This window comes from Streptomyces termitum, from assembly GCF_014650175.1.
In the GTDB taxonomy this organism is placed as follows: Bacteria; Actinomycetota; Actinomycetes; order Streptomycetales; family Streptomycetaceae; genus Streptomyces; species Streptomyces termitum.
In genome coordinates this window covers 227172-280821 of record NZ_BMUL01000004.1, presented here as the reverse complement: position 1 = coordinate 280821, position 53650 = coordinate 227172, and the positions used below count along the sequence as shown (strand labels likewise).

Below are 53650 nucleotides of genomic sequence, written 5' to 3'. Positions count from 1 at the left end.
GGGGACGCCTCCGCGGGTCTCCATGGTCCGGCTCCCACCCTCGTGCTCGATTCTCGCCACGCTTCGAGTCTTGGCAATCCGGAGGGGCATCCCGACCTACTGACCAGAAGTCGATACCAATAGGCCACCTTCTGATCGGCGGCGCGTGTCCGCTTCAGGTGTTCGACTGATCCTGCGCGTTTCCTTCGGACGCCTTGTCCGACGAAACGACCGGTTCGGCGGGGTCCGGGGTGACCATCCCGACGATACGGCGCCCGCCCACGCCCATCGCGACGAGCCCGAGGCCGTCGAAGAGCAGCGCCAGGGAGAAGAAGACCCCGAGGACGTAGCGACTGCTGCTCGGCCAGTCGAAGAGCACCAGGAGGCCCAGGAGCAGCCCGAAGGCGCCCTGGAGGAGCGTCCAGCCGAACTGCGGGCCGCGCACCACCACGCTGCCGACCAGCCGGAAGAGGCCGCCGGTGAGGAAGAGCAGGGCGGCGAACATCGTCAGCGCCTCGGCGGAGCCCTCCGGGTGGCGGATCACCACCACCCCGGCCGCGATGTTCAGCGCCGCGACCACCGCCGCGAGCCAGAAGTGGCCGGTGCCCCGGGACTGCACCGCCTGGAGCAGCCCCACGAAGCCGCCGGCCAGCAGCAGCCAGCCGAAGAGGAGCATCGAGGTGAGGGTGGCCAGCCCCGTGTAGACCAGGCCGACGATCCCGCAGATCACCAGCACCGCGCCGAGCGCGGCGAGCCGGCCGAAGCTCCGGCCGAGCCGCCTGCCCTCGCGGGCCATCTCCCGCACCGGGTCGGGGTCCTCGCCCCGGGTCCGCTCGGCCATCCGCCTGCCTCCTCGCAGCCGCCCGACGACCCCTTCCCGATCGTACGTTCGGCGCCGGTGGATAGCATCCGGCCCATGGAGACCGCGGAACCCCAGCTCGCCGACAGCGTCACCGACGGCATCGCCACCCTCGTCATCAGCAACCCCGCCAAGCGGAACGCGATGACGGCCGGGATGTGGCGCGCCCTGCCCGCCGTGCTCGACCGGCTCGCCGCCGACCCGGCGGTCCGGGTGCTGGTGCTGACCGGCGCGGGCGACACCTTCTGCGCCGGCGCCGACATCGCGGCGCTGCGCGAGCCCGGCGACGAGCAGCAGGGCCTCGCCGTGCGCGCCGAGGAGGCGCTCGCCGCCTTCCCCAAGCCGACCCTGGCCGCCGTGCGCGGCTACTGCGTGGGCGGCGGCAGCCAGCTCGCCGCCGCCTGCGACCTGCGCTTCGCCGCCGAGGACGCCCGCTTCGGGATCACCCCGGCGAAGCTCGGCATCGTCTACCCCTCCTCCTCCACCCGGCGGCTCACCGCCCTCGTCGGCCCGGCCACCGCCAAGTACCTGCTGTTCTCCGGCGAACTGATCGACGCCGAACGGGCGCTGCGGACCGGCCTGGTGGACGAGACGCACCCGGCGGACGGGCTGGGGAAGCGGGTGGCGGAGTTCGGCCGGATCCTCGCCTCCCGCTCGCTGCTCACCCAGGCGGCGGCCAAGGAGTACGCGGACGGGCGGCGGGACCGGGACGCGTACTGGGCGGAGCGGGCGCGCGGCAGCGGCGACACGGCGGAGGGCGTCGCCGCCTTCCTGGAGCGCCGCCCGCCCCGCTTCACGTACGGCCTCTGAGGCTCAGCCCGGGTCGGCCGCCGACTGCCCGCGCCAGTGGGCGACGAGGTGCGCGGGGGCCTTCTCCGGCGAGCCCGCGTCGTACGGGGGCCGCGGGTCGTACTCGGTGAGGAGCTGGACCGTCATGGCGGCGTCGTCCCCGGCGATCCGGCCGAGCAGGTGCAGGCCCATGTCGATGCCGGAGGAGACCCCGGCGGCCGTCACGTACTTGCCGTCGAAGACGACCCGCTCGGCGGTGGGTTCGGCGCCCAGCGCGCGCAGTTCCTCGCGGGCCAGCCAGTGGGTGGTGGCGCGGCGGCCGTCGAGCAGTCCGGCGGCGGCGAGGAGCAGCGCGCCGGTGCAGACGGAGGTGGTCCAGGTGCTGGTGGCGTCGGCGGTGCGCAGCCACGCCCGGATCTCCGGGTCGTGCATGGCCCGCCGGGTCTCCGGGCCGCCGGGGACGAGGACGACGTCCGGGCGCGGCACGTCGGCGAGCGCCCTGTCGGCGACGAGGGCGAGGCTGCCCTGGTCGTTGCGGACCGGGCCGGCCGTCTTGGCGACGAGGACGGTCTCGGCGCCCGGGAGGCGGGAGAGGATCTCGTACGGGCCGACGGCGTCGAGCGAGGTGAAGCCCTCGTAGAGCAGGACGGCGATCTGCATGGCGGGTCCCTTTCAGCGGGTGACGGGTGCGTGGAAGCGGCGGCGGTAGTCGGCCGGGGCGGTGCCGAGGGCCTTGGTGAAGGCGCGGCGCATCGCCTCGGGGGTGCCGTAGCCGGCCGCGCGGGAGACCTCCTCGACGCCGTGCGCGGTCTCCTCCAGGAGCCGGCGGGCGTGTTCGAGGCGGATCAGGTCGACGTACCGGCCCGGGGTGGTGCCGGTCTCGGCGTGGAAGGCGCGGGCGAAGTGGCGGGGCGAGAGCCGGGCGCGGGCGGCGAGCCGCTCCACCGACAGGTCCTCGTCCGGGTGGTCGGCGATCCACGCCTGGAGTTCCCGCAGCGGTTCGCGGCGGGCGGTCTGGGCGGCCAGCTGGGCGCTGAACTGGGCCTGGTTGCCCGGCCGGCGCAGGAAGACGACGAGCAGCCGGGCGATGGCGAGGGCCGCCTCCCGGCCGAGGTCCTCCTCCACCAGCGCGAGCGCCAGGTCGATGCCGGCGGTGACCCCGGCGGAGGTGGCGATCCGGCCGTCCCGGACGAAGATCGGGTCCGGGTCCACCTCGACCTCGGGGTGGCGGCGGGCCAGGTGCTCGCAGACCATCCAGTGGGTGGTGGCCCGGTGGCCGTCGAGGAGCCCGGCCTCGGCGAGCCGGAGCGCCCCGGTGCAGACGGAGACCAGCCGCTCGGCGCGCGGGCCGTGCGCGCGCAGCCAGTCGACCAGGGCCGGGTCGGCGCTCCGGGTGCCCTGGCCGCCGGGAACGAGGAGGGTGTGCGGCGGGCCGTCGGCGACGGCCCCGGCCAGGTCGGTGTCGGGGAGGATCCGCAGGCCGCTGTCGGTGCGGACCGGACCGCCGTCGAGGGAGGCGGTGCGGAGCGGGTACGGCGCCCGTTCGGCGCCCGACGCCCAGGCGGCGGCGTGGAACACCTCGGTGGGCCCGGTGACGTCGAGGCTCTGCACGCCGTCGAAGAGGACGACGAGGACGGGGCGCTGCTGCATGCCCCCATCCTTCGGGCCGGGCGGACGCGTCCGCAAGGACGCCGACCCCACCTTTCCTGCCATCCGGCGCCCGGCCGTTCCTTCCGTACCAAGCAGTCGGTTAGGTTCTGGGCATGACGAGCTCACTGCCGCCGCGGGCCGGGCGCCGCTGCCACCACACCCTCAACCCGCTCCACTCCACGCTGTACTTCTCCCCCGACCTGGACCGGGAGTTCACCGCGCTCGGCCTCGCCGACGCGGCCGCCGTCCGGATCGCCGCCCGCAGCGCCCCGCTCGGCGCCGTCGGCCCCGGCACCGTCGCCGCCGCCTTCTACAACTACGACCACGCCCTGCTCGCCCGGCACCTGCCGGCCGTCTGGGAGACCGTCTCCCCCGCCGCCGCGCTCGGCGCCCGGCTGCGGGCCGCCGACGCCACGCTGCGCCGGCTGCTCGGCGAGGAGGCCGTGGCCTCCCCCGAGATGGCCGAGGCCGCCGCGCTCGCGCTGCGGGCCGTCGAGGCGTGCTCCCGGCCCGCCCGGCCGCTGTACTCCGCCAACGCCGACCTGCCGGTCCCCGAGGAGCCGCACCTCGCCTACTGGCACGCGGCGGCCCTGCTGCGCGAGCACCGGGGCGACGGCCACCTCGCCGCGCTCCTCACCCTCGGGCTCGACCCGCTGGAGGCGCTGATCACCCACACCGCCACCGGCAAGGGCATGAACTCGGCCTGGATCCTGGAGACCCGGGGCTGGAGCCGGGACGACTGGGAGGCCGGCCGGGAGCGGCTGCGCGGGCGCGGGCTGCTGGACGCCGGGGGCGAGCTGACGGAGGAGGGCGCCCGGCTGCGGGAGGAGCTGGAGGAGGTCACGGACCGCCTGGACGCCGCCCCGTACGAGCACCTGGGCGCGGCCGGCGTGGAGCGGCTGACCGAACTGGGCCGGGGCTTCCTGGTCACGGCCGCCGGGGCGGGCGCCTTCCCCCCGCACCTGATGGGGAAGAACTGACCGCCCACCCCCTTCCCGGGCCCTGATCCGGCCCGGTCCCGGCGCGCTTCCGGCGCGCGGGACCGGGCCGGTCGCCGCGTCCGGGTGGCGGACGCGGCAGAATGCACGGGCAAGCCAGCGGCACGAGAAGGCGGGTCGGGACAGCGTGACGACGTCCATCGAAGCAAGGATCGCCGAGGAACTCGGTGTACGGGAACGACAGGTGAAGGCCGCGGTCGAGCTGCTCGACGGCGGTTCGACCGTGCCGTTCATCGCGCGCTACCGCAAGGAAGCGACCGAGACGCTCGACGACGCGCAGCTGCGCACGCTGGAGGAGCGGCTGCGGTACCTGCGGGAGCTGGAGGACCGGCGCACCGCCGTCCTCGAATCGGTGCGCGAGCAGGGCAGGCTCACCGAGGAGCTGGAGGCGCGGATCCTGGCCGCCGACACCAAGGCGCGGCTGGAGGACATCTACCTGCCGTTCAAGCCGAAGCGGCGGACCAAGGCGCAGATCGCCCGCGAGGCGGGGCTCGCGCCGCTCGCGGAGGCGCTGCTGGCCGACCCGTCGGTGGAGCCGGCGGCGGCCGCCGCCGGCTTCGTGGACGCGGAGAGGGGCGTCGCGGACGCGGCGGCCGCCCTGGAGGGCGCGCGGGCCGTCCTGACCGAGAAGTTCTCCGAGGACGCCGACCTGATCGGCGAACTGCGGGAGCGGATGTGGGGCCGGGGCCGGCTCGTGGCGAAGGTCCGCGAGGGCAAGGAGGAGGAGGGCGCCAAGTTCGCCGACTACTTCGACTTCACCGAGCCGTTCACCGCCCTGCCCTCGCACCGGATCCTCGCGATGCTGCGCGGCGAGAAGGAGGACGTGCTCTCCCTGGACCTGGAGCCGGAGGAGCCGTCCGACGGGCCGTCCTCGTACGAGCCGCTCGTCGCGGGGCGCTTCGGCATCGCGGACCGGGGCCGTCCCGGCGACAAGTGGCTCCGGGACACGGTCCGCTGGGCCTGGCGCACCCGCATCCTGGTGCACCTCGGGATCGACCTGCGGCTGCGGCTGCGGACGGCCGCCGAGGACGAGGCGGTGCGGGTCTTCGCGGCGAACCTGCGGGACCTGCTGCTGGCCGCCCCGGCGGGCACCCGGGCGACGCTGGGCCTCGACCCCGGTTTCCGTACCGGCGTGAAGGTCGCGGTGGTCGACGCCACCGGCAAGGTGGTGGCCACCGACACGATCCACCCGCACGTCCCCGCCAACCGCTGGGACCAGGCGCTGGACCGGCTGGCGCGGCTCGCGAAGGAGCACGCGGTGGACCTGGTCGCGATCGGCAACGGCACGGCCTCCCGCGAGACCGACAAGCTCGCCGCCGAACTCCTGGCCAAGCACCCTGAGTTGGGGCTGACCAAGGTGATGGTCTCGGAGGCGGGCGCCTCCGTGTACTCGGCGTCGGCCTTCGCCTCGCAGGAACTCCCTGACCTGGACGTGTCGTTGCGCGGGGCCGTGTCGATCGCCCGGCGGCTCCAGGACCCGCTGGCCGAGCTGGTGAAGATCGACCCGAAGTCGATCGGCGTCGGCCAGTACCAGCACGACCTGTCCGAGACGAAGCTCTCGCGGTCGCTCGACGCGGTCGTCGAGGACTGTGTGAACGGTGTCGGCGTGGACGTCAACACCGCCTCGGCGCGGCTGCTTTCGCGGGTCTCCGGGATCAGCGCGGGCCTCGCCGAGAACATCGTGGCGCACCGTGACGCGCACGGCCCCTTCCGGTCCCGCAAGGCGCTCAAGGACGTGTCCCGGCTGGGCCCGAAGGCGTACGAGCAGTGCGCGGGCTTCCTGCGGATCCGGGGCGGCGAGGACCCGCTGGACTCCTCGGCGGTGCACCCGGAGGCGTACCCGGTGGTGCGGCGGATGGCGAAGACGACCGGCGGCGAGGTCGCCGCGCTGATCGGCGACACCGGCACCCTGCGGTCGCTGCGGCCGGCCGACTTCGTGGACGACTCCTTCGGTCTGCCCACGGTCACCGACATCCTGCGCGAGCTGGAGAAGCCGGGCCGCGACCCGCGACCGGCGTTCCGGACGGCCACCTTCAAGGAGGGCGTCGAGAAGATCGGCGACCTGCTGGCGGGGATGGTCCTGGAGGGCGTGGTGACGAACGTGGCGGCCTTCGGGGCGTTCGTGGACGTCGGTGTGCACCAGGACGGTCTGGTGCACGTCTCCGCCCTGTCGAAGACCTTCGTCAAGGACCCGCGCGACGTGGTGAAGCCGGGCGACGTGGTGAAGGTGAAGGTGCTGGACGTCGACGTGCCGAGGAAGCGGATCTCGCTGACGCTGCGGCTGGACGACGAGGCGGCGGCCGAGGGCGGCGCGCCGAAGCGGGAGCGCGGCGGGCGTCCGCCGCAGCAGCGCCAGGGCCGGGACCGCGACCGGAACCAGCCGCAGGGCCAGGGGCAGGGGCAGGGCCGCGGTGGGCAGGGCCGGGGCGGTCAGGGCGGCGGCCGGGACCGCGACCGGGGTACGGCCCCGGCGCCGGCCAACTCCGCCATGGCCGACGCGCTGCGCAAGGCCGGTCTGCTCGGCGAGGGCGGCCGCAAGCGCCGCTGAGCCCCGCACGCGCCCGCGCCCCGCACCCCGTCTCCTCGGGGTGCGGGGCGCGGGCGTACCGGCTCAGGGCAGGAAGCGCAGGGCCCAGTCGGCGCGGTGGGCGGTGGCGAGGTCCTCGTCCTCGGTGAGGGGGCGCAGGACCCGCTCGGCGGTCGCGGGGTCGGCCTGCACCAGGTCGACGATCTCGGCCGCCAGGCCGTCCTGGTCGTCGCCGAGGTCGGCGGCCGAGGCGCGGACCAGGACCGGCAGCGTCTCCGTGCCGCCGATGCCGGCGACGACGCCGCCGAGGAGTTCGCGGGCGTAGCCGTTGCGCTCGGCGACCGCCCGGTCCAGCTCGGACTCCAGGCGCGGCAGCAGCGCCCGGTCGCCGCCCGCCGCGACGGCGTCGGCGAGGTCGATGGTGGCGTCGACGTCCGCGTCGAGGTCGTCGAGCATCGCGAGGAGCCGGGTGAGGGAGTCGTCGGTCATGGTGCCTCCTGGAATGCGCCGTCCACGAGGACGGGGACGACGGCCGACGCGTCGGTCTCGGCGGCCACCTCCACGTCCCGCCGACAGCCGTACGCGTACAGTTCACGGCCCGAGTCGCAGCCGTGCAGGGCGGCGGCCGGGTCGTCGGTGGCGTCCCACAGCGTGGCCGCCGCGGTCGCCTCGGGGGTCAGGGAGCGGCCGCCGGCCGCGCGCAGGGCGGCGAGGACCGCGCCCGCGCCGAGCAGGTCCTCCAGGGCGGGGCGCAGGGAGCCGTCCGGCCACCGCTCCCCGGCGGCGACGACGGCGAGCGGCCGTTCGGCCGCGCCGTGTCCGCGCTCCGCGAGGAAGCGGGCGACGGCCGTGGCGTTGCGCAGCGAGGCGGCGATCACGGTCACGCCGCCGTCGGCGGCCTCGGCGGCGATGGTGGAGCCGTTCGGGGAGGGCAGGACGAGCCGGGGCGGGGCGGGGGCGGCGCGCAGGGCGGCCGGGGAGAGCGACCAGGGGTGCTCCCCGGTGGCCGCGCGGCGGCCGACGGCGAGGACGGCGTCCCGCTCCCGGGCGTACGCGGCGGCGGTTTCGTCCCGCCACCGGTAGGGGTACACGGCGGTGCCGCGCTCCACGGCCACGCCGACGGCGGTGGTGAAGGAGAGCACGTCGACGACGACCACGCAGGCGGCGCCGGGGGCGAGGGCCCGCGCCTCCACCGGGCCCCAGCCGAAGGAGACGCCCATCAGTGCTCGGTGGCCTTGCCGTCGGCGACCTCGACGCGGCGGTCGACGCGGACCGCGTCGAGCATCCGGCGGTCGTGGGTGACCAGCAGCAGGGTGCCCTCGTAGGTGTCGAGGGCGGACTCCAGCTGTTCGATGGCGGGCAGGTCAAGGTGGTTGGTCGGCTCGTCGAGGACCAGCAGGTTGACGCCCCGGCCCTGGAGGAGGGCGAGGGCGGCGCGGGTGCGCTCGCCGGGCGAGAGGGTGGTGGCGGGGCGCAGGACGTGGTCGGCCTTGAGGCCGAACTTGGCGAGCAGGGTGCGCACCTCGGCCGGTTCGGTCTCGGGGACGGCCGCGCAGAAGGCGTCGAGGAGGGTCTCGGTGCCGTGGAAGAGGCGGCGGGCCTGGTCGACCTCGCCGACGACGACGCCGGGGCCGAGGGCGGCGTGGCCGGAGTCGAGCGGGAGGCGGCCGAGGAGGGCGGCGAGCAGGGTGGACTTCCCGGCGCCGTTGGCCCCGGTGATCGCGACCCGGTCGGCCCAGTCGATCTGGAGGGAGACCGGTCCGAAGGAAAAGTCGCCGCGCCGCACCTCGGCGTCGCGGAGGGTGGCGACGACCGCGCCGGAGCGGGGCGCGGCGGCGATCTCCATCCGCAGCTCCCACTCCTTGCGGGGCTCCTCGACGACGTCCAGGCGCTCGATCATGCGCTGGGTCTGGCGGGCCTTGGCGGCCTGCTTCTCGCTGGACTCGCCGCGCAGCTTGCGGCCGATCTTGTCGTTGTCGGTGGCCTTGCGGCGGGCGTTGCGGACGCCCTTGTCCATCCAGTTGCGCTGCATGAGCGCGCGGCCTTCGAGGGCGGACTTCTTGTCGGCGTACTCCTCGTACTCCTCGCGGGCGTGCCGGCGGGCGGTGGCGCGCTCCTCCAGGTAGGCGTCGTAGCCGCCGCCGTAGAGGGTGATCCGCTGCTGGGCCAGGTCGAGTTCGAGGACCTTGGTGACGGTGCGGGTGAGGAACTCGCGGTCGTGGCTGACGACGACGGTGCCGGCCCGCAGCCCCTTCACGAAGGACTCCAGGCGCTCCAGGCCGTCGAGGTCGAGGTCGTTGGTGGGTTCGTCGAGGAGGAAGACGTCGTAGCGGGAGAGGAGCAGCGAGGCGAGGCCGGCGCGGGCGGCCTGGCCGCCGGAGAGGGCGGTCATCGGCAGGTCGAGGCCGACGGTGAGGCCGAGGGAGGCGACGACCTCCTCGGCGCGCTCGTCGAGGTCGGCGCCGCCGAGGTCGAGCCAGCGCTCCAGGGTGGTGGCGTACGCATCGTCGGCGCCGGGCGCGCCGTCGACCAGGCCCTGGGTGGCCTCGTCCATCGCGGTCTGCGCGGCGGCGACGCCGGTGCGGCGGGCCAGGAACTCGCGGACGGTCTCGCCCGCGCGGCGCTCGGGCTCCTGCGGCAGGTGGCCGACGGTCGCGGTCGGCGGGGAGAGGCGCACCTCGCCGTCCTCGGGCGTGTCCAGGCCGGCGAGGAGGCGCAGGAGGCTGGACTTGCCGGCGCCGTTGACGCCGACGAGGCCGATGACGTCGCCGGGGGCGACGACGAGGTCGAGGCCGGCGAAGAGGGTGCGTTCGCCGTGGCCGGCGGCGAGGTCCTTGGCGACGAGTGTGGCAGTCATCAGGACACGCATCCTACGGGGGCCGGCGGGGGGTTCAGCAGTCGGGCGCGGGGGCGGCGGGGGCGAGGGCGTAGGGGGCGCGGGGGTCGAGGAGGAGGGGGACCAGGCGGCGGCCGGGCTGGTCGAGGGGGACGAGCGCGCCGCCGTCGGGGGCGGGGCGGGCGGTGACGCCGTGCAGGGCGAGGGCGTCGCGGATCCGCGCGTACGCGGCGGGGCCGAGGCGGTAGCCGCAGGGCGGGTCGGCGAGGGTGTCGTCGGGGGCGGCCGGGTCGTCGTCGGTGCCGCCGCCGAGGTGGAGCGGGCCGGGGAAGGGGGCGGTGGGGCGGGTGGCGGCGGTGAGCGGGCCGGAGCGTTCGGCGGTGTAGGAGAGGACGGCGGCGACGGTGGTGAGGTGGGTGGCGACGCGGCGGCGCCGGTCGAGGGCGGGGTCGCGTTCCCCGGCGGGGTCGAGCGGATCCTCGCGGGTCTCGGCGAGGAGGGAGACCGCGCCCTTGAGGGCGGCCGTGTTGCGCAGGATGCGTTCCTGGCCGTCACCGGCGACCCGGCGGGCGGGGCGGCCGGTCAGCGGGTCGGTCCAGACGCCGTAGACGCCGTGGGTGCGGCCGGCGAGGGCGGCGGCGGGGCGGACGTGGGCGTCGGAGAGGCGGCGGGACTCGGCCCGGATCCGGGGGTCGGCGGCGGGGGTGCGCGGCCAGAGGGTGAGCAGGTCCTTGTCGTAGAAGCGGGGGGTGGCGCCGTACTCGTGGAGGTCGAGGACGAGGTCGGGGCGCCGGTCGCGCAGGAGGGCGGCGAGGGTGCGGGCCTCGGTGGTGCGCAGGGCGAGGTGGTCGCGGTTGACGTCGATGCCGGCGGCGTTGCCCCGGGTGCCGGCGGCGCGGCCGTCGGGGTTGGCGTCGGGGACGACGAGGACGGTGGTGCGGGCGAGGAGGCGCAGGGTGGCGGGGTCGCGGGTGAGGGCGAGGTTCCGGACGGTGCCGAGGCAGGCTTCGCGGCCGGCGGGTTCGTCGCCGTGCTGGGAGCAGACGAGGAGGACGGTGACGTCGCCCCGGGCGGGGCCGAGGGCGGCGAGCCGCAGCGGGCGGCCCTGGTCGGTGGTGGCGAGGGTGGTGACGGTGAGCCGGTCGCCCGCGGCGGCGTCGACGGCGGCGAGGAAGTCGCGTTCCTCCTCCTCGCCGGTCCAGTGGGCGCCGTCGCCGCGCTCGAAGCCGGTGCGGGGCGGTGCGGGGCGGGGCTCGGGGCCGGCGGCCTTCGCGGGGAGGGCGAGGAGGGGCAGCAGGGCGGTTCCGGCGGCGAGGGCCAGGACGCGGCGTGCGGCGCGCGGTCGCTTCGGCATGGGCGGAAGGTACTCGCCGTGCCGGGTGGGGCGGAAGACCTCGTACGGGGAACGGGTGAATCGTGCTTCGTGTCGGCCGAATGGCGATCGTGTGACGGAAGGCGCCCTTTACGTGACCCTGCGTCGCGTGGTTCATAGAGTCCGGAACTAAGGACCGACGCCCACCCACGCGTCTTACGCCTCTTCTGACTTGGGGAGCATCCGTGCACCGCAGAATCATCGTTCCGAGTGCCTTCGCGGCCACTCTGCTGCTGGCGATCCCGGCATCGGCGGCCGACTACGTCCCGGGCGCGCCGGGCATCGGCGACTCCTACTACCCGGCGAGCGGGAACGGCGGCTACGACGTCTCGCACTACGACCTGCGGCTGCGCTACCAGCCGGCGACGGACCTGCTCGAAGGCACCGCGACGATCCTGGCGACGACGACGCAGAACCTCTCCCGGTTCAATCTGGACCTGGGGCTGAAGGTGTCGGAGGTGCGGGTCGACGGGCGGATCGCGCGGTTCGCGGCGACCGGGGAGCACGAGCTGGAGGTGACGCCCGCCGCGCCGCTGCCGAAGGACAGGCGGGTGACGGTGGTGGTCCGGTACGCGGGCAAGCCGTCGGAGTTCAAGGTCGGCGGCTGGTCGGCCTGGCACCGCACGCCGGACGGCGGGGTGGCGGCGCAGGAGCCGGACGCGGCCGCCTGGTGGTTCCCGTCCAACGACCATCCGCGCGACAAGGCCACCTTCGACGTGTCGGTGCAGGTGCCGAACGGCACCCAGGCGATCAGCAACGGCGTGCTCCAGTCGCAGACGTCGGTGGCGGGCTGGACCCGCTTCAACTGGCGCTCGAACAAGCCGCAGGCGCCGTACCTGGCGACGCTGGCGGTCGGGAAGTTCGACATCACGACGGACCGGACGGCGAACGGGCTGCCCGTCCTCAACGCGTACAGCAAGGACCTGGGCGACAACGACGGCGCGGCGCGGGCGTCGATCGAGCGGACCGCCGAGGTGGCGGAGTGGCTGGAGGGCCTCTTCGGCCCGTACCCGTTCAACGCGCTGGGCGGCTACGTGCCGAACGTGACCAGCGGGTACGCGCTGGAGACGCAGACCCGGCCGTTCTACAGCCCGCGCCAGTTCGCGAACGGGGCGAACGTGTCGGTGGTCGTGCACGAGCTGGCGCACCAGTGGTACGGCGACAGCGTCTCGGTGCGCGACTGGAAGGACATCTGGATCAACGAGGGCTTCGCCCGCTACAGCCAGTGGCTGTGGTCGGAGAAGGAGGGCGAGGGCACCGCGCAGGAGCTGGCGGACTACGTGTACGCGATCCGCACGGCCGAGGACCCGTTCTGGACGGTGCGGCCGGGTGACCCGGGGCCGGACGACCAGTTCCACATCGCGGTGTACGACCGGGGCGCGCTGGCGCTCCAGGCGCTGCGGGTCGAGATCGGCGACGAGGACTTCTTCGCGATCCTGAAGGGCTGGCCGCAGCGGTTCGCGCACGGCAACGCGCGGGTCGCGGACTTCGTGCGGTACGCGGAGCAGGTCTCCGGCAAGCCGCTGGCGGCGCTCTTCGACACCTGGCTGTACCAGCCGGTGAAGCCGGCCGCGGCGCCGTCCCCGGCCGCCGCGTCCGCCACCGCCGCCGCCCCGGCCCGGTCGGCGGGGAAGCCGGTGCCGCCGAAGTCGTGGAAGAAGATCGCGGCGACCGACACGGTGCACGAGCGCGACGGCCACTGAGCCGTCCGTCCCCGGAAAAATGGGGGGCCGTCCGTCAGCGCGGGGCGCGGCGGGCGGCCTTCCGGGCTTCGCGGGCGAGCGGCAGGTAGCGCAGCCGCTCGGGCAGGACGGGGACGACGAGGCGGAGGGCGCGGGCGAGGCGGCGCAGCCGGCGCTCCTGCTCCGGTGTCCACTCCAGGCCGAGGGCGGCGCGGGCGTCCGGCGGCATCAGGCCGGTGGTGAGGAAGGCGCGGGCCTTCTGGAAGGGCCGGCGCAGCAGCGGCCACAGGGGGCGCAGGGCGAGCCGCAGCAGCAGCGGTCCCCGGTCGGGGGCGGGCACGGGGGCGTCCGGGTCGAGGAGTTCGCGGACGACGTCGTTCGCCTCCAGCTCCTCGGCGAGGACCTTGCGGTAGTAGGGCCAGAACTCCTCGACGGTCTGCGGCATGTCCCGGTCGTGGATGCCGAGTATCCGGCCGACCTGGAGCCATTCGGCGTAGAGGCGGCGGTCCTGGGCCTCGGTGAGGGGCCGGTGGAGCAGGGCGAGGCCGTGGCGGTAGACGGGGTAGCCGGTGGCGTGGACCCAGGCGTAGTGGGCCGGGGTGAGCGCGTGGTAGCGGCGGCCGTGGGCGTCGGTGCCCTGGATGTCGCGGTGCAGGCGGCGCAGTCGGCGGCCCTCGGCGGCGGCCTCGTCGCCGCCGTACACCCAGAGCTGGACGGAGCGCAGTGAGCGCTCGCCCCGGCCCCAGGGGTCGGTGCGGAAGACGGAGTGCTCGTCGACGCCGGCGCCGATGGCGGGGCGGGCGACCTGCATGGTGAGGGCGGCGGGGAGCATCAGCAGGGCGCGCACGTCGCCGGCGACGCTCCACAGGACGCCGCCGACGGGCGGCGGCAGGGGTTCGTCGTGTCCCCCCGCGGCGGTACGGGCTCCGCCGTCCGTTCCGGTCGCGGTCCCGGTCTCGTTCCCGGTGGTCATGCGGGCCCCTGTCTTTCGCCTGTCTCCCGCCTCGGCGGGCGTTCCTCCAGCGTACGGAGGGCGGGTGCGGACGGACGACGCCGGGGCCGGTCGCGGGGCGGGTGCCCCGGGACCGGCCCCGGCGTCAGAGGTGCGGTGCGGTCGTGCGGTGTCAGGCGCGGTCGGCGCCGACCGGCTCGCCGACGATGCGGCCGGCGAGGGCGTGGGCCCAGGCGTCGACGTCGGCGTTGAGCTCGCGCTCGGCGGCCTCGCGCTCGGCGGTGATCTTCGCGGTGCCCTCGGCGAGGATGCCGTCGCGCTCGGCCTGGCCCTCGGCACGGGCGGCGGCGATGGCGGCGGAGCCCTCCTCGACGGCCTTGGAGCGGATGCGGGCGGCCTCGTGGCGGGCCTCGGCGAGCTCGGCCTCGTACTGGGCGCGGATGTCGGCGGCCTCGGCGCGGAGGTCGTCGGCGCGGCCGGTGGCGCCCTCGGTGGCGTCCTCGCGCTCGTCGAGCGTGCGCTTGATCTTCGGCAGGATCACCTTGGCCATGAAGAAGAAGGTGAGGAAGAACACGACGAAACCGAGGATGAGCTCGGCCCAGACGGGGTTGAGCGGACCGAGGTCCATGTTGAAGATCTTCGAGTTCGCGAGGGTCATGCCGCGCATCCTACCTGCTTCCGGGAGCGGCGAATCGTACACCCCCACGAGAGTTGGCGTGCCCGTACGACGCGGTCCGGATTCCCGCCATCCAGAGGCTACCGGAAGGTAACCGCGGCTGATTGGATGTGCCGCGCCGAGCACGACCCCCCACCCATCCCACGGGAGTCCACGTGTCCCTCAGCACGCTCCGCCGCGCCTCCGCCACCGCCGTGTCGCTCGCCCTCGCGGCGACGGCCCTGGCCACGACCGCGACCGCCGCCACGGCCGCACCGGCGGCGCAGACGCCCCGCCTGAAGGTGCTCACCTACAACACGTTCCTGTTCTCGAAGACCCTGTACCCGAACTGGGGGCAGGACCACCGGGCCCGTGCGATCCCGGCCGCGTCCTTCTTCCAGGGCCAGGACGTGGTGGTGCTCCAGGAGGCGTTCGACAACTCCTCCTCCGACGCGCTCAAGGCGAACGCCGCCGCGGCCTACCCGTACCAGACCCCGGTCGTCGGCCGCTCCCGTTCCGGCTGGGACGCCACCGGCGGCTCCTACTCGGCCACCACTCCCGAGGACGGCGGGGTGACGATCCTCAGCAAGTGGCCGGTCGTCCGCAAGGAGCAGTACGTCTACAAGGACGCGTGCGGCTCCGACTGGTACTCCAACAAGGGCTTCGCCTACGCGGTGCTCGACGTGAACGGCGCCCGCGTGCACGTCGTCGGCACCCACACCCAGTCCACCGACCCGGGCTGCTCGGCGGGCCAGGCGGCCCAGGCGCGCAGCCGCCAGTTCAAGGCGCTGGACGCCTTCCTCGACGCCAAGGCCATCCCGGCCGGCGAGCAGGTGATCGTGGCGGGCGACATGAACGTCGACTCCCGCTCCCCCGAGTACGCCACGATGCTCGCCGACGCGGGCCTGGCGGGCGCCGACGCCCGCACCGGCCACCCGTACTCCTTCGACACCCGGCGGAACTCGATCGCGCTGGACCGGTACGCGGGCGAACCGAGCGAGGACCTCGACTACGTCTTGTACCGCTCGGGCCACGCCCGCCCGGCGAACTGGACGAACGAGGTGGTCCCGGCGGCGACCGCGCCGTGGACGGTCAGCAGCTGGGGCACCTCGTACACCTACACCGACCTCTCCGACCACTATCCGGTGACCGGCTTCTGAGCCGGTCACCCGGCGGTCAGTAGCCGGGGCCGCCGAAGAGGGTGTACGCCCAGGCGGCCACGACCGTGCCGACCATCAGCAGGACGACCCAGGAGCCGAGGCCCGTGTGCCGGGACGAGGCCCTGGGCGTCCGCGCCCGCTTCTCCCGCTTCTTCTCCTTGGCCGCCTTCGGCCGGCCCGCCCGGGAGGGGCCCCCGTCCGGGACGTCGGCCGCGGCGGCGACCTCGGCGAGCATCCGGCGGCAGACGGCGGCCAGGTCGGCGACCGGGGTCGTCAGGTCCACCACGACCTCGGTGCGGGCCGGTGCCGTCGTCCCCCCGTCGAGGAGCCGGCCGGCCCGCAGCAGGGCCTGGTCCTTGCCGCCCGTCGGGGCGAGGCTGATCCAGCGGCGCACGTGCTCGCCCCGGATCACGACGCCGCCGCCGCGCTCCCGGTAGACCGTGTGCTCCCGCCACAGGATTCCGGCCAATTCGGTGGCCTTCTCCCTGAGTTGCGCGTACATCCCACTCCCCTGTTCCCGCCCGCCGACGCGGACCGGCCGCCGACTCTAACCGCTGGCGGCCCGTCCGGGCGCCCCCGCCCCCGCGCTGCGCCCGTTACGCACCGAAGTCGTACACGGTGACCTCTGTCCCCCGCTCCACCAGCCGCTTTCTCACCAGGGGTTCCACCCGGCCCCAGGAGCCCCCGGCGAGGCCGCAGCCGATGCGGGGCATGTGGACCGAGGCGCCCAGCTCGGCGGCCTTGTCGGCGAGCAGGCCGAAGTCGTTGCCCGCCCGCTCCCGGTGCCAGCGGCGGTAGGCCGCCTCGGGCTCCGGCCAGCGGCGCGAGAGGGCGAGCACGAAGCCCTTGCCCCAGCCGCCCCGGTCGTTGCAGACGTGGGCGATGATCCGTGTCCCCCGCCCCCGCGGCGCGGTGGCGTCCCCCCGTACGTACGCGATCTCCCTCATGCCGCCACGGTAGGAGCCGGGTCTGACAACGGGGGGTGCGAGCCCCGGACGGCACCCCGCATGTCAACCAGGGTTGACGACCTTCCCTTGTCAACCTACATTGACAGCATGACCGATGCGACCGATCTCGCCGCACGCGCCGGCGACCGCGACCCCCGGGTCGGGCTGCGGGCCGTCTCCGCCCTGCGGCGACTGCTCGAACAACTGGAAGCCGTCCAGGTCCGCGGCGCACGCGCCCAGGGATGGTCGTGGCAGGAGATCGCGACCGAACTGGGCGTCAGCCGGCAGGCCGTCCACAAGAAGCACGGGAGGCAGTGATGTTCGAACGGTTCACGAAGGCCGCGCGGGCCGTGGTGAAGGGGGCGGTCGGCCACGCCGAGCGCGCGGGCGCGCCGGACGTCGGCCCCGAGCACCTCCTGCTCGCCCTCCTCGACCGCGAGGACACCCGCGGCGCGGCCGTCCTCCACCGGCTCTGCCCGCCGGACCACCGCCCCGCCCTGGCCGCGGCCCTCGCCGACGCCCGCCGCCGCGCGGGCCTCTCCCGGGCCGACACCGAGGCCCTGGCGGAGCTGGGCATCGACGTCGGCGCGATCGTCGACCGGGTCGAGGAGGCGCACGGCACCGGCGCCCTGGCCGGCGGACGCGGCCGCCCCGGCCGCCGCCCCTTCTCCCGAGAGGCGAAGGCCGTCCTGGAGAAGTCGCTCCGCGTCACCCTCGCCCGCGCCGACCGCGAGATCGGCGACGAGCACCTCCTGCTGGCCCTCACCGCCTCCGGCGGCACCGTCGCCGAGGCCCTCGCCGACCAGGGCGTGACCTACGCCTCCGTCGACGCCGCCCTCGGTGCCCCGGCCCCGTCCTGAGCGCGGGGGAGGAAGGGCCGCGCGGGTCTTTTACAGCGGTGATGAGACAGCAATACTGTTGCACCATGGAGGACGCGAGCGACGCGGGACCGGTGCCCGGATACACCGTCGACGAACTGGCCGCGCGCGCCGGGACGACGGTGCGGACCGTGCGGTTCTACGGCACCCGGGGGCTGCTGCCGCCGCCCGAGATCGGGCCCCGGCGGGTGGGGCGGTACGGGCCGGGCCACCTGGCGCGGCTCGCGCTCATCGAGGAGCTCCAGCGGCAGGGCATGACGCTCGCCGCCATCGAGCGCTACCTGGAGCAGCTGCCGCCCGAGCTCAGCGCGCAGGACCTCGCGGTGCACCGGGCGCTGGTGGCGTCCTGGGCGCCCGAGTCGGCCGAGACGATCACCCGGCGCGAGCTGGAGCGGCGCGCCGGGCGGGAGCTGGCCGACCGGGACGTCGAGCGGCTCGCCGCGATCGGCGTGCTGGAGGCGACCGGCGACCCCGAGGTGTTCCGGCTCGACGGGGCGCTGCTGCGGCTCGGGGTCGAGCTGCTCGACGTGCCGATCGACCACGAGACGATCCTCGCCTCCCGGACGGTGCTGCTCGACCACGCCCGGTCGGCCGCGCAGGAGCTGGCGCGGCTGTTCCAGGAGGAGGTGTGGAACCCGTACCGGGAGAGCGGGACGGACCCGGACCACCTGACCGCGATGAAGTCGCTCTCGGCGCACATGCAGCCGATGGTGGTCCAGGCCCTGGTCACCGCGTTTCAGCGGTCCCTCAGCGAGGAGTTGCGCTCGGCGTTCAGGAGTCCGTGAAGGTCTCGCCGCGCTCGGCCTTGGCCACCAGGAGGGCGGGCGGGTCGAAGCGCTCGCCGTACGTCTCCGCCAGTTCGCGGGCGCGGGCCACGAAGCCGGCCGGGCCGCCCTCGTAGCCGTTGACGTACTGGAGGATGCCGCCGGTCCAGGCCGGGAAGCCGATGCCCATGATGGAGCCGATGTTGGCGTCGGCGACCGAGGTCAGGACGCCCTCCTCCAGGAGGCGGACGGTGTCCAGGGCCTCCGCGAAGAGCATCCGCTCCTGCATGTCGCGGAACGGGATCTCGTACCCGGGCTTGGTGAAGTGCTCGCGCAGCCCCGGCCAGAGCTTCCCGCGCTTCCCCGACTCGTCGTAGTCGTAGAAGCCCGCGCCGCCGCTGCGGCCGGGGCGGCCGAACTCGTCGACCATGCGGTCGATGACGGCCTCGCCGGGGTGGGTGGCCCAGACGCCGCCGGACTCCTCGATCGCCCGCTTCGTCTCGTTGCGGATCTTGCGCGGGAGGGTGAGGGTCAGCTCGTCCATCAGGGAGAGGATCTTCGCCGGGTAGCCGGCCTGGGCGGCGGCCTGCTCGACGGAGGCGGGCTCGATGCCCTCGCCGACCATCGCCACGCCCTCGTTGAGGAAGTGGCCGATGACGCGGGAGGTGAAGAAGCCGCGCGAGTCGTTGACGACGATCGGCGTCTTGTTGATCTGGCGGACCAGGTCGAAGGCGCGGGCCAGGGCCTCGTCGCCGGTCCGCTCGCCCTTGATGATCTCGACCAGCGGCATCTTGTCGACCGGCGAGAAGAAGTGCAGGCCGATGAAGTCGGCCTGGCGCTCGACGCCCTCGGCGAGGACCGTGATGGGCAGGGTGGAGGTGTTGGAGCAGAGCAGCGCGTCGGGCGCGACGACGTGCTGGATCTCCTGGAAGACCTTGTGCTTGAGCGCGGTGTCCTCGAAGACCGCCTCGATGACCGCGTCGCAGCCGGCCAGCGCCTGCGGGTCGGAGGTCGCGGTGATGCGGGCGAGGAGGGCGTCGGCCTTCTCCTGGGTGGTGCGGCCCCGGGCGACGGCCTTGGCGCAGAGCTTCTCCGAGTACGCCTTGCCCTTGGCGGCGGCCTCGTCGGTGACGTCCTTGAGGACGACCTCGATGCCCGCGCGGGCGCAGGAGTAGGCGATGCCCGCGCCCATCATGCCGGCGCCGAGCACGGCGGCCTTGCGGACCTTGGACCTCTCGAACCCCTTCGGGCGGCTGGCGCCGGAGTTGACGGCCTGGAGGTCGAAGAAGAACGCCTGGATCATGTTCTTCGCGGTCTGGCCGGTGACCAGCTCGGTGAAGTACCGGGACTCGATGACGAGCGCGGTCTCGAAGTCGACCTGGGAGCCCTCGACGGCCGCCGCCATGATGTTGCGCGGGGCCGGGTAGGGGGCGCCGGCCAGCTGCTTGCGCAGGTTGGCGGGGAAGGCCGGGAGGTTGGCGGCGAACTTCGGGTTCGACGGGGTGCCGCCGGGGATGCGGTAGCCGGGGGCGTCCCAGGGCTGCGCCGACGCGGGGTGCTCGTCGATGAAGGCGATGGCCTTGGCCATCATCTCCTCGGGGGTGGCGGCCACCTCGTGGACCAGGCCGTTGTCGAGGGCGCGCCGCGGGTTGTACTGGGTGCCCTGGAGGAGGACCTTGAGGAGGGCGTCGGTGATGCCCATGAGGCGCACGGTGCGGGCGACGCCGCCCCCGCCGGGCAGCAGGCCGAGGGTGACCTCGGGCAGGCCGATCTTGGAGCCGGGGGCGTCGAGCGCGATCCGGTGGTGGGCGGCGAGCGCGATCTCGTAACCGCCGCCCAGGGCCGCGCCGTTGATCGCGGCGACGACCGGCTTGCCGAGGGTCTCGATGCGGCGCAGCGCCCGCTTCATGTCCATGGCCGCGTCGAAGATCGGCCGGGCGTGCTCGGGGCCCGCCTGGATCATGTCCTTGAGGTCGCCGCCCGCGAAGAAGGTCTTCTTCGCGGAGGTGTAGATGACGCCGCGGATCGCGTCCTTCTCCGCCTCCAGGCGGTCGGCGACGGCCGTGATGGAGGCGCGGAACGCCTGGTTCATGGTGTTGGCGGACTGGTTCGGGTCGTCGAGGACGAGGGTGACGATCCCCGTGTCGTCCTGCTCCCAGCGGATGGTGGTGCTCTCGCTCATGACTGATGCTTCTCCGGTTGAGGGGTGCGGACGGGGAGGTCAGACGCGCTCGACGACGGTGGCGATGCCCATGCCGCCGCCGACGCAGAGGGTGGCCAGGCCGTAGCGCTTGTCCTGGCGCTCCAGCTCGTCGACGAGGGTGCCGAGGATCATCGCGCCGGTGGCGCCGAGCGGGTGGCCGAGCGCGATGGCGCCGCCGTTGACGTTGACCTTGTCCAGGGAGACGCCCATGTCCTTGACGAAGCGGAGGACGACCGCGGCGAACGCCTCGTTGATCTCGACGAGGTCGATGTCGTCCATGGTGAGACCCGCCTTGGCCAGCGCCTTGCGGGTGGCCGGGGCGGGGCCGGTGAGCATGATGGTGGGCTCGGAGCCGGAGACGGCGGCCGAGACGATCCGGGCGCGCGGCGTCAGCCCGTACCGCTCGCCGACCTCCTGGGAGCCGATGGCGACGAGGGAGGCGCCGTCGACGATGCCGGAGGAGTTGCCCGCGTGGTGGACGTGGTCGATGGCCTCGACCCAGTGGTACTTCTGGAGCGCGACCGCGTCGAAGCCGCCGAGCTCGCCGATGTCCGCGAAGGACGGCTTGAGGCGGGCGAGGGAGTCGGCGGTGGTGCCGGGGCGGGGGAACTCGTCGTGGTCGAGGACGGTGAGCCCGGCCCGGTCGACGACGGGGACGAGGGCGCGGCCGAAGCGGCCCTCCTTGATGGCGGTGGCGGCCCGCTCCTGGGAGAGGGCGGCGTACTCGTCGACGTCGCGGCGGGTGAAGCCCTCGATGGTGGCGATGAGGTCGGCGCCGATGCCCTGGGGGACGAAGTTGGTCTCCAGGTTGGTCATCGGGTCGGAGAACCAGGCGCCGCCGTCGGAGGCCATCGGGACGCGGGACATGGACTCGACGCCGCCGGCGAGGACGAGGTCCTCCCAGCCCGAGCGGACCTTCATCGCGGCCATGTTGACCGCTTCGAGACCGGAGGCGCAGAAGCGGTTCTCCTGGACGCCGGCGACGGTGTCGGGCAGACCGGCGGCGATGGCGGCGATGCGGGCGATGTCGGAGCCCTGGTCGCCGACCGGGCCGACGACGCCGAGGACGATGTCGTCGACCGCGGCGGGGTCGAGGCCGGGGTTGCGCTCCTGGATCGCCCGGATGAGGCCGGTGACCAGGTCGATGGGCTTGGTGCCGTGCAGGGAGCCGTTGGCCTTGCCGCGTCCGCGCGGGGTGCGGATCGCGTCGTACACGTACGCTTCGGTGCTCACGGGAAGCCTTTCGCGGTGAGGGTGGTGCGGTGCGGGTGCGGCGGGAGGTCAGCCGAGGAGGGAGCGGCCGATGATCTCCTTCATGATCTCCGTCGTGCCGCCGTAGATGGTCTGGATGCGGCCGTCGGTGAAGGCGCGGGCCACCGGGAATTCGCTCATGTAGCCGTATCCCCCGTGCAGTTGCAGGCAGCGGTCGGTGACGCGCTTCTGGAGCTCGGTGGCCCACCACTTGGCCATGGAGGCGTTGACCGGGTCGAGGCCGAGGCCGGTGGGGTCGGCGTGCTCGGCGATGCAGCGGTCGAGGAAGGCGCGGGTGACGGCGCACTCGGTGGCCATCTCGGCGATCTCGAAGCGGACGTGCTGGAGCCGGGCCAGCGGCCGGCCGAACGCCTCGCGCTCCTTGACGTACCGGGTGGTGAGCTCCAGGACGTGCTCGGCGCCCGCGATGCCCGCGACGGCGATGGCGAGCCGCTCCTGCGCGAGGTTGGTCATCAGGTGGACGAAGGCGCCGTTCAGCTCTCCGAGGAGGTTCTCCTTGGGGACGCGGACGTCGGTGAAGAAGAGTTCGGCGGTGTCCTGGGACTTCTGGCCGATCTTGTCGAGGTTCCGGCCGCGCTCGAAGCCCTCCGCGCCGCGCTCGACGACGAGGAGGGAGAGGCCGTGGGCGCCGCCCTCGGGGGTGGTGCGGGCGACGACGACCACCAGGTCGGCGAGGATGCCGTTGGAGATGAAGGTCTTGGAGCCGTTGAGGAGCCAGTGGTCGCCCCGGTCCTCGGCGGTGGTGCGGATGCCCTGGAGGTCGGAGCCGGCGCCGGGCTCGGTCATGGCGATGGCCGTGATGAGCTCGCCGGAGCAGAAGCCGGGCAGCCAGCGGCGCTTCTGCTCGTCGGTGGCGAGCTTGGTGAGGTAGGGGCCGATGATGTCGTTGTGCAGGCCGATGGCGAGGCCGGGGGCGGCGGCCCGGGTGAACTCCTCGGCGAGCACGGAGGCGTACCGGAAGTCGGGGTTCCCGCCGCCGCCGTACTCCTCCTCGACGGCGAGGCCGAGGAGGCCCTGCCGGCCGGCGGCGCGCCACGCCTCGCGGGAGACGATGCCGTCCTTCTCCCACTGCTCGTAGTGGGGCAGCACCTCCTTCTCCAGGAAGGTGCGGACGGTGGCCCGGAATGCCTCGTGGTCCTCGGTGTAGAGCGTGCGCTTCATGTGGTCTTCGACTCCTGGGGGTGCAGGGCGGGGACGGCCCAGTCGCGGGCGACCTCGGCGGTGTCGGCGCCGGGCAGGGCGGGGCCGCGGCGGAGGGTGCCGGGGGTGGCGGAGAAGCGGGGGGCGGGCGCGGGCTGGACGAGTCCGCCGTGCTCGGCGAAGGTGGCGCGGGCCGCGAGGTGCGGGTGGCCGGGGGCCTCGCGCAGCGAGAGGACGGGGGCGACGCAGGCGTCGGTGCCCTCGAAGACCCCGGTCCACTCGGCGCGGGTGCGGGTGCGGAAGCGGGCGGCGACGGCCTCGCGCAGCTCCGGCCAGCGGGCGAGGTCGTGGCGGGCGGCGGTGGTCTCCCCGTCCAGGCCGAGGAGGCGGGCGAACGTGGCGTAGAACCGCTCCTCCAGGGCGCCGACGGCCATGTGGCCGCCGTCGGAGGTGGCGTACACGCCGTAGAAGGGGCAGCCGCCGTCGAGGAGGTTGACCCCGCGCCGGTCCTGCCAGCCGCCGGCCCCGAGCATGGTGTGGATCATGGTGGTGAGGTGGGCGGTGCCGTCCACGATGGCGGCGTCCACGACCTGGCCCTCGCCGTGCTCGCGGGCGTGCCGGAGGGCGGCGAGGACGCCGACAACGAGGTAGAGGGAGCCGCCGGCGTAGTCGCCGAGGAGGTTGGCGGGGATGCTCGGCGGGCCGTCGGGGTCGGGGCCGATCATGCCGAGGGCGCCGGTGAGGGCGATGTAGCCGATGTCGTGGCCGGCGGTGGGGGCGAGCGGGCCGTCCTGGCCCCAGCCGGTCATCCGGCCGTAGACGAGCCGGGGGTTGCGGGCGAGGCAGGCGTCGGGGCCGACGCCGAGGCGCTCGGCGACGCCGGGGCGGTACCCCTCGACGAGGACGTCGGCGCGCTCGACGAGGTCGAGGACGGCGGCCGGGCCGCCCTCGGCCTTGAGGTCCACGAGGACGGAGCGCTTGTTGCGGTTGGTGAGGTCCTGGGCGGGGTCGACGCCGAGGCCGGGGCCGCCGGGCCGGTCGACGCGGACGACGTCGGCGCCGAGGTCGGCGAGGAGCATGGCGGCGAAGGGGCCCGGTCCGATGCCGGCGAGTTCCACGACCCTGACGCCGTCGAGCGGGCCGGTCCGCTCGGTGTGCCTCGTGCTCATCGCACCCCCAGGAGTGTGTGACACCAATGATGTAACACCGAAGATGCTAGGAACGTGTTCCACTCGGCACAAGCCCCCCGGCCGAGCAAGCGCTTGGAAATTCGGCGGGGCGGCCGGGTCCGCTATCCTCCGCCGACGAACACGACACGCACGACGGAAGCGGGGCTCGATGGAGACAGGGGCGGGCGCGGGGCGGGACGCGGGAGCGCGGCCGTACGACGTGGTCCTCTACGGCGCGACCGGCTTCGTCGGCGCGCTCACCGCGGAGTACCTGGCCGGGCACGCCCCCGCCGGCTGCCGCTGGGCCCTCGCCGGGCGGTCGTACGACAGGCTGGCCGCGCTGCGCGACCGGCTCGCCGCCGGACGGCCGCACCTCGCGGAGCTGCCGCTGCTGGTCGCCGACTCCGCCGACCCGGACTCGCTGCGCGAACTCGCCGCCTCGGCGCGGGTGGTGGCGACCACCGTCGGCCCCTACGTCTGGTACGGCGAGCCCCTCGTCGCCGCCTGCGCCGAGGCGGGCACCGACTACCTCGACCTGACCGGCGAGGCCGAGTTCGTGGACCGGGTCTACGTCCGGCACGACGCCCGCGCCCGCGAGACCGGCGCCCGGATCGTGCACGCCTGCGGCTTCGACTCCGTCCCGCACGACCTGGGCGTCCTCTTCACCGTCCGGCAGCTCCCCGAGGACGTGCCGTTGCGGATCGACGGCTTCGTCCGGGCCGGCGCCGTCTTCTCCGGCGGCACCTTCGCCTCCGCCCTCACCGCCTTCGGGCGCGGCCGCCAGACGGCCGCCGCCGCCCGCGAGCGCCGGCTGCACGCGCCCCGGCTGGTCGGCCGCCGGGCCCGCGCCCCGCTCGGCGCGCCCCGCTTCAGCGCCGAGACCGGCACCTGGGCGCTGCCGCTGCCGACGCTCGACCCCCGGGTGGTGGCCCGCTCGGCCGCCGCGCTGGGCCGGTACGGCCCCGACTTCCGCTACCGCCACTACGCCTCGGTGAAGACCCTGCCGATGGCGCTCGGCGGCACGGCGGTCCTCGGCGCCACCGTCACGGCCGCCCAGCTCCCCTTCGTACGGAACTGGCTGATGGACCGTTACGCGGCGGGGTCCGGGCCCTCGGCCGAGCGGCGGGCCCGGAGCTGGTTCACCGTCCGCTTCGTCGGCGAGGGCGGCGGCCGGCGGGTCCTCACCGAGGTGTCGGGCGGCGACCCGGGCTACGACGAGACGGCCAAGATGCTCGCCGAATCGGCGCTCTGCCTCGCCCACGACCGGCTGCCGGCGACGGCGGGCCAGGTCACGACGGCGGTGGCGATGGGCGACGCCCTCACCGCCCGCCTCCGCGCGGCGGGCCTCCGCTTCCGGGTCGCCCACACGGGCTGACGGCCGGGGGCCGGGCGGCGGTCCGGGGCCGGGGCGGGCGGCGGTCCGGCCGGTGAGCCGGTCCCGGCCGGGGTCAGGAGCCGGTGGCCCAGTCGGCGAGGACGTACAGGATGGCGCAGGTCCACGCGACGGCCGAGAGCCCGGCGACGGCGAGGACGGCGGGGAGGGCGCGCCCGGCGGAGGAGCGGCGCGGCGAGGGGGTGGCCTGGTGCGTCATGGGGACCACTGTGCCGTGCGGGTCTGACAACGGCCCCCGGCGCGGGCGTTCAGCCCGCCGCGAGGGCCTCGGCGAGGGCGCGGCGGCAGAGGGAGTCGGCGCGCCGGGTGGTCTCGGGGACGCGGTAGCGCGGGGTGAGGGCGAGGGTGTGCGCGAGGGCGGTGGCGAGGGAGACCCGGTGGCCGGCGGAGACGTACACCGGTTTCACCCCGGTACGGGTCCGCAGGGCCCGGCCGACCTCCTCGCCGTCGGCGAGCAGCGGCGCGGAGTCGCCCCGCCGGGGCCCCGGTTCGGCGCCGGTGGCGGTGAAGGGCTTCTTGGCGACGCCGATCGCGGGCCGGCCGGTGAGGACGCCGAGGTGGCTGGCGAGGCCGAAGCCGCGCGGGTGCGCGATGCCGTAGCCGTCGCACACCAGCAGTCCGGGGTCGGCGGCGAGGCCGTCCAGGGCGGCGAGCACGGTGGGGATCTCCCGGAAGGCGAGCAGGCCGGGGACGTACGGAAAGGAGACCCGGCCGACGGCGGTGGCCTCCTCGACCACCTCCAGGGTGCGGGCGTCGAGGACCACGGCCGCCGCGGCGACGAGGTCCCGCTCGTCGTCGTAGGCCACGTCGAGGCCGGTGACACGGCCCTCCCCCGCGGGCGGCCCGTCCTCGCCGAGCACGAGCCGTCCGCGCAGCCGCCGCTGGACGTCCAGCGCCGCCCCCTCGTCGGCGGGCCACCCCGCCGGAATCCCGATGATCGCCATGACCGGACACCTTACGGCGCCGCCTCCGGGGCCGGTGACCGGGCCGCGTCCGGCGGATCACGGCCGGGGACGCGACGCCCCCGGCCCGGGGCAGGGCCTAGGCGTCGGCGAGGAGGGGGTCGTAGGGGGTGCCGGAGCGGCGGCCGGACATGAAGGCGAGGAAGTCGCCGACGAAGGCGGAGCGGCCGTAGCCGCCGCCGGTGGTGTCGAGGTCGCGGCGGAAGGCGGTGCGGAAGAGGGCGTGGTACTCGTCGGCGCCGATGGCGCCGTCGCCGTCGCGGTCGGTGGCGTCGAAGAGGACCTCGGCGACGCGGATGAGCGCGGGCCCGGCCAGCGAGGGCACCCCGGCGGCGTACTCCCGCGCGCTGATCCACCCGTCGCCGTCGGTGTCCAGGGCGGCCTGGAGCTCGCGCCACCAGGCGGCGAAGGCGTCGTACAGCCGGGTCTCCTCGGGCTCGTCGAGGTCGAGGCGGGTGGCGAGTTCGCGGGCCATCGCGGCGAGGTCGGGCCAGTCGAGGCGGCCGTCGCCGGTCTGGTCGAGGACCGTGCGGAAGAACTCCTCGGCCGTGCGCCGGGCGAAGGTGGCGGGGCCGGTGCCGGTCCTCGCCTCCGTACGGGCGTCCGCCGGGGCGCCGGGGTACGTGCCCGGGCCCGGGCCCTCGGCGGCCCCCGCGAGGGGGGTGAGGAGGCGGAGCAGCGCGCCGGCCCGCCGCATGCGGTCGCGCAGCGCGGTGACCGTGCGGGTGCGCGGGTCGTCGCTCCCCGGCGAGAGGAAGAGGAGGTCGAGGATGCTCTCGGCGCTGATCCAGCCCGGGGGCAGGAAGCGGGCCAGTCCCGCCGTGAGGTAGGCGCCCCGCATCAGCGTCCGCGCGCCGGGCAGCTCCGGCAGCGCGGCCCGGCGGCGGTACGGCTCGGGGAGCGAGGCGACGGTGACGGCGCCGAGGAGCGGGCCGACGACGGCCCGGCCGGCCGCCCAGAGCGTCGGCGCGCCCTCGAAGAGGGCGGGGGCGGGCAAGTGGTCGAAGAGGTGGTAGAGGATGATCCGGGCGGCCTCGGTGTTCTCCAGCTCGGTCTCGACGACCCGGTCGAAGTAGGGCCAGAACTCGCTGACGGTGGGCGGGAGTTCGTCCGCGTCACCGTCGAGGGCGGCGAGGAAGCCGCGGTACTCGGCGTACATCCGCTCGGTCGTCTCCGGGTCGAGCGGCTGGCCGCTCAGCCGGCACATGGTGACGGTGCTCTCGAAGAGGGTGGCGGCGACCCAGGCGCGGGTGGGCCGGTCCATCGCGTCGTACCCCCGGCCCCGCCCGTCGGTGCCGCTCATGCGCGCGTGCAGCCGGTTGAGCCGGGCGGCCTCGCGCTCGCGCGCAGCCTGGTCGGCGCCGAACATGCGCCGCAGGCTGCGGAAGGTGTTGCGCAGGCGGCGCCAGGGGTGGGTGACGAAGGTGGAGTTGTCGGCGAGGGCCGCGCCGACCTGCGGGTGGGCGGCCTCCAGCACGGTCGCCCGGATCAGGGCGAGCGCCCACCGGGGGTCGTCGGCGAAGGAGTGGAAACGCGACCCGGGCCCGAAGAGGGGCGGCGCGTCGGCCGCCGGGGGCGGTTCGTCGGCCGGGGGCGGGGTCCGGGGCGGCGCGGTCGCGCCGGGGGCGGTCACCTCCTCGGACGGACCTGCGGACGGACCGGCGGACGGGCCGCCCGAGGAGCCGGGGCGAGGGCCGGTGGGCGGGCCGTCCGACGGGGTGGGGGGCGGGGCGGGGGTCATCGGGGGGCTCCGTTCGTCGGGGCCGGGAGGCCGCCGAAGCGGCGGTCGCGGCGCCGGTAGGCGTGCAGGCAGGCGAGGAAGTCGGGGGCCCGGAAGTCCGGCCAGAGCGCCTCGGGGAAGACCCACTCGGCGTAGGCGACCTGCCAGAGCATGAAGTTGGAGATGCGCTGCTCTCCGGAGGTGCGGATGACGAGGTCCACGTCGGGGGTGTCGGGGTGCGGCAGGTGCTCCGCGAAGGTCCGTTCGGTCACCTCGTCCGCCGTGACCCCGCCGCGGATCAGCGCGCGGGCGGCCTCGACGATGTCCCGGCGCCCGCCGTGGTCGAAGGCGACGGTCAGCGTCATCCCCCGGTTCTCCTCGGTCAGCAGCGTCAGGTCGGCGAAGTCGCGGGCGAGTTCACGGGGGACGCGGGGGTCGGTGACGCCGAGGAAGCGGCAGCGGATGCCCCGGGCGAGCAGCAGCGGCGCGTGCTTGCGCACCACCCGGCGGACCAGGCGCATCAGGTGGTCGATCTCGGGGCCGGGCCGGTTCCAGTTCTCGGTGGAGAAGGCGTACAGGCTGAGCCATGCGACACCGGCGGAGCGGGCCGCCTCGATGACGTCGAGGACGGCGGCCTCGGCGGCCTGGTGACCGGCCGTGCGCGGCAGCGAACGGCTTTGCGCCCAACGGCCGTTGCCGTCCATGACGCAGGCCACGTGCCGGGGCACGGGCCGCGCCCCGCCGTCGTCCGGCCCCGCGTCCGCGCCCGTCCGGACCCGCCCCGACCCGGGCTCCTCGGTCACGCCCACCCCACCCCGCCTCGCGTCCCCGGCCCGCCCGTCCGCCCGCGCCCCCGCCGGTGCGTGCTCGTGCGGCAGTCTGGCAGCGCGGCGGGCGGCGGCCGGGCGCAACGGGGATGCCGCCACCCGTGGCACACATGTACGAATCTGCGGCCGGGGTGTCGCGTAGCCTTCCCGTCCATGAGCCCTTCCGCCCGGACCGCCGAAGCCCCGGACGCCGCCGGTCCCCTCGCCGGTCTCGTACGCCTCTGTCCGCCGCCCGCGGCCCGGCCGCCCGCCGTGGACTGGGCGGGGACGGAGGCCGCCCTCGGCACCGCGCTCCCAGCCGACTACCGGCACCTCGTCGAGACGTACGGCTGCGGGGTCTTCGACGAGACCGTGTGGTTGCTCGCCCCCGGCGCGGACCGCCCCGACCACGACCTGCTCGCGCAGACCGCCGAGCGGGAGGAGATCCTGAGGGGCCTGTGGGACTACGCCGACGAGGAGCCGCCCGCCGAACTGGCGGAGCCGGGCTCGCGGGTGGTGCCGTGGGCCTTCGAGGAGGGCTCCGGCGCCTTCCTGTACTGGCTGGTGCGGCCGGGCCGGCACCCCGACACCTGGACGGTGCTCTACAACGAGGGGCGCGGGCCGCTGTGGGAGGCGCACGGCACGGGGTGCGCCGCCTTCCTCCACGGCGTCCTGGCGGGGACCGTGGAGACGGCGTACTTCGGCTACCTGTACGAGGTGCACAAGCCGGTGGAGCACCGCTTCGAGCCGGTCGCCGAGGCCCTGGGCGGGTGACCGGCGGCCCGGTCCGCGCCGGATAGCCTTGCACGCATGTTCGTACTCGAATTGACCTACACCGCGCCCGTCGAGCGGGCGGACGCCCTGATGGAGGCGCACCTCGCCTGGCTCGACGCGCAGTACGCCGCCGGGGTGTTCCTCGCCTCCGGGCGGAAGAACCCCCGCGACGGCGGGGTGATCCTGGCCGCCGGGGTCGACCGGGCCGAGATCGAGCGGATCGCGGCGGCCGACCCCTTCAGCGCCGAGGGCGTGTGCGCGTACCGGATCACCGAGTTCTACGCCTCGCGGACGGTCGAGGGGCTGGCCGGCCACCGCGAGCAGCCGTCGGCCTGACCCCCTCTCACCGCCGCCCTCCGGGGCTCACCGGCCGGCGAGCCGGGCGATCCGGCCCTTCTCGCCGGAGGCCCAGCAGCCGCCGTCCGGGGCGCAGTCCACGGTGTCGTACGAGCCGCTGTCCACGGTCCGCCAGGTGCGACCGCCGTCCAGGGTGAGGTCGGTGCCGGTGGGGCCGACGGCCAGGGCGGCGGACCGGTGGTGCGGGAGCCAGGCGGCGCCGGAGCGGTAGGCGGGCGGCGGGGTGGCCGACGGGGTCCAGGTGCGGCCCCCGTCGGAGGTGGTGGCGGCGGCGTCCGGCGAGGGCTGCCCGGTGCGGTAGTCGCCGCCGACCGCGATGCCGTGGTGGCGGTCGCGGAAGGCGAGCGCGAAGGCGCCGCGCGCCGGGTCGCCGGCCGGGACGGGGGTGTCGGTCACGGTCCAGGTGCGGCCCCGGTCGGCGGAGCGGAAGACCCGGGCGGTCGCGCCGCCGCCGGTGGTGAACAGGACGTCCTTGGGTCCGGCGGCGACCAGGCACTGGCCGCTCGCGGCGAAGCCGGCCTCGCCGGGGAGCGCGGCGGGCATCCCGGCGTCCGGGAGGACCGCCCAGGAGCGGCCGCCGTCGCGGGTGGCGAGGATCCGGAACCTCCCGTCGACGGGGTCGCCGAGGGCGAGTCCGTTGCGGTGGTCGAGGAAGGTGACGCAGTCGTAGAAGGCGCGCGGGTCGGTGTTGCGGAACGCCTCGGTCCAGGTGGCGCCGCCGTCCTCGGTGCGCAGCACCCGGGACGCCTCGCCCTCGCCGATGGCGAGCACCACGGCCCGGCGGGCGTCGAACGCCTCGACGTCACGGAGCTCCAGGTCCGCCGCGCCGGGCGGGGAGACGTCGCGCCAGGTGCGGCCGGCGTCGGTGGTCCGCAGCACGGTGCCCTTCGAACCGGCCGCCCAGGCGGTACGGCGGTCGATCGCGGCCAGTCCCCGGAAGCGGGCGTCGGTGCCGGTGGCGGTGAGCCGCCAGGCGGTGTCGGGCGCGGGGGCCGCGAGGGCCGCCGAAAGCGTGGAGGGGGCGGGGGCCGCAAAGGAGGCGGGGGCCGCCGGGGGTGCGGGAATCGCGGGGGCCGCGGGGGTCGCCCCGGCCCGCGCGGGGGCCGCGAGGGTGAGCGCCAGCGCCGTCCCCAGCAGTCCCGCCGTGATCACGCGTCGCGTCTTTCGCACAGGTGTCATGGCGCCGGAAGCTAGCGGGGCCCGGCCCGGCCCGTCCAGAGGGCCGCCGTCCGATCCGGTCCTGTCCTGGCCCGACCTGTCCGGGAGCCGCCGTCCCGGCCCGGGTCCGCCCGGAGGGCCGCCGTCCCGGCCCGGTCGGCGCTCGGGGTGCGGGGCGCGGGCGGCGTTCCTAGGCTGGCGGCATGAGCGAGGCGACGGCCGGCGGCGGATCCGGCACGGAGCGGCCCCCGGAGGCCGGGAAGCCGCGGATCAAGGAGTACGAGGGCGAGGGCGTCACCGTCACCTTCGAGCCCCGGCGCTGTCTGCACGCGGCCGAGTGCGTGCGCGGGCTGCCGGAGGTCTTCGACCTCTCCCGGCGCCCGTGGGTGCTGCCGGACGCCGCCGCCCCGGAACGGGTCGCCGAGGTGATCCGGCGCTGCCCGTCGGGCGCGCTCCGGTACCGGCCCGCCGACGGGACGGCGGAGCCGCCGGACGCGCCGACCACCGTGCGGCGCTCCGCGTCGGGGCAGCTGGTGGTGCGCGGGGACCTGCGGGTCGCGGACGGGGACGGGGAGCGGCGGGAGACGCGGGTGGTCCTCTGCGGCTGCGGCGCCTCGGGGAACCAGCCCTACTGCGACCACTCGGGCCCCTGCGCGGAACCCGACGACGACGTGGCCGAAGAACGCTGAACCGGGCGGCACCGGCTTACCGGAAGCCCCGCACGGCCGCCGCCGGGGTCTTCCGCGCACCGGGTCCGACAGCTTTCTCCGGCCGGTTCCGGGACGCAAGCGGAATGCACGGTGACGCACCTCACGCGGTTTCCCGGTGCACGTTCCGGGCTTCCCGCTCGTCTTCAGTGGTGTCAGGTGCCCTGGTGTCGGGGAGACGCTCAGGATCCGCAGCCCCGCGAGAGGAGTCCGCCGTGTCCGCCGTGATCGAGCAGCCCGTCCAGGCCCGTCTGGTCGCTTCCGCTCCCCGGATGGAGACCGTCCCCGCCACCCTCCGCTACGACCTCGACGATCCGTACGCCGTCAGCATGGCCTTCCCGCCGCCGGCGACCCTGGAGGGCGTGGAGGTGTCCTGGGCCTTCGCCCGGGAGCTGCTCGCGCAGGGCGTGGACCGCCCGGCCGGGGACGGCGACGTGCGGCTGCGGCCGTACGGGTACGACCGCACGGTCGTCGAGTTCCACGCCCCGGAGGGCGTCGCGATGGTCCATGTGCGCACCTCGGAGCTGCGCCTCTTCCTGGAGCGGTCGCAGCACCTGGTGCCGTCGGGGCGCGAGCACCAGTACCTGGACTGGGACCGGGACCTGGCGGAGCTGCTGGGCGGCCTTCCGTAGCCCGGTGGTGACGCGGCGGCCCCCGGGGCCGCCGTGAGGCGTTCCCGGCCGCCGTAAACCGTTTGCGGCCCTCCCGGCCCGGCCCGTACCGTCGTCGGCGTCCCCTCACCTCCCGATCGGAGAAGGAACGTTGCTCGTCTGAGGTCCCGAGACACCGTGCCGCGCGTGCCCCGCTGTGCCGTGCGTGCCGTTCTCGACCTCGGTGGACGAGCCGTTCTCCACGCCGCCCGCGCCCCGGTGTCTCACACGTCGCTCCTGCCCGTGCTCACACCTGTGTCCGCGCGCACGCCGACGCCCGCGTCCGTGCCCGCGGCATCCGGGAGGCCCTCGTGTCACACCAGCCCGTTCTCCTCTCCTCCGCCGCCCTCTCCTTCGCCTGGCCCGACGGCACCGGCGTCTTCGACGGCCTGAAGGTCGCCGTCGGCCCCGGCCGCACCGGCCTGATCGGCACCAACGGCTCCGGGAAGTCGACCCTGCTGCGGCTCCTCGCCGGGGACCTCGTACCCACCGCCGGTTCGGTGCGCCGGTCCGGCCGGATCGGTTATCTGCCGCAGAACCTCGTCCTGGACACCGGCCGCCGGGTGGACGCGGTCCTCGGCATCGACCGGAAACGGGCCGCGCTGCACGCGATCGAGGCCGGCGACCCGGCCGAGGAGCACTTCGCGGTGCTCGGCGACGACTGGGACGTGGAGGAGCGCGCCCACGCGGCCCTGGACCGGCTCGGGCTGGGCGCGATCGGCCTCGACCGCACGGTCGGCGAGGTGTCCGGCGGCGAGACGGTGCTGCTGCGCCTCGCGGCGCTGCTGCTGGCCCGGCCGGACGTGCTGCTCCTCGACGAGCCGACCGACAACCTGGACCTGCGGGCCCGTGCGCGCCTCCAGCGGGCGGTGGAGGAGTGGCCGGGGGCGCTGGTGGTGGTGAGCCACGACCGCGAGCTCCTGGAGCGGGTCGACCGGATCGCCGACCTCCACGAGGGCGGGCTGCGCTGGTACGGCGGCGGGTACACGGCGTACGAGGAGGCGCTCGCGGCCGAGCAGGAGGCGGCGGAGCGGATGGTGCGGGTCGCCGAGGCCGACGTGCGGCGACAGCGGCGGGAGCTGTCGGACGCCCGCGCGAAGCTGGCGCGGCGGCAGCGGTACGCGCGCAAGAGCTACGAGAACAAGGTCGTGCCGAAGGTGGTGGCCAACAACCGCCGGAGCATGGCGCAGGTGTCGGCGGGCAAGCACCGGCACCTGCACGAGGAGCGTCTGTCGAAGGCCCGGGAGCGGCTGGACGCGGCGGCGGAGGCGGTGCGGGAGGACGACGGGATCCGCGTCGAGCTGCCGCGCACCTCGGTGCCGGCCGGCCGCGAGGTGCTGCTGCTGCGGGACCTGGAGCTGCGGTACGGGGCCCGGGTGGAGGGCGCGCTGGAGGTGCGGGGCCCGGAGCGGATCGCGCTGACGGGGCGGAACGGGGCGGGGAAGACGACGCTGCTGCGGACCCTGGCCGGGGAGCTGGCGCCGGTGGCGGGCGAGGCGGCGGTGCACGTGCCGCTGCGGTTCCTGCCGCAGCGGCTGGACCTCCTGGACGACTCCCTGACCGTCGTGGAGAACGTGGCCCGGTTCGCGCCGGCCGCGACGGGGAACGTGATCCGGGCCCGGCTGGCCCGGTTCCTGTTCCGGGGCGCCCGGGCGGACCGGGTGGTGGGCACCCTGTCGGGCGGGGAGCGGTTCCGGGCGACGCTGGCGGCGCTGCTGCTCGCGGAGCCGGCCCCGCAGCTGCTGTTGCTGGACGAGCCGACGAACGGTCTGGACATGGCGTCGGTACGGGAGCTGACGGCGGCGCTCGCCGCGTACGAGGGGGCGCTGGTCGTGGCCGGTCACGACCTGGCGTTCCTGGAGTCGCTGGAGCCGACCCGGTGGCTGCTCCTGGACGGCGCTCTGCGGCCGGTCCCGGTGGAGGAGCTGCGCGAAGGGACGTGCTTCGGGGAGTGAGGGGGGTCCGGGCGTGGGGGAGGCGGGGCCCGGCGTCTGCGCTGTGTAGTCGCCGGGTAGCCGTTCAGTTGTTCACGGGTGACCCGCACCTACGTGACCTGCGTCTCTTTTACCGGGCCGAGCTGGGAACATAACGGAATGTAATCGGACATCGCTCCGGCGGGGGTTGGTCCGCGCCTTATCGGGCCTTAACCTACGGTCTCGTAACCTACGACTCCGTAGGTAGTTCTCCGTCTGTCCCTCTCCGTCCCCAGGAGTCCCCGTGACGCTCACCTCTCCCTCCCTCGACAGCTCGGCAGGGTGGACCGACGCGCGGTTGCTGTACGCGCTGGAAGAGGTGGTGGAGCAGGAGCTGAACCGGCACCTCAAGGTCGCCAAGGACTGGATGCCGCACGAGTACGTGCCGTGGTCGGACGCGCGCAACTTCCCGGGCTTCTTCGAGGACGGCGAGGCGTGGGACCCGTCGCAGTCCAAGGTCACCGACATAGGGAAGACCGCGCTGGTGGTGAACCTCCTGACCGAGGACAACCTCCCCAGCTACCACCACGAGATCGCCAGCCTCTTCGGCCGGGACGGCGCCTGGGGCACCTGGGTGCACCGCTGGACCGCCGAGGAGGGCCGCCACGGCATCGTCATGCGCGACTACCTGCTCGCCTCCCGGGCCGTCGACCCGGACAAGCTGGAGCAGTTCCGGATGGCGCACATGAGCGAGGGCTTCGAGTCGGACAACCGCCACTCGATGCTGCACTCGGTGGCGTACGTGGCCTTCCAGGAGCTCGCCACCCGCATCTCGCACCGCAACACGGGCCACCAGTCCGGCGACCCCGTCTGCGACCGGATGCTCGCGCGCATCGCGCACGACGAGAACCTGCACATGCTGTTCTACCGCAACCTGCTGCGGGCCGCCCTGGAGATCGCCCCCGACCTGGCGATGCAGGCCGTGCGGGACGTGGTGGTCGACTTCCGGATGCCCGGTCACGGCATCCCCGGCTTCGAGCGGGCCGCCGCCCAGATGGCGATCGGCGAGATCTACAACATGCGCATCCACCACGACGACGTGCTGGAGCCGGTGCTGCGGAACCTGAAGGTCCTGGAGATCTCCGGTCTCGGCCCCGAGGGCCTGCGGGCCCAGGAGGAGCTGGGCCTGTTCATGAACGGTCTGGACGCGGAGGCCGCGAAGTTCGACGTGAAGCTCGCCGCCCGCAAGGCCCGGATGGCCGCGCGCGCCGCCGGCTGAACCGCCGCCGGCCCCCGGCCCGCCGCGCGGCGGGGCTCAGGCCCCGTCGCGCACCCGCCGCAGCCGCAGCCGCTCCTTCTCCGAGAGCCCGCCCCACACGCCGAACCGCTCGTCGTGCGCGAGCGCGTACTCCAGGCAGGCCACCCGCCCCTCGCAGGCGCCGCACAGCTGCTTGGCCTCGCGGGTCGAGGAGCCGGGGGCGGGGAAGAAGAACTCGGGGCCCGCCTGGGCGCACAGCGCGTCCTCGCGCCAGGCGAGGTCGGCGGCGGGCCGGGAGGTCGGGAAGGTCAGGACGTCGGTGTCGTTCTGCATGCCTCCACCGTGCCGAGCCGCGCTAAACGCGCCGTCAACATCCGATCAATGCGGCGCGTCGCCCTTCCCCTCCCACGTTTCGCCGCCCCCTCCCGCGCCGCCCCGGGAGCCCTCGCCGGACCTCCCCCTCCCCGTCCGGCCCGGCGGCCCTGCCGCCCGCGTTCCGCCCCTCCGGCCCCCTCCCCCGGCGCCCGGGCGGCCAATGATCATCCGGGTCCGGGCGGCTCCGCGCCACGTGATTTCCTTCACATCACGATCATCGTCCCGGGTCTTGCGCCGCCGCCCGGACCGTCCACCGTCCGCCGCCGGCGCCCGCCATACGCAGGAACCGTGCGCAAAGCCGCGCCCGCGCCGGGCCCCGTACCTGCGGGAACGCGCGGTCCCGCGATCACCGTCCGCGCCGGGCGCGGGCGGGGCGCCCCCGCGTGCGCCCGGCGGACCCGGTGCCCCCGCCGCGCGCCGGGACCGGGGCCGGGACGGAACCGGCACCGGGGTCCGGTACGTATGGAGGTGAGAGCCCTTCCCGTCCGCCCCCACGAACCGCTAGGACTGACCCCGTGATCGCCTCGTCCTCCCCCCTCGTGCCCGTCCCGATCCCCGACCACGTGGCCGCCCTCATCGGCTCCTGTCTCCCCGCCCACGTCCTCCAGGCGGAGATCGAGGCGGACTGCGCGGCCCGCGAGGTCTACCGCTTCCGCGGACCGCTCTGCGCGGAGGACCGGGCCGACCGGGAGCACGCGCTGGCCGCCCTCGCGCGCGCCAACAAGATCCTCGCCAAGCACCACCCGCAGCTGCCCGTGCGTCCCTGACCACGGCCTCCGCGGCCGCCCGGCGGGCGCCACCTGTTCGGCGGTACCCCACGGGCAGCCGCGCCGGGCCGGTGTGACGCTGCGAGGGTGACCACGACCACCGACGCGGCGCCCGCGACCCCGGAGGCACCCGCCCCGCCCGTGCTCGACGGCCGGCGGCGCAACATCGTCTTCGGCACGATCATGCTCGGCGTGCTCCTGGCCGCCCTCGACCAGACCATCGTCGGCACCGCGCTGCCGACGATCGTGGCGGACCTCGGCGGCGCCGCCCACATGTCGTGGGTCGTCACCTCCTACCTCCTCGCGGAGACGGTGGCGACGGTCCTGGTCGGCAAGTTCGGCGACCTCTTCGGCCGCAAGGTGATCTTCCAGATCTCGGCGGTCGTCTTCATCACCGGCTCGTTCCTGTGCGGCCTCGCCTCCAACATGACGCTGCTGATCGTGTGGCGCGGCCTCCAGGGCGTCGGCGCCGGCGGTCTGATGGTGACCTCGATGGCGCTGATCGCCGACGTCATCCCGCTGCGCGAACGGGGCAAGTACCAGGGCGCGATCGGCGCCGTCTTCGGCGTCTCGACCGTCATCGGACCGCTGCTCGGCGGTCTGTTCACCGACCACGCGAGCTGGCGCTGGGCGTTCTACGTGAACGTGCCGATCGCGGTCCTGGTCGTGATCGCCGCCGCCCGCACCATCCCCTCGGTCCGCTCCGCGAGCCGCCCCGTCATCGACTACCTGGGCATCGCGCTGGTCGCCGTCGGCTCCAGCGCCCTGATCCTGGCGACGAGCTGGGGCGGCAACGAGTACGCCTGGAGCTCCGGCGTCATCATCGGCCTCTTCGCGGGCGGTCTGCTCGCCCTCGCCCTGTTCTGCTGGGTGGAGACCCGGGCGGCCGAGCCGATGCTGCCGATGACGCTGTTCCGCAACCCGGTCTTCACCGTCTGCTCGGTGCTCAGCTTCGTCGTCGGCTTCGCGATGCTCGGCGCGATGACCTTCCTGCCGACCTACCTCCAGTACGTGGACGGGGACTCGGCGACGATCTCCGGCATCCGCACCCTGCCGATGGTCGTCGGCCTGCTCATCGCCTCGATCTACAGCGGCAACGTGGTCAGCAAGACCGGGCACTACCGGATCTTCCCCATCGTCGGCTGCGCCGTCATGGGCCTCGGGCTCTACCTGCTGTCGCTGATGGACGAGACCAGCGGGGCCTGGCTGGAGTCGCTGTACATGTTCGTCCTCGGCCTCGGCATCGGCCTGTGCATGCAGGTCCTGACGATCGCCGTACAGAACACCGTCGACTACGCGGACCTCGGCACCGCCACCTCCGGCGTCACCTTCTTCCGGACCCTGGGCAGCTCCTTCGGCACCGCCGTCTTCGGCACGATCTACGCCAACTCGCTCAAGCCGAACCTGACCGCCGGGGTCGCCGAGGCGGCCGCCCTCGGCGGGCCCGCCGGCCTCTCCCCGGAGGCGATCGCGCGGGCCGCGCAGAGCCCCGCCGGGCTCCACTCGCTGCCCGACGGCGTCGCCGCGCCGATCGTCCGCGCCTACGCCGACACCCTCCACACCGTCTTCCTGTGGACCGTGCCGGTCGCCGTCGTCGGCTTCGTCGTCGCCCTCTTCCTCAAGCAGGTGAAGCTGCGCGACACGGTCCGGGAGGCCGCCCCCGACATGGGCGAGGGCTTCGCCTCCCCCACCAGCGCGGGCGACTCCGCCAAGCTCCTCGAACTCTCCGTGGGCCGGCTGCTGAGCCGGATGGACCGGGACACCGCCCGCCGGATCGTCCTGGACTCCGACACCCGGCTCGACGTCGCGGGCGCCTGGGCCGTCATGCAGGTGGAGCTGTACACCCGGACGGTCGGACACGCGAGCCTCGGGCTCATCGCGGCGAGCCGCCGGGTCCCGCCGGAGGTGATCTTCCCGGTCTTCGACCGGATGGTCGACGAGGGCTTCCTCACCCGGCACGGCAACCTCCTCTCCCACACGGAGGCCGGCCGGCGCGAGAGCGAGGTCATCACCCGGGCCTGGGGCGACTGGCTGGCCGACCGGCTGGAGGGCGAGCGCGGCCGGCCCAGCGGGCCCGAGCTGCGGGCCGCCGCCGACGCCATCGCCAAGAAGGCCGTCGCGGAGGACCTGTCGGCGGGCCTCCCGGCCCACCGCGCCCAGGACCGGCGGCCGGTCGGCGCCCGCTGAGGACGCGGGCGCGGGCGGGTCAGTCCTCCGGGAAGTCGCCGTCCACGTACACCCAGGCGCCGTCGTGGCGGGCGAAGCGGCTGTGCTCGGCCAGGGCGCCCGGCTCGCCGCCCTGGACGTAGCGGGCCGTGAAGGCGACCGTGCCGGTCCGGTGGAAGGCCGTCCCGTCGCGGGTGTCGCGGATCTCCAGGCCGGTCCACCGGGTGCCCGGGTCGAGGTCGAGGACGGCGGGCCGGGTGGCCGGCGCCCAGGTCCGCAGCAGATAGGCCGCGTCCCCGACGACGAAGGCGCTGTACCGGGACCGCATCAGCAGCTCGGCGGTCGGCGCCGTACCCCCGCTCCCGTCGTGGAAGCGCCCGCAGCAGTCGCCGTACGCGGCCGGCAGCCCGCAGGGGCAGGGCGATCCCGCGGTGACGGCCGGGGCGGGCGCGGACGGACGGGGGCGCGGCGTGGGCTTGCGTCGGGACATGCGCTCATTCTCCCCCGGCGGCCGGGACGCCGGTGACCGGGACGCGGTTGACCGGAACGCCGGTGACCGGGATGCGGCTGACCGGGATGTGGACGGGCGCGTGGACGTCCGGGCCGGTCCGCCCCGGACGGCGGGGGCGGCCGAGTAGCGTACGGGCCATGCGACTGACGATTCTCGGCGGCGGCGGATTCCGGGTTCCGCTGGTGTACGGAGCCCTGCTCGGCGACCACGCCGAGGGGCGGATCACCCGCGTCACCCTGCACGACCTCGACGGCGACCGGCTCGCGGCCGTGGCCCGGGTGCTGGCCGAGCAGGCGGCGGGGGTGCCGGACGCGCCGGAGGTCACCGCCACCACCGACCTCGACGAGGCGCTGCGCGGCGCCGACTTCGTCTTCTCGGCGATCCGGGTGGGCGGTCTGGAGGGCCGCGCCGCCGACGAGCGGGTGGCGCTGGCGGAGGGCGTGCTCGGGCAGGAGACGGTCGGCGCGGGCGGGATCGCGTACGGCCTGCGGACCGTGCCGGTCGCGACCCGGATCGCGCACCGGATCGCCGCGCTCGCCCCGGACGCCTGGGTCATCAACTTCACCAATCCGGCCGGGCTGGTGACGGAGGCGATGTCCCGGGTGCTGGGCGACCGGGTCGTCGGCATCTGCGACTCCCCGGTGGGGCTGGGCCGGCGGGTGGCGCGGGTGCTGGGCGCGGACCCGGACCGGGTGTGGATCGACTACGTGGGCCTGAACCACCTGGGGTGGCTGCGCGGGCTGCGGGTGGACGGGCGGGACGAGCTGCCCCGGCTGTTCGCGGACGAGGCGCTGCTGGGCTCGTTCGAGGAGGGGCGGCTGTTCGGCCCGGAGTGGCTGCGCTCGCTGGGCGCGGTGCCCAACGAGTACCTGCACTACTACTACTTCAACCGGGAGGCGGTGGCCTCCTACCGGGCGGCGGAGCGGACCCGGGGGGCGTACCTGCTGGACCAGCAGGCCGGTTTCTACGCGGAGGCGGCGAAGCCGGAGGTCCGGGCGCTGGACGCCTGGCACCGCACGCTGGCGGACCGCGAGGCGACCTACATGGCGCACAACCGGGAGGCGGCCGGGGCCGGGGACCGGGCCGAGGAGGACCTGGAGTCCGGCGGCTACGAGAAGGTGGCGCTGGCGCTGATGCGGGCCGTCGCGCGCGGCGAGCGGGCCACCCTGATCCTGAACGTGCGGAACGGGACGACGCTGCCGGGCCTCGACGCGGACGCGGTGATCGAGGTGCCGTGCCTGGTCGACGCGAACGGCGCCCGGCCGATGGCCGTGGACCCGCTGCCGTACCACGCGGCGGGCCTGGTGGCGGCGGTGAAGGGCGTGGAGCGGGAGGTGCTGGCGGCGGCGGAGAGCGGCGAGCGGGCGGCGGCGGTGAAGGCGTTCGCGCTGCACCCGCTGGTGGACTCGGTGGCGGTGGCGCGCCGGCTGTTCGACGGTTACGCGGCGGTGCACCCGGGGCTCGCGTACCTGCGGGCGTGACGGCACGCGGGGAGGGGCCCGCGGCGCGAACCGCGGGCCCCTCCCCGTCCGTGCGTGGGTACGGCTCCGGTCAGAGCTTGCGGGCCACGCCCGACCAGCCGGGGATCGGGTCGTCGCCCTGGACCGGCACCGGCTCGCCCAGCTCCGGGTGCCACTCGGCGGTGAGCGAGACGCCGGGCTCGGCGAGGTCCATGCCCTCGAAGAAGGCGGCGAGCTCGTCGCGGCTGCGGGGCCGCAGGGTCAGGCCGCGGGCCTTGTACATGCCGACGGCCTTCGCCGCGCCCTCGGGGTCGAAGTCCCCGGTGACGTGCGACAGGACGAGGTAGCTGCCCGGGGCGAGCTTCTCGACCAGCTTGGCGACGATGTCGTGGGCGCCGTCCTCGTCGCCGAGGAAGTGGAGCAGCGCGAGCATCGACAGGGCGATGGGCTGGTCGAAGTCAAGGACCTTTCCAGCCCTTTCCAGGATGACCTCGGGGTCCCGCGCGTCCGCCTGGATGTACTCGGTGGCCCCCTCCGGGGTCGAGCGCAGCAGGGCGGCGGCGTGCGCGAGCACGATGGGGTCGTTGTCGCAGTAGACGATCCGGGCCTCCGGCGCGGCCTGCTGTGCGATCTGGTGCAGGTTGGGCTCGGTCGGGATGCCGGTGCCGATGTCCAGGTACTGGCGCACGCCCCGGGCGCTGAGCCAGCGTATGGCGCGGTGCATGAAGGCCCTGTTGACCCGGGCCATGTCGCGGCCGCGGGCGTCGACGGTGAGGAGCTGGCGGGCCATCTCCTCGTCGACCGGGTAGTTGTCCTTGCCGCCCAGGAACCAGTCGTACATCCGCGCGGGATGGGGCTTGCTGGTGTCGATCCGTATCTCGCTGCGGACGGATGCGGGGTCCTGGGTCATCGTCGGCTCTCCTGGTCGGGACGAACGTGTGGCGCTGCTACAAGAGTTACGTGACGGTAGGGGCGGGAGGGAAGGGGTCAGGTGAGCAGGAAGTCAGCCTGGCCGGATTTTGCCCCCGCGATGAACGCGGCGATCTCTCCGTGGGTGTAGATGAGCGCGGGTCCTTCAGGGTCTGCGGACTGTCGCACGGCGACCCTGCCGTCGGCCAGCTTCATGGCCTCCACGCAGTTGCCCCCGTTCCCGCCGCTCCAGGGCTTGTGCCATCCCTCGGCACCGAGCTCCGCGGCGGGCATGCCGTTGTATATGCGATCCATTCACAGCTCCTTGCGGAGGTCCCGGAGGATCTCCTTCGTGCGTTGTGCAGTCGCGGCCTGCGCCGCCATACGGTCCATGACCTCCAGGTGGGACGCCACCTCGGGGCGCGCGTCGAGGTAGACGGCGCCGGTCAGGTACTCGCTGTAGACCATGTCCGGGAGTTCGGGCATGGCGAAGCGGAAGAGGACGAAGGGACCGTACGTGCCGGGGTGGTGGCCTGACGCGAACTCCGCGATCTGCAGGGTGACGTTCGGCAGCTCGGACGCTTCGAGCAGCCGGTCGAGCTGGGCGCGCATCACCTCGGGCCCGTCGCCGACCGGCCGGCGGAACACCGTCTCGTCCATGATCACCCAGAACTTCGGGGCGTCCTCCCTGACGAGCAGGGCCTGACGCTCCATCCGCAGGGCTACATGCCGGTCGATGTCCTCCTCGCGGGCGGCGTCGCCGCCCCCGCCGACCGCTCCGCTGCGCAGAATGGCGCGGGCGTACTCCTCGGTCTGGAGCAGACCGGGGACGAACTGGGGTTCGTAGGCCCGGATGAGGCTCGCGGCCCCCTCCAGGCTGACGTACATCGAGAACCAGCCGGGCAGCACGTCGTGGAACCGCTGCCACCAACCGGGCAGGTTGGCCTCCTCGGCGAGGGCGAGGAACGCCTCCGCCTCGGGGCCGGTGACGCCGTACGTGCGCAGCAGGAGCTGGACGTACGGGATCTTCAGCGCGACTTCGGCGGTCTCCATGCGGCGCACCGTGGCCGGGGCCACGTGGAGGACCTTGGCGGCCTCCTCGCGCTTCATGCCCGCGCGCTCGCGCAGGTCCTGGAGACGACGGCCGAGGACGACCTGTCCCACCGTGGGGGCGGACCGCGGCTCGCTCACTCTCAGACCTCCCCGACGCACTGTTTCGATGAGTGTGCCACGAAGGACGGCCGGAGAGAACACGGCACTCTGCAATTTTCAGAGTGCCACTTGCCAAGTGTCCGAGACGGGAGGAGAGTGTTCCGGTGAACCAGTACACACTGCCGCCGGTACGCCCCCGTGTCCCGGCGACAGCGACGTACGGCAGCCCTGCCCACTGTTGTGAGGAACCGGTCGTGGCTTCTGGTAACGCGCAGCCCTCAGGTCTCATGAGCTCCCGAGTCATGGCCCAGCGCCCGCGGCCGCACCGCGACACCACCCGCCACGACACCGGCCCGCGCGATCCCGATCCCGCCGGCTTCCGCGACCCGGTCCGCCGCTTCGCCTTCGAGCTGCCCGCCCGCACCGAGTCCGTCGGCCGTGCCCGCCGACTCGTCGAGGAACGGCTGATCCTGTGGGGCTGCGGCCCCGAGATACGCGACACGGCCGCCCTGGTCGTCTCCGAGCTGGCCACCAACGCCGTCCTGCACACCGCCAGCAGCCGCATCGTCTGCGAGGTCCGCGAGGGCACGAAGACCCTCCGCATCGCCGTCCGCGACGAGGGCGGCCCGGCCGGGCCCCGGATCCGCGACTGCGGCGCGGAGGAGCGGGGCCGCGGCCTCCTGATCGTCGACGCCCTCTGTCCGGCCTGGGGCTCCGAGCGCACCGGCCACGGCACGGCCCAGATCGTCTGGGCGGAGCTCGCCCACGGCCTGGGGGAGCCATGCTGAAGTCGATGGCGTCCCTCCTCGTCCCCCGCGCCCGCCGGTCCCCCGAGCACCGCCGCGTCCTGGCCGGCACCCGGCTCGCGGTCCCCGCCGGGCTGCGCACCGAGCTCGGCTGCGACGCCGTCGGCGTCCCCGCCCGCTTCGGCTTCAAGGTCCTCTCCCGGCTCCCCGCCAAGGGCTGCGTGTACGCCGACTCCGACTGGTGGTGGTGGCTCGTCCCGGCCGGCTCCGACCAGGACCTCACCTGGCCGCTGCCCTCCTGCTACGCCCCCGGTGCCGAGATCCCCGACCGCCGGCCGCGCCTCATCCACCACCCCGACGGGACCTGGCCCTACACCCCGCCGATCCCCCTCTACCTGCTGGCCTGCCAGCTCACCGGGACCACTCCCGTCTGGCCCGCCCCGCCGGTGCGCAGCGCGCTCTGACCGCGGCGGCCCGCCCGCTGCGTAGAGTCGCCCCATGTTCACCCCGCAGGGCCCGACCCTCCGCGAACTGGCCGTCCAGGCGCTCTCCTCCGTCGAGCACGGCTACGACCTGCTGGCGCCTAAGTTCGACGCGACCCCGTTCCGCACCCCCGACCGGATCCTGGAGCCGGTCACCCGCGCCCTGGAGCCCCTGGGCCCCTTCGGCTCCGGCCTCGACGTCTGCTGCGGCACCGGCGCGGGCCTCGGCGTCCTGCGCGCCCTGTGCACCGGCCGGATCGCGGGCGCCGACATCAGTACGAACATGCTGGCCGAGGCCCGCCGCCGGCACCCCGGCGCCACCCTGGTCCGGGCCGACGCCCTGGCCCTCCCCTTCGGCCCCGCCTTCGACCTCGCGGTCAGCTTCGGCGCCTTCGGCCACTTCCTCCCCGCCGACCAGCCCGCCCTCTTCGCCCGCGTCCACGCCGCCCTCCGCCCCGGCGGCCTCCTCGCTTTCCCCCTCCCGGCCCCGCCCCCGGTCGGCTCCGCCGCCTACTGGACCCTCTGGGCCTTCGACACGGCGATGCGCGCCCGCAACCTCCTGTGGCGCCCCCCGTTCGTCATGTACTACCGCACCTTCCGCCTCGCCGACGTCCGCACCCACCTGGAACGCACCGGCTTCCACGTCACCCACCACCCCCTCCCCACCCTCGGCACCCGCCCGGACGGCACCCCGAACTGCCGACTGGTCCTGGCCCGGAAGGCGTGAACGGTCCTCGGAGCCCCCGGCCGGCCCGGAAGGGGACATGCGGAAAGCGCCGGTCGATGAGATCGACCGGCGCTTTCCGTGTGGTGTCCGAGGGGGGACTTGAACCCCCACGCCCGATAAAGGGCACTAGCACCTCAAGCTAGCGCGTCTGCCATTCCGCCACCCGGACAGGGTGTGTGTCGTGGTCGCGGGTGCTCCCCGCGGCGACATGGACAACTCTACCAGGGGTTCGCGGGCGCTTTCACCGGTGTTTGCCGTGGTCAGTCACGGGGTGGGGCAGGGGTGGTCCCGTGTTCCGGCGGGGCCGGGTGCACGGGACCTCCCGTCCCCCGGAGCGCGACGCCCCCCGACGCCCGCTCCGGGGTCCACGATGGCCCTGGGCGGTTGGTCCGAGCCAGTGCGTGGCCGGAATACGTCAGGTCAGCGGAGGGCCGTGAGGCGGGCGGAGACGACGACGTTGCCGGTGTAGCCGGTGCGGGGGTCGTAGCGGCCGCCGCAGGTGATGACGCGGAGTTCCGGGGCGCCGGTGGCGGCGTAGACGCGGGCGGCGGGGAAGTCGTCCCGGGGGACGAGTTCGACGCCGTGGACGGTGAAGACGGCGGTGCGGCCGTCGGTGCGGCGGATCTCGACCGCGGCGCCCCGGGTGAGGGCGCCGAGGGAGTGGAAGACGGCCGGGCCCGCGGGGGTGTCGACGTGGCCGACGACGACGGCCGTGCCGCGTTCGCCGGGGGTGACTCCGGCGGCGTACCAGCCGGCCCGGCCGGGGTGCTCGGGCGGCGGGGCCTCCAGCCAGCCGTCGGCGTCCAGGCCGACCCGGGCGAGGGGGGCGTCGACGCCGATCGCGGGGATCGCGACGGCGAGCGGCGGGGAGGCGGGGAGCGGGCGCGCCGGGGCGGGGGCCGTCCTCGTGGGGGCCTCGGCGGCCACCGGCCGGGGCGGGCCGGTGGCGGTGAGCTGCTGCGCGCCGCCGCGGACCAGGTGGACGCCGAGCAGGAGGAGGATCGCGACGATGCCCCAGGCGCCGCGCCGGCCGGTCGGGCTGTTCACGGGGGCGGGCCTCCTCGGCGGCGGGCGGGGCGTGGCGCCCCTCCGTCCCGGACCTCGTCACACCGGGGCGGAGGGGCCGTTTCAGGGGCGGCCGCCGGACGGGCCGCGGCGGGTGAGGACGAAGGCGGTGCCCGCGGCGGCGGCGATGAGGACGCCGCCGGCGGCGAGTTCGGCGGTGCCGAGCGTCTCGGAGCCGGTGGAGCCGCCGAAGCCCGCCTTGACGCCCTTGGGCGGGTCGTGCGGGTCGTGCGGCGCGGGCGGGGTGGGCCGGTCGTGCGGGGCGCCGCCGCCTTCGACGGTGAGGGTGGTGGTGCCGCGCTCGCCCTTGCAGTCGAAGGCGATCTCGTACTGGGTCCCGGCCTTGGCGTCGATGTCCACGGTCGCCCTGCCGGGCCGGCCCTCGGTGAGGGTCACGGTGTCGAAGATCCCGGAGGTGACGGTCACGGAGGGCACCTCGCAGCCCTCGGTGGTGAGGGTGACGGTGCCGCCGGGGGCGATGGTGCGGGGCGAGACGGAGAAGCCGAACGACGTGATGTTCCGGTCCGTCCCCTCGTCGCCCTCCCCCGCGGTGGCCGCGGGGGCGGCCAGGGCCACGGCCGCGGTGGCGAGCAGGGCGGCGGGGGCGGTGCGTATCGCGCGCATGCGGTCCTCCGGTTCGCGGCGGGGGCGCGGGCGCGGAGCGGCTCCGGGTCCGGGTCCGGCGCCGTCGGCGCCGGTACCCCCACCGTGGTCGAAGCTAGGCGCGCCCGGGTGCCCCCGCCACCGGTCCCCGCCCGCACTGCGCCGGACGGGGCACGGAGGGGCGGTCGTCCGGGGGGGGAACTCAGGGGAGGCGGACGACCTGGCCCGCGTAGGAGAGGTTGCCGCCGAAGCCGAAGAGGAGGACGGGGGCGCCGGAGGGGAGTTCGCCGCGCTCGACGAGTTTGGCGAGGGCGAGGGGGATGGAGGCGGCGGAGGTGTTGCCGGAGTCGACGACGTCGCGGGCGACGACCGCGTTGACGGCGCCGATCTTGTGCGCGAGGGGTTCGATGATCCGCAGGTTGGCCTGGTGGAGGACGACTCCGGCGAGCTCCTCGGGAGTGACGCCGGCCCGCTCGCAGACCGCGCGGGCGAGGGCGGGGAGCTGCTGGGTGGCCCAGCGGTAGACGCTCTGGCCCTCCTGGGCGAAGCGCGGCGGGGTGCCCTCGATGCGGACGGCGTGGCCCATCTCGGGGACGGAGCCCCACAGGACGGGGCCGATGGCGCCGGTGTCCTCGTCGGTCGCCTCGATGATGACCGCGCCCGCCCCGTCGCCGGTGAGGACGCAGGTGGTGCGGTCGGTCCAGTCGGTGATCCCGGTCATCTTGTCGGCGCCGATGACGAGGGCGCGGCGGGCGGCGCCGGCGCGGACGGTGTGGTCGGCGGTGGCGAGGGCGTGGGTGAAGCCGGCGCAGACCACGTTGAGGTCGAGGGTGGCGGGCGAGCCCATGCCGAGGCGGGCGGCGACCCGGGCGGCGGTGTTGGGCGAGCGGTCGATCGCGGTGGAGGTGGCGACGATGACGTAGTCGATGTCGCCGGGGGTGAGGCCGGCGGCGGCGAGCGCCTTGCCGGCGGCGTGCGCGGCGAGCTCGTCGACGGGCTCCTCGGGGCCGGCGACGTGCCGGGTGCGGATGCCGACCCGGCTGAGGATCCACTCGTCGCTCGTCTCGACCAGTTCGGCCAGGTCGTGGTTGGTCAGGACCTTGGCGGGCTGGTAGTGCCCGAGCGCGGCAATGCGAGTGCCGGTCATACCGGGACCCCCCTCGATGGTTCGTGATGCGTCGTCGGCAGGAAGGACCCAGTCTTGTCAGCGACTGATGGGTAACAGGTGACGTAAACCACCAAGATTCGCCCTTACCGCTTGGCCGACCGTGACAACGGCCCAAGCCCCGCACCGGGTCCGGCGGGGTCGCCGGGGGTGGCGGAGAATGGGGCGGCCGGGAAGGGTTCCGGGCGCGGCGGACGAGGCACGAGGGACGAGGGCGGCGATGGGACGGGTCACCGAGCGACGGCGAGTCACGCGGATCCGCGGCGGGGCGGTGAGCGCCCGGCCGGACACGCTGGTGGCGGAGGAGCCGATGGAGATCCGGCTGAACGGCCGGCCGCTCGCCGTCACCATGCGCACGCCGGGCGACGACTTCGCGCTGGCCACCGGGTTCCTGGTGAGCGAGGGGGTGCTGGCGCGGGCCGAGGACGTGCGGACCGTCGTGTACTGCGCGGGCGCCACGGACGACGGCTCGAACACGTACAACGTGGTGGACGTGAAGCTGGCGCCGCACGTCGTGCTCCCCGACATCACGCTGGAGCGGAACGTCTACACGACCTCGTCGTGCGGGCTGTGCGGGAAGGCGAGCCTGGACGCGGTGCGGACGACGGCGCGCTTCCCGATCGCGGACACCCCGCCGGTACGGGTCTCCCCCGCGCTGCTGTCGGCGCTGCCGGAGCGGCTGCGGGCCGCGCAGAAGGTCTTCGACCGGACGGGCGGGCTGCACGCGGCGGCGCTCTTCTCGGAGGACGGCGAGCTGCTGGACGTACGGGAGGACGTGGGCCGGCACAACGCGGTGGACAAGCTGGTCGGGCGGGCGCTGCGGGAGGACCTGCTGCCGCTGGACCGGGCGGTGCTGCTGGTGTCGGGGCGGGCCTCCTTCGAGCTGGCGCAGAAGGCGGTGATGGCGGGCATCCCGGTGCTCGCGGCGGTGTCCGCGCCGTCCTCGCTGGCGGTGGACCTGGCGGCGGAGACGGGGCTGACGCTGGTCGGCTTCCTGCGCGGGGCGGACATGAACGTGTACGCGGGCGAGCACCGGCTCGCGCTGTGAGCCGGCCCGCGCCGGTCCGGTGGCCGGTGCGGGCCGGCGCGCTCCGGACCGCGAGGGGTTCCGCCGCGGGCCGGAGCGGGGCCGTCTAGTTCTTCGGCGGGTCGATCAGCTGGAGGGCGAGGGCCGGCGGGGGCGGGGCGAGGCCCGGGCCGCCCGCCTCGGTCCAGGCGAGGATGTCGTCGAGGCAGTCGTCGTCGAGGGCGAAGCCGACCCAGGCCGCCCGGCCGCCGCGCCGCCGGCCCTCGGTGGAGGGCTGGACCACGACGACGTTGGCGTGCTCGCAGACGCCGAGGCAGTCGCTGGTGCGGACGGCGAACCGGCCGCCGGAGGCCGCGGCGGCGGCGCGGAGCCGGTCGAGCTGGCCGGCGTGGTCGGTGCCGGGGTGTTTGCGGGCGTCGCCGCAGCAGCAGCCGCGGCAGACGACGAGGGAGCAGGGGCGGGCTCCATACCGTATCGGGACGCGGGTCATCGGCGGCCGTCCCGGTGCGGGGCGGGGCCGGTCACGGGGCGGGCGGGCGCGGGTGCGGGCATGGGAGCACCGTAACGGCCCCGGTGATCACTTCGGCGCGGCGGTCCGCCCGGGGACCGGCGGCGCGGTCTCCCCAGCCGTCTCCCCGGCGGGCTCCTCCGGGTCGCGGGCGCGGCGCTTGGCGAGGACCGCGCAGACCATCAGCTGCATCTGGTGGAAGAGCATCAGCGGCAGCACGGCGAGGGAGGCGTGGGCGCCGAAGAGGACGCTCGCCATGGGGAGGCCGGCGGCGAGGCTCTTCTTGGAGCCGGCGAACTGGATGGCGATCCGGTCGGCCCGGCCGAAGCCGAGCTTCCCCGCTCCGTACCAGGTCAGGGCCAGCATCGCGGCGAGGAGGACGGCCTCGGCGGCGAGCAGGAGGGCGAGCCGGCCGGGGGTCACCAGGTGCCAGATGCCGGCGACCATGCCCTGGCTGAAGGCGGTGTAGACGACGAGGAGGATCGAGCCCCGGTCGACGTACCCGAGGACCTTCTTGTGCCGGACGAGGAAGCCGCCCACCCAGCGGCGCAGGAGCTGTCCGGCGAGGAAGGGCACCAGGAGCTGGAGGGTGATCTTGAGGAGGGAGTCGGCGGAGAGGCCGCCGGTGCCGCCGCCGAGGAGGGCGGCGGCGAGGAGCGGGGTCAGCACGATGCCGGCCAGCGAGGAGAAGGAGCCCGCGCAGATCGCGGCCGGGACGTTGCCCCGGGCGATCGAGGTGAAGGCGATCGACGACTGGATGGTCGACGGGACCAGGCAGAGGAAGAGGAAGCCGCCGTACAGCTGCGGGGTGAGGACGCCGGGGACGAGGCCGCGGGCGGCCAGGCCGAGCAGCGGGAAGACGAGGAAGGTGGAGCCGAGGACGGTGAGGTGGAGCCGCCAGTGGCGGAGGCCGTCGAGGGCCTCGCGGGTGGAGAGCCGGGCGCCGTAGAGGAAGAAGAGGAGCGCGACGGCGCCGGTCGCGGTGGACCCGGCGACGGTGGCGGCGGTGCCGGAGGCGGGCAGCAGGGCGGCGAGGCCGACCGTGCCGAGGAGGGCGAGGACGTAGCCGTCGACCGGCAGCCGGAACGGCGGGCGGCCGGTGCGGCGGGCGGGACGGGCAAGGCGGACGGTCATGGCTCCACTCGGTGGGATCGGGCGGGCGGGCCGCCGCCCTCGGGCGGTGCCGTCCCGGGGCGGGTCGCGCCCTCCCATCCTGCGCCACCCCCCGGTGATCGGGAATCCCGTACGGCGCTCTGACTGTGATCGCGTTCCGTGATGACGGGGGCGGGCCGGGCGGGGATAGTGGGGCGGGTGTACGAGCCCGCGCAGCTGCGCACCTTCCTCGCCGTCGCCCAGACCCTGGGCTTCACCCGGGCGGCCCGCCGGCTCGGGCTGCGCCAGTCGACCGTCAGCCAGCACGTGCGGCGGCTGGAGGAGGCGGTGGGGCGGCCGCTGTTCACCCGGGACACGCACCGGGTGGAGCTGACCGAGGACGGTCAGGCGATGCTGGGGTTCGCCCGGACGATCCTCCAGGCGCACGAGCGGGCGGCGGCGTTCTTCACCGGGACGCGGCTGCGCGGCCGGCTGCGGTTCGGGGCCTCGGAGGACTTCGTGGCGACCCGGCTGCCGGAGATCCTGGAGGCGTTCCGGCGGGCCCACCCGGAGGTGGACCTGGAGCTGACGGTGGAGCTGTCGGGGACGCTCCAGGCCCGGCTCGCGGCCGGCCGGCTCGACCTGGTCCTGGCCAAGCGGGGCGGCGGGGCGGACGACGGCGGCGACGTGCTGGTGTGGAGCGACGCGCTGGTGTGGATCGGGGCGCCGGGGCTGCGGGTCGATCCGGACCGGCCGGTGCCGCTGATCGTCTACCCGGCGCCGGGCATCACCCGGGCGCGGGCGCTGGCCGCGCTGGAGGCGGCGGGCCGGTCCTGGCGGATCGCCTGCACGAGTTCGAGCCTGAGCGCGAACGTGGCGGCGGCGCGGGCGGGCCTCGGCGTGATGGCCCACGCCCGGGGCCTGCTGCCGCCGGGCCTCGCCCCCGTGCCGGCCCGCGCGGGCCTGCCGGAGCTGGGCGGGGTGGACTTCGTCCTGCGCCGGGGGCGGGGCGCCGGGCCCGTGCGGGAGGCGGTGGACGCCCTGGCGGAAGCCATCCTGGAGAGCGGCGACCGGCTGCGGCCCGCGCCCTGAGGGACCGGGAGGGGGCGCGGGGCGGGTCCGGCGGCGGCTCCGGGTCGCCGTTGGGCGCCGGGTCGGTGGTTACCGGCCGGTTCCGGGAACGTGCGGAGGGCGTACGGATTCCGTGGAGACTTCAGGGCCGGCGGACGCGCCCCTCGGCACGCCCGGCGTCCCATCCGGTCGGCATATGCCTTCTCACCTGCCCTGACCTGTGGGAACGGGATTTGTCGCGGCTTGGTGAAGGTCCTGCCGCCGCCCCTCCCCGTGGGGTACGGTCACGGCGCCGCAGCCGTCACAGCGGCCTCTTTCAGCCACCGAGCCATCGATCCGGCGAGCCGTCGAGGGAGGAGCAGGTCCGTGCGCGAGTTCACCGTGCCGCCCGTCGGGGCGGCCCCGCTCGACGGCGGTCTGGCGGACGCCGTCTTCGACCGGGCCGGGGCCACCCCCGACGCGGCCGCCCTCGCGCGCCGGGGCCCGGACGGCTCCTGGCGGGACGTGACCTGCGCGGAGTTCCGGGACGAGGTGCTGGCGCTGGCGAAGGGGCTGGTCGCGCACGGGGTGCGGTTCGGGGACCGGGTCGCGATCATGTCCCGTACCCGCTACGAGTGGACCCTCTTCGACTTCGCGCTGTGGACGCTCGGCGCCCAGCCGGTGCCGGTCTATCCGACCTCCTCCGCCGACCAGGTGCTGTGGATGCTGCACGACGCCGAGGTCACGGCCTGCGTGGTGGAGCACGAGGACCACGCCATGACGATCGGCTCGGTGGTGGACCGGCTGCCGCGCCTCCAGCGGCTGTGGCAGCTCGACCCCGGCGAGGACGCGGGGCCCGGCGCGGTCGCCGAGCTGACGGCGGCCGGGGCGGAGATCGACGCGGAGGTCGTGGAGCGGCACCGCCGGGCGGTGACGCCCGACACGGTCGCCACCGTCATCTACACCTCGGGCACGACCGGACGCCCCAAGGGCTGCGTGCTCACCCACGGCCACCTCCTCTTCGAGACGGACACGGTGCTCGCCGGGTGGGCGCCGGTCTTCGGCTCCCGGCCGGGCGAGCAGACCTCCACGCTGCTCTTCCTGCCGCTGGCGCACGTCTTCGGGCGGATGGTGGAGGTGGCGGCGGTGCGCGGCGGGGTGAAGCTGGGGCACCAGCCGTCGATGACGGCCTCGGTGCTCCTGCCCGATCTGGCCGCCTTCCGGCCGAGCTTCGTCCTCGCCGTCCCGTACGTCTTCGAGAAGATCCTCGGCGCGGCCCGCCGGAAGGCGGAGGCGGAGGGCCGGGCGGGCGTCTTCGACAAGGCGGCGGACGTGGCGGTGAAGTACGCGGAGGCGCTGGAGCAGCGCTCCTTCGGCCTGGGGCCCGGCCCGTCGGCGGCGCTGCGGGTGCAGCACCAGTTCTTCGACCGGACGGTGTACGCGAAGGTGCGGGAGGCGCTCGGCGGGCGGATCCGGTACGCGATGTCCGGCGGCTCGGCGATGGACCGGCGGACGGGGCTGTTCTTCGCGGGCGCCGGGGTGACCGTCTACGAGGGGTACGGCCTGACGGAGTCGACGGCCGCCGCGACCGCGAACCCGCCGGACCGGGTCAGGTACGGCACGGTGGGCCGGCCGGTGCCGGGCACGACCGTGCACATCGCGGAGGACGGGGAGGTGTGGCTGCACGGCGGGCACGTCTTCTCCGGCTACCTGAACGACCCGGCGGCCACCTCCGCGGTGCTCAGCGACGGCTGGCTGGCCACCGGGGACATCGGGGCGCTCGACGAGGACGGCTATCTGACGATCACCGGGCGGAAGAAGGAGATCCTGGTGACGTCCGGCGGGAAGAGCGTGTCGCCGGCCGGTCTGGAGGAGCGGGTGCGGGCCCATCCGCTGATCGCGCAGTGCCTGGTCGTCGGCAACGACCGGCCGTACGTGGCGGCCCTGGTCACGCTGGACCGGGAGGCGGTCGAGCACTGGCTGTCGATCCGGGGCCGGCCGTCGCTCTCCCCGGCCGAGCTGGTGCGGGACCCGGACCTGGAGACGGAGATCCGGCGCGGGGTGGTGGCCGCGAACACGCTGGTGTCGCAGGCGGAGTCGATCCGCACCTTCCGCATCCTGGCGCACCCCTTCAGCGAGGAGCACGGGCTGCTCACCCCCTCGCTGAAGCTGAAGCGGAAGGCGATCGAGCGGGCGTACGGGGCCGAGGTGGACGCGCTGTACGGCTGAGGCGCCGGGGGGCACCCCGCAAGGACCGGAGAGCGGTTTCCGGTGGCCGGAATTCCACGGGCCGGGTGATCGTTGCACGGGAGGGC

At 74.9% G+C, this 53650-nt stretch carries 56 protein-coding genes and 1 tRNA gene (1 of these 57 running past the window's edge); 24 read left to right on the top strand and 33 right to left on the bottom strand.

Features of this window, described 5'->3' with window-relative positions:
- Both IE219_RS09855 and IE219_RS09850 read right to left on the bottom strand, forming a co-directional pair.
- Nucleotides 1-24: the beginning of an ATP-binding protein gene (locus IE219_RS09855; RefSeq protein WP_189976216.1), read on the bottom strand. It extends 492 nt beyond the left edge of the window; 24 of the gene's 516 nt are visible here — the first part of the coding sequence; it begins with the start codon at nucleotides 22-24; its stop codon lies off the left edge, out of view.
- 130 nt (nucleotides 25-154) lie between these two features.
- Entirely contained in the window at nucleotides 155-820 is a 666-nt protein-coding gene (locus IE219_RS09850; RefSeq protein ID WP_189976215.1) for an HdeD family acid-resistance protein, read from the bottom strand.
- Nucleotides 821-895: 75 nt separating this feature from the next.
- On the opposite strand from IE219_RS09850, the gene IE219_RS09845 reads away from it, so the two are divergent.
- Nucleotides 896-1648 carry an enoyl-CoA hydratase/isomerase family protein gene (locus IE219_RS09845; RefSeq protein ID WP_189976214.1) on the top strand — a complete coding sequence of 251 codons (753 nt, stop codon included), beginning with the start codon at nucleotides 896-898 and terminating at the stop codon, nucleotides 1646-1648.
- Nucleotides 1649-1651: 3 nt separating this feature from the next.
- On the opposite strand, the gene IE219_RS09840 is transcribed toward IE219_RS09845, so the two are convergent.
- Together IE219_RS09840 and IE219_RS09835 are read right to left on the bottom strand one after the other, a co-directional pair.
- Nucleotides 1652-2287, bottom strand: a complete 636-nt coding sequence (locus IE219_RS09840; protein ID WP_189976213.1) for a DJ-1/PfpI family protein — start codon at nucleotides 2285-2287, stop codon at nucleotides 1652-1654.
- 12 nt (nucleotides 2288-2299) lie between these two features.
- A complete protein-coding gene (locus IE219_RS09835; protein ID WP_189976212.1) occupies nucleotides 2300-3277 on the bottom strand; it encodes a GlxA family transcriptional regulator in 978 nt (325 codons plus the stop codon).
- A 113-nt stretch (nucleotides 3278-3390) separates the two neighbouring features.
- On the opposite strand from IE219_RS09835, the gene IE219_RS09830 reads away from it, so the two are divergent.
- Nucleotides 3391-4257, top strand: a complete 867-nt coding sequence (locus IE219_RS09830; protein ID WP_189976211.1) for an SCO6745 family protein — start codon at nucleotides 3391-3393, stop codon at nucleotides 4255-4257.
- Between the two features lie 145 nt (nucleotides 4258-4402).
- Nucleotides 4403-6823: a Tex family protein gene (locus IE219_RS09825; RefSeq protein WP_189976210.1), complete on the top strand. Its 2421-nt coding sequence runs from the start codon at nucleotides 4403-4405 to the stop codon at nucleotides 6821-6823.
- Between the two features lie 63 nt (nucleotides 6824-6886).
- On the opposite strand, the gene IE219_RS09820 is transcribed toward IE219_RS09825, so the two are convergent.
- From IE219_RS09820 to IE219_RS09805, 4 genes are read right to left on the bottom strand one after another with little or no spacing between them, the layout of a single operon-like run.
- The gene (locus IE219_RS09820; protein WP_189976209.1) at nucleotides 6887-7291 is read right to left on the bottom strand and encodes a hypothetical protein; all 405 of its coding nucleotides are present in this window, start codon (nucleotides 7289-7291) and stop codon (nucleotides 6887-6889) included.
- On the bottom strand, nucleotides 7288-8022 hold the full coding sequence (locus IE219_RS09815; protein WP_189976208.1) for a 2-phosphosulfolactate phosphatase: 735 nt from the start codon (nucleotides 8020-8022) through the stop codon (nucleotides 7288-7290). The genes IE219_RS09820 and IE219_RS09815 overlap by 4 nt, the downstream gene beginning before the upstream one ends.
- A complete protein-coding gene (locus tag IE219_RS09810) occupies nucleotides 8022-9659 on the bottom strand; it encodes an ABC-F family ATP-binding cassette domain-containing protein (protein ID WP_189976207.1) in 1638 nt (545 codons plus the stop codon). The genes IE219_RS09815 and IE219_RS09810 overlap by 1 nt, the downstream gene beginning before the upstream one ends.
- A 34-nt stretch (nucleotides 9660-9693) precedes the next feature.
- Complete coding sequence (locus IE219_RS09805; RefSeq protein ID WP_189976206.1) at nucleotides 9694-10992, bottom strand: M14 family metallopeptidase; 1299 nt, start codon at nucleotides 10990-10992, stop codon at nucleotides 9694-9696.
- Between the two features lie 203 nt (nucleotides 10993-11195).
- On the opposite strand from IE219_RS09805, the gene IE219_RS09800 reads away from it, so the two are divergent.
- Nucleotides 11196-12713 (top strand): M1 family metallopeptidase, encoded by a 1518-nt coding sequence (locus tag IE219_RS09800; protein ID WP_189976205.1) that lies wholly within the window; start codon nucleotides 11196-11198, stop codon nucleotides 12711-12713.
- 34 nt (nucleotides 12714-12747) lie between these two features.
- On the opposite strand, the gene IE219_RS09795 is transcribed toward IE219_RS09800, so the two are convergent.
- Both IE219_RS09795 and IE219_RS09790 read right to left on the bottom strand, forming a co-directional pair.
- On the bottom strand, nucleotides 12748-13665 hold the full coding sequence (locus tag IE219_RS09795; RefSeq protein ID WP_189976204.1) for an oxygenase MpaB family protein: 918 nt from the start codon (nucleotides 13663-13665) through the stop codon (nucleotides 12748-12750).
- Between the two features lie 151 nt (nucleotides 13666-13816).
- Nucleotides 13817-14302, bottom strand: coding sequence for a F0F1 ATP synthase subunit B family protein (locus tag IE219_RS09790; protein WP_189976203.1), 486 nt, complete (start codon nucleotides 14300-14302; stop codon nucleotides 13817-13819).
- Between the two features lie 173 nt (nucleotides 14303-14475).
- Here IE219_RS09790 and sph point away from each other — a divergent pair, with 173 nt between their 5' ends.
- Complete coding sequence (gene sph, locus IE219_RS09785; protein ID WP_189976202.1) at nucleotides 14476-15459, top strand: sphingomyelin phosphodiesterase; 984 nt, start codon at nucleotides 14476-14478, stop codon at nucleotides 15457-15459.
- A 16-nt stretch (nucleotides 15460-15475) separates the two neighbouring features.
- Here sph and IE219_RS09780 read toward each other — a convergent pair whose 3' ends face one another.
- Together IE219_RS09780 and IE219_RS09775 are read right to left on the bottom strand one after the other, a co-directional pair.
- On the bottom strand, nucleotides 15476-15961 hold the full coding sequence (locus IE219_RS09780) for a hypothetical protein (RefSeq protein WP_189976201.1): 486 nt from the start codon (nucleotides 15959-15961) through the stop codon (nucleotides 15476-15478).
- 94 nt (nucleotides 15962-16055) lie between these two features.
- Nucleotides 16056-16406, bottom strand: coding sequence for a macro domain-containing protein (locus IE219_RS09775; protein WP_189976200.1), 351 nt, complete (start codon nucleotides 16404-16406; stop codon nucleotides 16056-16058).
- A gap of 108 nt (nucleotides 16407-16514) precedes the next feature.
- Between IE219_RS09775 and IE219_RS09770 the strand changes: the two genes are divergently transcribed.
- The 3 genes from IE219_RS09770 (at nucleotide 16515) to IE219_RS09760 (ending at nucleotide 18069) form a co-directional block, all read left to right on the top strand.
- A complete protein-coding gene (locus IE219_RS09770; RefSeq protein ID WP_189976199.1) occupies nucleotides 16515-16724 on the top strand; it encodes a helix-turn-helix domain-containing protein in 210 nt (69 codons plus the stop codon).
- A complete protein-coding gene (locus IE219_RS09765; protein ID WP_189976198.1) occupies nucleotides 16724-17266 on the top strand; it encodes a Clp protease N-terminal domain-containing protein in 543 nt (180 codons plus the stop codon). The genes IE219_RS09770 and IE219_RS09765 overlap by 1 nt, the downstream gene beginning before the upstream one ends.
- Before the next feature lie 65 nt (nucleotides 17267-17331).
- On the top strand, nucleotides 17332-18069 hold the full coding sequence (locus IE219_RS09760) for a MerR family transcriptional regulator (RefSeq protein WP_189976197.1): 738 nt from the start codon (nucleotides 17332-17334) through the stop codon (nucleotides 18067-18069).
- Here IE219_RS09760 and IE219_RS09755 read toward each other — a convergent pair.
- The 4 genes from IE219_RS09755 to IE219_RS09740 are packed head-to-tail and all read right to left on the bottom strand — an operon-like array spanning nucleotide 18056 to nucleotide 23832.
- Nucleotides 18056-20230, bottom strand: coding sequence for a 3-hydroxyacyl-CoA dehydrogenase NAD-binding domain-containing protein (locus IE219_RS09755; protein WP_189976196.1), 2175 nt, complete (start codon nucleotides 20228-20230; stop codon nucleotides 18056-18058). The genes IE219_RS09760 and IE219_RS09755 overlap by 14 nt on opposite strands.
- 39 nt (nucleotides 20231-20269) lie before the next feature.
- Nucleotides 20270-21484 (bottom strand): acetyl-CoA C-acetyltransferase, encoded by a 1215-nt coding sequence (locus IE219_RS09750; RefSeq protein ID WP_189976195.1) that lies wholly within the window; start codon nucleotides 21482-21484, stop codon nucleotides 20270-20272.
- A gap of 48 nt (nucleotides 21485-21532) precedes the next feature.
- Entirely contained in the window at nucleotides 21533-22684 is a 1152-nt protein-coding gene (locus tag IE219_RS09745; protein ID WP_189976194.1) for an acyl-CoA dehydrogenase family protein, read from the bottom strand.
- Complete coding sequence (locus IE219_RS09740; protein ID WP_189976193.1) at nucleotides 22681-23832, bottom strand: CaiB/BaiF CoA transferase family protein; 1152 nt, start codon at nucleotides 23830-23832, stop codon at nucleotides 22681-22683. Before IE219_RS09740 ends, IE219_RS09745 begins: the two co-directional genes overlap by 4 nt.
- Nucleotides 23833-24001: 169 nt before the next feature.
- On the opposite strand from IE219_RS09740, the gene IE219_RS09735 reads away from it, so the two are divergent.
- Nucleotides 24002-25207: a saccharopine dehydrogenase family protein gene (locus IE219_RS09735; protein WP_189976192.1), complete on the top strand. Its 1206-nt coding sequence runs from the start codon at nucleotides 24002-24004 to the stop codon at nucleotides 25205-25207.
- 73 nt (nucleotides 25208-25280) lie between these two features.
- Here the strand turns inward: IE219_RS09735 and mmpA are convergent, their stop codons facing one another.
- The 4 genes from mmpA to uppS form a co-directional block, all read right to left on the bottom strand.
- Nucleotides 25281-25424, bottom strand: a complete 144-nt coding sequence (gene mmpA / locus IE219_RS09730) for a morphogenic membrane protein MmpA (RefSeq protein WP_189976191.1) — start codon at nucleotides 25422-25424, stop codon at nucleotides 25281-25283.
- A 49-nt stretch (nucleotides 25425-25473) separates the two neighbouring features.
- On the bottom strand, nucleotides 25474-26169 hold the full coding sequence (locus tag IE219_RS09725) for an endonuclease V (RefSeq protein ID WP_189976190.1): 696 nt from the start codon (nucleotides 26167-26169) through the stop codon (nucleotides 25474-25476).
- Nucleotides 26170-26266: 97 nt separating this feature from the next.
- On the bottom strand, nucleotides 26267-27928 hold the full coding sequence (locus IE219_RS09720) for an oxygenase MpaB family protein (protein WP_229849684.1): 1662 nt from the start codon (nucleotides 27926-27928) through the stop codon (nucleotides 26267-26269).
- Nucleotides 27925-28611: a polyprenyl diphosphate synthase gene (uppS, locus tag IE219_RS09715; RefSeq protein WP_229849708.1), complete on the bottom strand. Its 687-nt coding sequence runs from the start codon at nucleotides 28609-28611 to the stop codon at nucleotides 27925-27927. Before uppS ends, IE219_RS09720 begins: the two co-directional genes overlap by 4 nt.
- Nucleotides 28612-28887: 276 nt before the next feature.
- On the opposite strand from uppS, the gene IE219_RS09710 reads away from it, so the two are divergent.
- Nucleotides 28888-29487, top strand: a complete 600-nt coding sequence (locus IE219_RS09710; protein WP_229849683.1) for an SMI1/KNR4 family protein — start codon at nucleotides 28888-28890, stop codon at nucleotides 29485-29487.
- Between the two features lie 36 nt (nucleotides 29488-29523).
- Entirely contained in the window at nucleotides 29524-29823 is a 300-nt protein-coding gene (locus IE219_RS09705) for a YciI family protein (RefSeq protein ID WP_189976189.1), read from the top strand.
- Nucleotides 29824-29850: 27 nt separating this feature from the next.
- On the opposite strand, the gene IE219_RS09700 is transcribed toward IE219_RS09705, so the two are convergent.
- Nucleotides 29851-31023, bottom strand: a complete 1173-nt coding sequence (locus IE219_RS09700; RefSeq protein WP_189976188.1) for a WD40/YVTN/BNR-like repeat-containing protein — start codon at nucleotides 31021-31023, stop codon at nucleotides 29851-29853.
- 182 nt (nucleotides 31024-31205) lie between these two features.
- Here IE219_RS09700 and IE219_RS09695 point away from each other — a divergent pair, with 182 nt between their 5' ends.
- The 4 genes from IE219_RS09695 (at nucleotide 31206) to IE219_RS09680 (ending at nucleotide 35551) form a co-directional block, all read left to right on the top strand.
- Nucleotides 31206-31691, top strand: a complete 486-nt coding sequence (locus tag IE219_RS09695) for a (4Fe-4S)-binding protein (RefSeq protein WP_189976187.1) — start codon at nucleotides 31206-31208, stop codon at nucleotides 31689-31691.
- A 233-nt stretch (nucleotides 31692-31924) separates the two neighbouring features.
- Nucleotides 31925-32341 carry a spore wall synthesis regulator SsgD gene (ssgD, locus tag IE219_RS09690; RefSeq protein ID WP_189976186.1) on the top strand — a complete coding sequence of 139 codons (417 nt, stop codon included), beginning with the start codon at nucleotides 31925-31927 and terminating at the stop codon, nucleotides 32339-32341.
- A 329-nt stretch (nucleotides 32342-32670) separates the two neighbouring features.
- Nucleotides 32671-34314, top strand: a complete 1644-nt coding sequence (locus tag IE219_RS09685) for an ABC-F family ATP-binding cassette domain-containing protein (protein WP_189976185.1) — start codon at nucleotides 32671-32673, stop codon at nucleotides 34312-34314.
- A gap of 262 nt (nucleotides 34315-34576) precedes the next feature.
- Nucleotides 34577-35551: an acyl-ACP desaturase gene (locus IE219_RS09680; RefSeq protein WP_189976184.1), complete on the top strand. Its 975-nt coding sequence runs from the start codon at nucleotides 34577-34579 to the stop codon at nucleotides 35549-35551.
- A gap of 36 nt (nucleotides 35552-35587) precedes the next feature.
- On the opposite strand, the gene IE219_RS09675 is transcribed toward IE219_RS09680, so the two are convergent.
- A complete protein-coding gene (locus IE219_RS09675; protein WP_189976183.1) occupies nucleotides 35588-35863 on the bottom strand; it encodes a WhiB family transcriptional regulator in 276 nt (91 codons plus the stop codon).
- A 557-nt stretch (nucleotides 35864-36420) separates the two neighbouring features.
- Between IE219_RS09675 and IE219_RS09670 the strand changes: the two genes are divergently transcribed.
- Nucleotides 36421-36672, top strand: coding sequence for a hypothetical protein (locus IE219_RS09670; protein ID WP_373298802.1), 252 nt, complete (start codon nucleotides 36421-36423; stop codon nucleotides 36670-36672).
- Between the two features lie 87 nt (nucleotides 36673-36759).
- On the top strand, nucleotides 36760-38859 hold the full coding sequence (locus IE219_RS09665; RefSeq protein WP_189976182.1) for an MDR family MFS transporter: 2100 nt from the start codon (nucleotides 36760-36762) through the stop codon (nucleotides 38857-38859).
- Nucleotides 38860-38878: 19 nt separating this feature from the next.
- Here IE219_RS09665 and IE219_RS09660 read toward each other — a convergent pair whose 3' ends face one another.
- Nucleotides 38879-39328, bottom strand: a complete 450-nt coding sequence (locus IE219_RS09660) for a YchJ family protein (RefSeq protein WP_189976181.1) — start codon at nucleotides 39326-39328, stop codon at nucleotides 38879-38881.
- A 4-nt stretch (nucleotides 39329-39332) separates the two neighbouring features.
- Entirely contained in the window at nucleotides 39333-39488 is a 156-nt protein-coding gene (locus IE219_RS09655) for a hypothetical protein (protein ID WP_189976180.1), read from the bottom strand.
- Between IE219_RS09655 and IE219_RS09650 the strand changes: the two genes are divergently transcribed.
- Nucleotides 39487-40830: a 6-phospho-beta-glucosidase gene (locus IE219_RS09650; protein ID WP_189976179.1), complete on the top strand. Its 1344-nt coding sequence runs from the start codon at nucleotides 39487-39489 to the stop codon at nucleotides 40828-40830. The genes IE219_RS09655 and IE219_RS09650 overlap by 2 nt on opposite strands.
- 70 nt (nucleotides 40831-40900) lie before the next feature.
- Here the strand turns inward: IE219_RS09650 and IE219_RS09645 are convergent, their stop codons facing one another.
- From IE219_RS09645 to IE219_RS09635, 3 genes are all read right to left on the bottom strand, one after another.
- Nucleotides 40901-41719, bottom strand: a complete 819-nt coding sequence (locus tag IE219_RS09645; RefSeq protein ID WP_189976178.1) for an SAM-dependent methyltransferase — start codon at nucleotides 41717-41719, stop codon at nucleotides 40901-40903.
- A gap of 77 nt (nucleotides 41720-41796) precedes the next feature.
- Nucleotides 41797-42033, bottom strand: a complete 237-nt coding sequence (locus IE219_RS09640; protein ID WP_030495614.1) for a DUF397 domain-containing protein — start codon at nucleotides 42031-42033, stop codon at nucleotides 41797-41799.
- Nucleotides 42034-42909, bottom strand: a complete 876-nt coding sequence (locus IE219_RS09635) for a Sco1979 family transcriptional regulator (RefSeq protein ID WP_189976177.1) — start codon at nucleotides 42907-42909, stop codon at nucleotides 42034-42036.
- A 263-nt stretch (nucleotides 42910-43172) separates the two neighbouring features.
- Here IE219_RS09635 and IE219_RS09630 point away from each other — a divergent pair, with 263 nt between their 5' ends.
- From IE219_RS09630 to IE219_RS09620, 3 genes are read left to right on the top strand one after another with little or no spacing between them, the layout of a single operon-like run.
- The gene (locus IE219_RS09630) at nucleotides 43173-43658 is read left to right on the top strand and encodes an ATP-binding protein (RefSeq protein WP_189976176.1); all 486 of its coding nucleotides are present in this window, start codon (nucleotides 43173-43175) and stop codon (nucleotides 43656-43658) included.
- Entirely contained in the window at nucleotides 43652-44080 is a 429-nt protein-coding gene (locus IE219_RS09625; RefSeq protein ID WP_189976175.1) for a hypothetical protein, read from the top strand. The genes IE219_RS09630 and IE219_RS09625 overlap by 7 nt, the downstream gene beginning before the upstream one ends.
- 34 nt (nucleotides 44081-44114) lie before the next feature.
- Nucleotides 44115-44825, top strand: a complete 711-nt coding sequence (locus IE219_RS09620; RefSeq protein ID WP_189976174.1) for a class I SAM-dependent DNA methyltransferase — start codon at nucleotides 44115-44117, stop codon at nucleotides 44823-44825.
- Nucleotides 44826-44906: 81 nt separating this feature from the next.
- On the opposite strand, the gene IE219_RS09615 is transcribed toward IE219_RS09620, so the two are convergent.
- From IE219_RS09615 to IE219_RS09600, 4 genes are all read right to left on the bottom strand, one after another.
- Nucleotides 44907-44994 (bottom strand) — tRNA-Leu (locus IE219_RS09615).
- A gap of 251 nt (nucleotides 44995-45245) precedes the next feature.
- Nucleotides 45246-45872, bottom strand: a complete 627-nt coding sequence (locus tag IE219_RS09610; protein ID WP_189976173.1) for a class F sortase — start codon at nucleotides 45870-45872, stop codon at nucleotides 45246-45248.
- An 81-nt stretch (nucleotides 45873-45953) separates the two neighbouring features.
- Nucleotides 45954-46514 carry a hypothetical protein gene (locus IE219_RS09605; RefSeq protein ID WP_189976172.1) on the bottom strand — a complete coding sequence of 187 codons (561 nt, stop codon included), beginning with the start codon at nucleotides 46512-46514 and terminating at the stop codon, nucleotides 45954-45956.
- A 181-nt stretch (nucleotides 46515-46695) separates the two neighbouring features.
- Entirely contained in the window at nucleotides 46696-47640 is a 945-nt protein-coding gene (locus tag IE219_RS09600) for a beta-ketoacyl-ACP synthase III (protein WP_189976171.1), read from the bottom strand.
- A 238-nt stretch (nucleotides 47641-47878) separates the two neighbouring features.
- Here IE219_RS09600 and fdhD point away from each other — a divergent pair, with 238 nt between their 5' ends.
- Nucleotides 47879-48706, top strand: coding sequence for a formate dehydrogenase accessory sulfurtransferase FdhD (gene fdhD / locus IE219_RS09595; protein ID WP_189976170.1), 828 nt, complete (start codon nucleotides 47879-47881; stop codon nucleotides 48704-48706).
- An 85-nt stretch (nucleotides 48707-48791) separates the two neighbouring features.
- On the opposite strand, the gene IE219_RS09590 is transcribed toward fdhD, so the two are convergent.
- Together IE219_RS09590 and IE219_RS09585 are read right to left on the bottom strand one after the other, a co-directional pair.
- The gene (locus tag IE219_RS09590; protein ID WP_189976169.1) at nucleotides 48792-49175 is read right to left on the bottom strand and encodes a (2Fe-2S) ferredoxin domain-containing protein; all 384 of its coding nucleotides are present in this window, start codon (nucleotides 49173-49175) and stop codon (nucleotides 48792-48794) included.
- A gap of 87 nt (nucleotides 49176-49262) precedes the next feature.
- The gene (locus IE219_RS09585) at nucleotides 49263-50327 is read right to left on the bottom strand and encodes a bile acid:sodium symporter family protein (RefSeq protein ID WP_189976168.1); all 1065 of its coding nucleotides are present in this window, start codon (nucleotides 50325-50327) and stop codon (nucleotides 49263-49265) included.
- Nucleotides 50328-50504: 177 nt separating this feature from the next.
- Here IE219_RS09585 and IE219_RS09580 point away from each other — a divergent pair, with 177 nt between their 5' ends.
- Nucleotides 50505-51377: a LysR family transcriptional regulator gene (locus IE219_RS09580; protein ID WP_229849682.1), complete on the top strand. Its 873-nt coding sequence runs from the start codon at nucleotides 50505-50507 to the stop codon at nucleotides 51375-51377.
- Between the two features lie 345 nt (nucleotides 51378-51722).
- On the top strand, nucleotides 51723-53564 hold the full coding sequence (locus IE219_RS09575) for an AMP-dependent synthetase/ligase (protein WP_189976166.1): 1842 nt from the start codon (nucleotides 51723-51725) through the stop codon (nucleotides 53562-53564).
- Nucleotides 53565-53650 lie beyond the last annotated feature (86 nt).

What these genes read in the sequence shown, in the direction of transcription:
- IE219_RS09830 (WP_189976211.1), top strand. Translation starts at nt 3,391, where the DNA reads ATGACGAGCTCACTGCCGCCGCGGGCCGGGCGCCGCTGCCACCACACC.
- IE219_RS09585 (WP_189976168.1), bottom strand. Translation starts at nt 50,327, where the DNA reads ATGACCGTCCGCCTTGCCCGTCCCGCCCGCCGCACCGGCCGCCCGCCG.
- IE219_RS09740 (WP_189976193.1), bottom strand. Translation starts at nt 23,832, where the DNA reads ATGAGCACGAGGCACACCGAGCGGACCGGCCCGCTCGACGGCGTCAGG.
- uppS (WP_229849708.1), bottom strand. Translation starts at nt 28,611, where the DNA reads ATGGACGGCAACGGCCGTTGGGCGCAAAGCCGTTCGCTGCCGCGCACG.
- IE219_RS09620 (WP_189976174.1), top strand. Translation starts at nt 44,115, where the DNA reads ATGTTCACCCCGCAGGGCCCGACCCTCCGCGAACTGGCCGTCCAGGCG.
- IE219_RS09660 (WP_189976181.1), bottom strand. Translation starts at nt 39,328, where the DNA reads ATGTCCCGACGCAAGCCCACGCCGCGCCCCCGTCCGTCCGCGCCCGCC.
- IE219_RS09720 (WP_229849684.1), bottom strand. Translation starts at nt 27,928, where the DNA reads ATGACCCCCGCCCCGCCCCCCACCCCGTCGGACGGCCCGCCCACCGGC.
- IE219_RS09725 (WP_189976190.1), bottom strand. Translation starts at nt 26,169, where the DNA reads ATGGCGATCATCGGGATTCCGGCGGGGTGGCCCGCCGACGAGGGGGCG.
- IE219_RS09845 (WP_189976214.1), top strand. Translation starts at nt 896, where the DNA reads ATGGAGACCGCGGAACCCCAGCTCGCCGACAGCGTCACCGACGGCATC.
- IE219_RS09705 (WP_189976189.1), top strand. Translation starts at nt 29,524, where the DNA reads ATGTTCGTACTCGAATTGACCTACACCGCGCCCGTCGAGCGGGCGGAC.
- IE219_RS09645 (WP_189976178.1), bottom strand. Translation starts at nt 41,719, where the DNA reads ATGACCCAGGACCCCGCATCCGTCCGCAGCGAGATACGGATCGACACC.
- IE219_RS09770 (WP_189976199.1), top strand. Translation starts at nt 16,515, where the DNA reads ATGACCGATGCGACCGATCTCGCCGCACGCGCCGGCGACCGCGACCCC.
- fdhD (WP_189976170.1), top strand. Translation starts at nt 47,879, where the DNA reads ATGGGACGGGTCACCGAGCGACGGCGAGTCACGCGGATCCGCGGCGGG.
- IE219_RS09835 (WP_189976212.1), bottom strand. Translation starts at nt 3,277, where the DNA reads ATGCAGCAGCGCCCCGTCCTCGTCGTCCTCTTCGACGGCGTGCAGAGC.
- IE219_RS09810 (WP_189976207.1), bottom strand. Translation starts at nt 9,659, where the DNA reads ATGACTGCCACACTCGTCGCCAAGGACCTCGCCGCCGGCCACGGCGAA.
- IE219_RS09695 (WP_189976187.1), top strand. Translation starts at nt 31,206, where the DNA reads ATGAGCGAGGCGACGGCCGGCGGCGGATCCGGCACGGAGCGGCCCCCG.
- IE219_RS09850 (WP_189976215.1), bottom strand. Translation starts at nt 820, where the DNA reads ATGGCCGAGCGGACCCGGGGCGAGGACCCCGACCCGGTGCGGGAGATG.
- IE219_RS09735 (WP_189976192.1), top strand. Translation starts at nt 24,002, where the DNA reads ATGGAGACAGGGGCGGGCGCGGGGCGGGACGCGGGAGCGCGGCCGTAC.
- IE219_RS09775 (WP_189976200.1), bottom strand. Translation starts at nt 16,406, where the DNA reads ATGAGGGAGATCGCGTACGTACGGGGGGACGCCACCGCGCCGCGGGGG.
- IE219_RS09640 (WP_030495614.1), bottom strand. Translation starts at nt 42,033, where the DNA reads ATGGATCGCATATACAACGGCATGCCCGCCGCGGAGCTCGGTGCCGAG.
- IE219_RS09780 (WP_189976201.1), bottom strand. Translation starts at nt 15,961, where the DNA reads ATGTACGCGCAACTCAGGGAGAAGGCCACCGAATTGGCCGGAATCCTG.
- IE219_RS09700 (WP_189976188.1), bottom strand. Translation starts at nt 31,023, where the DNA reads ATGACACCTGTGCGAAAGACGCGACGCGTGATCACGGCGGGACTGCTG.
- IE219_RS09630 (WP_189976176.1), top strand. Translation starts at nt 43,173, where the DNA reads ATGGCCCAGCGCCCGCGGCCGCACCGCGACACCACCCGCCACGACACC.
- IE219_RS09745 (WP_189976194.1), bottom strand. Translation starts at nt 22,684, where the DNA reads ATGAAGCGCACGCTCTACACCGAGGACCACGAGGCATTCCGGGCCACC.
- IE219_RS09655 (WP_189976180.1), bottom strand. Translation starts at nt 39,488, where the DNA reads ATGGCCCGTACGCTACTCGGCCGCCCCCGCCGTCCGGGGCGGACCGGC.
- IE219_RS09605 (WP_189976172.1), bottom strand. Translation starts at nt 46,514, where the DNA reads ATGCGCGCGATACGCACCGCCCCCGCCGCCCTGCTCGCCACCGCGGCC.
- IE219_RS09600 (WP_189976171.1), bottom strand. Translation starts at nt 47,640, where the DNA reads ATGACCGGCACTCGCATTGCCGCGCTCGGGCACTACCAGCCCGCCAAG.
- IE219_RS09790 (WP_189976203.1), bottom strand. Translation starts at nt 14,302, where the DNA reads ATGACCCTCGCGAACTCGAAGATCTTCAACATGGACCTCGGTCCGCTC.
- IE219_RS09710 (WP_229849683.1), top strand. Translation starts at nt 28,888, where the DNA reads ATGAGCCCTTCCGCCCGGACCGCCGAAGCCCCGGACGCCGCCGGTCCC.
- IE219_RS09650 (WP_189976179.1), top strand. Translation starts at nt 39,487, where the DNA reads ATGCGACTGACGATTCTCGGCGGCGGCGGATTCCGGGTTCCGCTGGTG.
- IE219_RS09805 (WP_189976206.1), bottom strand. Translation starts at nt 10,992, where the DNA reads ATGCCGAAGCGACCGCGCGCCGCACGCCGCGTCCTGGCCCTCGCCGCC.
- IE219_RS09840 (WP_189976213.1), bottom strand. Translation starts at nt 2,287, where the DNA reads ATGCAGATCGCCGTCCTGCTCTACGAGGGCTTCACCTCGCTCGACGCC.
- IE219_RS09795 (WP_189976204.1), bottom strand. Translation starts at nt 13,665, where the DNA reads ATGACCACCGGGAACGAGACCGGGACCGCGACCGGAACGGACGGCGGA.
- IE219_RS09820 (WP_189976209.1), bottom strand. Translation starts at nt 7,291, where the DNA reads ATGACCGACGACTCCCTCACCCGGCTCCTCGCGATGCTCGACGACCTC.
- IE219_RS09765 (WP_189976198.1), top strand. Translation starts at nt 16,724, where the DNA reads ATGTTCGAACGGTTCACGAAGGCCGCGCGGGCCGTGGTGAAGGGGGCG.
- mmpA (WP_189976191.1), bottom strand. Translation starts at nt 25,424, where the DNA reads ATGACGCACCAGGCCACCCCCTCGCCGCGCCGCTCCTCCGCCGGGCGC.
- IE219_RS09755 (WP_189976196.1), bottom strand. Translation starts at nt 20,230, where the DNA reads ATGAGCGAGAGCACCACCATCCGCTGGGAGCAGGACGACACGGGGATC.
- IE219_RS09625 (WP_189976175.1), top strand. Translation starts at nt 43,652, where the DNA reads ATGCTGAAGTCGATGGCGTCCCTCCTCGTCCCCCGCGCCCGCCGGTCC.
- IE219_RS09675 (WP_189976183.1), bottom strand. Translation starts at nt 35,863, where the DNA reads ATGCAGAACGACACCGACGTCCTGACCTTCCCGACCTCCCGGCCCGCC.
- IE219_RS09760 (WP_189976197.1), top strand. Translation starts at nt 17,332, where the DNA reads ATGGAGGACGCGAGCGACGCGGGACCGGTGCCCGGATACACCGTCGAC.
- IE219_RS09590 (WP_189976169.1), bottom strand. Translation starts at nt 49,175, where the DNA reads ATGACCCGCGTCCCGATACGGTATGGAGCCCGCCCCTGCTCCCTCGTC.
- IE219_RS09815 (WP_189976208.1), bottom strand. Translation starts at nt 8,022, where the DNA reads ATGGGCGTCTCCTTCGGCTGGGGCCCGGTGGAGGCGCGGGCCCTCGCC.